This is a genomic window from Gynuella sp. (genome assembly GCF_050297175.1).
Lineage (GTDB): Bacteria > Pseudomonadota > Gammaproteobacteria > Pseudomonadales > Natronospirillaceae > Gynuella.
Window position 1 is genome coordinate 57672 of sequence record NZ_JBNKSF010000007.1, and the last position, 57671, is coordinate 115342.

Here is a 57671-nt window from a genome sequence, read left to right on the forward strand (position 1 = left end):
TTCAGTATGTTTGTTGAGAGCCGGGATACAGAGTTCCAGACATGGAAGACGCAGGGCCGGCGCAGCCTGGCGTTGCCATTTCCACAGTTGTGTCAGAGTTTCAGCGCCCTTGGGATCGTCAGTTGCAATGAACTGGAATATCTCTTTTTGTTGGGTGTTTTCTTTTAGTATGAGTCCATAGCAAAATGCCCTGGCGCCAACAGATGTGTCCAGTAGTGTCCTGACATAAGCGGGGATCTGTTTATAAAGTTTATGGGCATATTCCACATGTGCGGGACTGGTCTGTCCGACTGTCTGTTGTATTTGCAGGCCTGTTGCTGCTGCAGCCATTCCTCCAATCAGGGTTGTCTCTGGTGCCTGTTTTTTTCGGGGGGCATTTTCCAGATTTCTGTTTTCGATATTGCGTTGTCTGACCATGAAGTTGGGGGCTACTCGTTTTATCCTTTCCGGTAGCGGCGGATGAGTGGCTAGCAGGTGACTGAAATGTGTGATGTTAACGGCTTCGCCAAAGCAGAAATGACTCATATCTTCTGCATGTCGGTGCCGTAACTGTGATCCTTCGTTCTGTTTCTGGATCTTATACAGTGCTCCAGCGACGGCTTCCGGATTGCGTGTGAATTGGACCGATGAAGCGTCTGCCAGGAATTCGCGTTGTCGGGATACTGCCGCCCGGATCAGGCGACCAAAAAAAACACCGATAGCACCGATGGCCATTAACGCAAATCCTGCCAATAATATAGGTATGGCACCTCTGTCATTACGCGAGCGGCGATAACTATGTCTACCCCAGCCGCCTATGTCTGCGATAAAGCGACCAAACTGACCGATCATGACAATACCCGCCAGCATCGACATTAGGCGGATATTGAGCCGCATGTCGCCATTGAGTATATGACTGAACTCGTGTCCGACCACTCCCTGTATTTGTTCTCGGTTCAGGTGTGTCAGCATGCCACGAGTGACGACCATCACCGCTTGATTGGTCTGGTAGCCAGCAACAAATGCATTAATTCCGGTTTCCCGGTCCATAATATACAGTTTGGGTGCTGGTACTCCCGAGGCTATAGACATTTCCGCAACAACGTTGCGAAACTGTGTCGCCTGAAGGTCATTGATAAATTCTTCAAGCGGTCTGGCGTCAGCCATTCTGGCGACCGCTTCGCCACCTTTGGCAAGGTTAAGCCACTGTAATAACGATCCGGACAGCAGAATCAATAATGTGACTCCGGCAGTAAACCAGGCGTTAGGGTTGTTCAGCCAGTGCTGGAGCCCGGCTGGAATAGAAAAGTGTTTGTAAGCGGTATAGTTCTGCCAAGACAACCATATCGCGAAAGCAACAGCATTCACGGCTATGACGATCAGCAGTGTGGCCAGGGAGAAGAACAGGATTAGCTTCCAGGTATTGCGCCGGGCACGATCCTGATGCTCAAAAAAATCCATCTTTTGTCACTCTGTCCGTCAGGAAAAGGATATTTTGGGCGCTTCTTTGGTTTTGGGGTCTTCTATTTCAAACAACTGGGCATCTTTAAAGTTGAATATGGATGCCAGAATATTGTTTGGAAATGACTCTTTGTAGGTCTGGAATGTCATGACTGAATCATTGAAGGCCTGGCGGGCAAATGCGACCTTGTTTTCAGTACTTTGCAGGGTTTCCATCAATTCCATCATGGTTTGATTGGCTTTGAGGTCTGGATAGTTTTCCTGCAGGGCAAAGAAGTTGGCCAGAGCACCATTCAACGCACCTTCGGCGACGCCGAGTTGCTTGATTGCCGATGCATCAGCAGGATCAGAAGATGCTTTTTTCTGAGCCCGCAAAGCCACGTTTCTGGCTTCCACGACTGCTTCCAGGGTTTCCCGTTCATGTTTGAGATATCCCTTGGCTGTTTCGACCATGTTGGGGATCAGGTCATGGCGATACTGCAGTTGCACGTCTATTTGCGAAAAAGCATTTTTAAAGCGGTTTTTCAGGTTGATCAGCCGATTATAGATGCTGACACCATATAGTATGACAATCGCTGGAATACCCCAGGTGATAGCAGTTCCAATCCATTCTGTTGACATTTTTTCTCTCCTGAAAAGTGTTTGTGTCTAGGGCCTGTATACACTCATTTCGTCGAACCTGTTATTGGCTAAAAAGACTGCAATTAAGTGATGCGGCATTCCGACGGTTAACGTGAAGTTTAGTCATTCTAAGCGCACGTTGACCAACGCAAAGTGCGGCCTTTTTAGTCATAACCCTTCGGGCTGAGGCCCATGTCACTCAACTCGGCGTTGCTCGTCGCTCATTTAGGCCCGCTACTAAAACGTCAGGAACGTGTTAGCGTGTAACCCCGAAAGGGTAAAGCTCATAACATCGCTCTTCGCGCCTGGATTTGAGTGAAACTGGCTCTCAGCAGGCCGATGAAATGAGCGCGGACAGGCCCTAGCTAACCGGTCGTTGGCGCACAATCTCATACAAACAGACGCCGGTCGCAACGGAAACGTTTAAACTGCTGACTTGGCCAAGCATTGGGATGTTGATCAGTTCATCGCAGGTTTCTCTGGTAAGCCGACGCATACCACTGCCTTCTGCGCCCATCACCAATGCTAGCGGACCTTTGAATTGTGCCTGGTGAAGACTGTGGTCAGCCTCGCCGGCAGTGCCTACGATCCATACTCCTTTGTCCTGTAGTGATCTCATAGTCCTTGCCAGATTGGTTACCTGGATAAAGGGAATGGTTTCGGCGGCACCAGATGCTATTTTAACTGCGGTAGCTGTGAGTGTTGCTGACTTGTCTTTGGGAACTATGAGCGCGCTGACACCAGTAGCATCAGCAGTTCGCAGACAGGCACCAATATTGTGTGGATCTGTTACACCGTCCAGAATCAGAAATATCGGATCAGGTGTCTGCTCAAGTAATGGCCACAGATCGTGTTCGCTGAGAGTTTCCAACGGTGTGGTCTGTGCCAGTATGCCCTGATGTGAAACCTCATCCAGTTGGTGTTTTCTGATAAGGCGTTCAAATGCCTGGCGTTCAAGAAACTTGACTTTAATCTGTCCGTTTTTGCACAGGTCGATAATTCTCTGAACCCGCTTGTCTTTGCGGTCACGGTTAACCAAGACTTCCTGCAAACGTTTGCTTTTGTTTTCTACCAGTGAGGCAACGGCGTGAATGCCATAAGCGATGTTGTTTTCTTCTGTCATTACCTGTTTGTCTTCTTACGTTTGCTGTGTGAGTGTGCTTTACCGAAATCTGCCTTAGGGGTACGTTTGGGGGCTTTTCCGCTCTTGCTCTTACTTTTATGCTTGGAAGTTTTGTTGGCAGGCCTTTTTCCCGATTCTTTGGCTGTTTTGGAAGCTGATTTTCTGCTGGCAGCTGTTCTGCGGGCAGTTTTTATCTGGTTTTCCAGTTCAAAATCGATTTTACGTTCATCCAGGTTGACTCTGGCGACCCGGACGCTGACCTTATCTCCAAGACTGTAAACAGTACGGGTACGCTCGCCGACCAGACGATGTCCGGCAGGGTCAAATACATAATAGTCTGAGTTCAGCGAAGTTACGTGGATCAGGCCTTCGACAAAAATATCGTCCAGTTGTACAAACAGCCCAAAGGCGACGACACTGGCCACTGTGCCAGTGAATACGTCACCAATGTGATCTTCGATGTATTCGCATTTTAACCAGGCAATGACATCCCAGGTGGCTTCATCGGCACGTCGCTCGGTCATAGAGCAATGTTCCCCATACATCAACATTTTTGCCAGATCGTATGGGTAACTGATTGTCGCATCTATTTTGGGGGTATCTTTCACTCGTTTCACTAGGGCGGTTCGACGACCACTGTGAATGACGCCGCGAATTGCCCGGTGAACCAGCAGGTCAGGATAGCGTCTGATGGGGCTGGTGAAGTGGGTGTATGCGTCATAGCCCAGGCCAAAATGCCCTTCATTCTGCGGTTGATAGACTGCCTGACTGAGTGAACGCAGTAACACCGTTTGAATCAGATCAAAATCATCTCTGTCTTTTATCTGTAGTAGCAGTTTCTGGTAATCGGCAGGAGAAGGTTTTAATCCACCACCGATTTCCAGGCCCAACTCCCCGAGATAAGAGCGCAGATTTTCCAGTTTTTCAAAACTCGGTCCGGCGTGGACGCGATACAGTGCCGGGATCTCCAGTTTATCTAGAAAATCTGCCGTACAGGTGTTAGCGGCCAGCATGCATTCTTCGATCAGTTTGTGTGCGTCATTGCGCTCTACTGGCACAATGCGATCAATTTTCTGATTGTCGTTGAAGACGATTCGGGTCTCCTGGGTTTCAAAATCGATTGCGCCTCGCTTGTTTCTAAGTTTGCGCAATACCTTGTAGAGTTCATGCAGGGTTTCGAGGCATGGCAGTACATGAGAAAATTGCTGCCGAAGCGCATCTGCTTTTTCCAGATCTGGATTCATCAGCATGGTTGCCACCTGGTTGTAGGTCAGGCGTGCATGCGAATGTATCAGTGCCTCGTAAAATTTATACTCTTTCATAGTGCCACGTGGGCCAAATGTCATTTCGCAGCAAATAGCCAGACGATCTACATGTGGATTCAGGGAGCACAATCCGTTGGACAGTACTTCCGGTAGCATGGGAACTACTCGCTCGGGAAAGTAAACCGATGTTCCACGATTGAAAGCCTCATGATCCAGAGCTGAGTCGGGTTTAACGTAATGGGATACATCTGCAATGGCGACAAACAGTTTCCAGCCCCCTTCACGGGTTCGGCGGGCATATACGGCGTCATCAAAGTCGCGAGCATCTTCGCCGTCAATGGTGACCAGCGGATACTTGCTTAAATCCACCCGGCCTTGTTTGTCTTTGGGCGAAACGTCGCTTTTAAACAACCGGGCCTGCTGTTCAACTTCTTCTGGCCAGCTATGGGGAATGGCAAATGTCTGTAGGGCAATGTCGATTTCCATGCCGGGGTCCAGATGTTTTCCCATCACTTCCACGACTTTACCGATAGGTTGATGCCTGAATCGGGGTTGTTCAACAATTTCAATCAGGACAATGTCGCCATCTGTGGCACCAGCAGATGTTCCGGGTTTGATCAAAATATCATGATGAATTTTGCGATTTTCCGGGCAACCGAAGCCAATTCCTGATTGTTCATGATAACGGCAGACAAGTTGAAGAGTGTTGCGCTCCAGCACATCCACAATTTTGCCTTCCATTCGACCCCGAAAGTCCCGCTCGGTTTCCCGGACCAGCACCACATCGCCATCAAACACACAGCTCATTTGATTGCTGTTCAAATAGATATCCTTGCGGCCATCTTCAGCAATCAGAAATCCATAGCCGTCCTGGTGGCCTTGAACCCTGCCTTTAGCCAGGTTCATTTTGTTGATCAGACCAAAAGCGCCATTACGAGAGCAGCGTATCTGCCCGTCCCTTACCATAGCGATCAAGCGACGGCGCAGAGCCTCAATTTGATTGTCGGTGGTCAGGCTGAGTGCCTGGCATATTTCGGGGTGGGAAGCAGGGCCATTTCGTTCCTGCAGATGAGTCAGGATGTACTCTCTACTGGGGATGGGGTCTGCATAATTTTCTGCTTCGCGACGGGCGTGGGGGTCTTTAATGGCGCGATCTTTTTTCTGGCGGCTGATAGTAGCTGTCCTTTTATATGAATAATTTATTGGCATGGTAGCTAAAAGGTGATTGAGATAGAAGAGAATACTCGCCGCAGCTGGTAAACGTAGTTTGTTTTGTCACTCTGGTTGGAGTGGGGTGAGTTGGTCTGAGCAGCTTTTGGGATCGTACTGGATGGAACAGCAAAACAGGATGGTGCGGCTCTTATTGGAAGAGCCGCAATCAGGATCAGATGGTGAAGCTGTGCCTCAGAACGATGGTTTCCATTCGGTCAGGGCCAGTGGAAATGATGTCGATCGGGCAGCCAATAGCCTGCTCTAAATAACGAACGTAAGCCTGTGCGTTAGCAGGAAGCTCATCCATGGTTTTGGCACCAAAAGTTGATTCCTGCCAACCTGGCAACTCTTCATAGACTGGTTTGATGTGATCAAATTTCTCTGCGGTGCCTGGCCAGCTGACCCGTTTGCCTTCCTGATCTTCATAACCGATGCAGACCTTGATGGTATCCAGCCCATCCAGCACATCCAGTTTGGTCAAACAAATACCGGTGATTGAGTTTATCCGGATGCTGTGTTTAACAAGTGCAGCGTCAAACCAACCGCAGCGGCGGGCACGACCTGTTGTGGTGCCGAACTCGTTACCTTGTTTGGAAAGATGTTCGCCAACACTATCAAACAGTTCAGTGGGAAAGGGGCCCGAACCGACACGAGTGGTATAGGCTTTGGTGATACCGATGATGTAGTCGATATACATAGGACCCAGTCCGGAGCCTGTGGCAACTCCACCTGCTGTGGTGTTAGAGGAGGTCACATATGGGTAGGTACCATGGTCAATATCGAGCATGGAACCTTGAGCGCCTTCAAACATAATGTTTGAGCCTGATTCACGTAGTTCGTGAATCAGGCTGACTGTATCGGTTACCAGGTCTTTAAGTTGCTCTCCCCAGCTGTACAACTGTTCCAGAGTTTTGTCATAACTGACGGCTTCCTGGCCATAGTACTGAGTCAGGGCAAAGTTGTGATACTCAATCAGTTCTTTCAGTTTTTCAGGGAATTCTGGTAGATATATATCACCCATCCGCAATCCACGACGGGAGACTTTATCTTCGTATGCAGGGCCAATACCCCGACCAGTGGTACCTATTTTGGCTTTGCCGCGTTTGGCTTCACGAGCCTGATCCAATGCACAGTGAATTGGCAGAATCAATGGGCAGGATTCGGAAATTTTCAGTCTTTCCCGAACCGGTACGCCCCGTTCTTCCAGCTTGCTCATTTCGTTCAACAGAGCATCGGGTGCCAGTACAACGCCATTACCTATGATGCACTGAACATTATCTCTGAGAATGCCCGATGGAATGAGATGTAGGGCCGTTTTTACACCGTCAATAACCAGTGTATGTCCGGCATTGTGACCGCCCTGAAATCGAACGACCGCATTGGCCTGATCTGTCAGAAGATCTACGACTTTGCCTTTTCCTTCGTCACCCCATTGGGTGCCCAAAACAACTACGTTTTTAGCCATGGTGTGTGTCTTACCTGAAGTTGAGGCGATCAGCGGGTACTGATACGCCGGGAGTTAAATATTGGTTACTGCCCATGTGTTACTCGAAAAGCTGAGCTTTTGGCTGCAGCCGGTGGTTTCCGGTGTGTCATCTACAGTCAGGGCCTGAACCACTTTATGGCCTGATTGCCGCAATTCCCTGATTCGTTTTTTTAACTGGGGGTCAGGGTCCGCCGGGGCAAAAATGCATCCCTCGGATGATACTGCTGGTGCAATTTTGACCAGTGTTTTCAAATCAGCACTGAATCCGGTTGCAGGTCTGGCTCGTCCAAAAACTTGGCCAGTGTTGTCATAGCGCCCGCCTTTGGCGATAGGTTGTGCCAATCCATCCACAAAGACAGAAAAAATTAATCCCGTGTGGTAGTTGTAGTCGCGTAGTTCGGCCAGATCAAAGTGCAGGTTCACGATAGGAAATTCCTGTTGAATTTCCTGTGCCAGGGTTTGAAGAGGTTTTATATATTCCTCAATACTGGGGCTGATGCTGCTTAATGTGGTAATGGCTGTATCGAGCACGGACTCGTCACCGGACAGGCCGGATAGTGTTCTGATGTTTTCGAGCAGAGGGTATTGGCTCAGGTGCTGCGCCAGAAATGCGTCAAGTTCAGGTAATGAGCGTTGGCGTAGTATTTTGTATAGTTCGGCTTCGGTTTCATGATTCAGGCCAATATCATTGACGACTGTGCGGTAAATGGCTACGTGGCCCAGATCCAGCGTTATGTCGCTAATGCCGATATGTTTCAGTGCGGTCAGCATCAGGCAGACAATCTCTATATCTGAGCAGATGTCTTTAACCCCGTATAGCTCTGCGCCAATCTGAATAGGGCTACGGCTGGCCTGTAAGTGTGCTGGTCGGGTGTGCACTATTGGGCTGGAGTAGCAGTAACGGGCCGGACCGTTGGTTTGGATGGAGTGGGCATCCATTCGTGCAACCTGCTGAGAGCGATCCGCTGACAGGCCCATCATTCTGCCCGTCATCTGATCAGTCAGTTTAAACGTTAGTAAATCGAGATCGTGACCGATGCCAGTCAGCAGGGATTCGAGGTATTCTGCTTGGGGAGGGATTACCAGTCGGTAGCCCCAGAGCGCGAATTGGTCGAGAATATTTCGTCTTAAATGTTCGATCTGATTGGCCTCAGGAGGAAGTATTTCTTCGATTCCATCCGGGAGAATCCAGCGATCAATCTTACTCATTATTCATTTCCATCAGGCATAAAAAAACCGGGCGGTTTTACAACAGGCCCGGTTAACCAATTCTACTCGCTTTGTCGGTCTGAGTGCCAGACTAAATTAACGATAAAGCGATAAAACTTATTTGGCAGTGCCTTTCAGATTATTCAAATATCTAAAGAAATCACTGTCAGGTTCCAGCAGCATGAGGTCTCCACCATTGGTGAAGGTATCTTCATAAGCCTTCAGACTCCTGGTAAATGAATAGAATTCAGGGTCTCTGGAGTAGGCATCGGCATAAATCTTAGCTGCTTCTGCATCACCTTCACCACGGATTTCCTCGGCCTCTTTATAGGCGTTTGCCTGGAGCACGATTTTCTGGCGATCAGCATCTGCTTTGATGATTTCAGCCTGTTCTTTACCACGGGCACGTTTTTCCTGAGCTTCCTTTTCCCGTGCGGTACGAATCTGCCTGAAGACGTTCTCGGACACATCCTGCGGCAGGTCTATACCTTTAACCCGCACATCCAGAACTTCAATACCCAGCTGTTCTTTAGCAACAGTGTCCACACGTTCTTTGATAATGGCGGTCAATTGATCACGTTCACCTGAAACTACTTCGTTCTGTGTGCGTTTACCGAACTCTGACCGCAATCCATCATTGACACGATTGGCAAGAACATTCATAGCAACTTCTTTCTGGCCGCCGGAAGTGGCCTGATAGTATTTGCGGGTATTGTCAATACGCCACTGAACATAGCTGTCTACTTCCAGGAACTGATCCTCGGCGGTAATAAACCGCTCTTTACGGGTATCCATGTTCATGACCCGGCCTTCGAATTTGGTGACAGTGTTCATGACCGGTACTTTGAAATGTATGCCAGGGGGGATATCAGCCTTGGCAATTTCTCCGAACCTGAGCATAACCGCTTTTTCTTTTTCGCTGACAATATATACGCTGTTGAACAATACCAGCCCTGCAATCAGGACGATCAGTACAGCAAAAAAACTCTTATTACCCATGCTGGTCTCCTTAGTTGCCACTGGTTGAACGGATGATGCCGCGACGCTTGAACTCGTCAATAATGTCGTCGATATCTTTCTGCGAGATTGATGAATCCGAAATACTGCCACCCTGCTGCTTGAGCTGATCAAGTGGCAGGTACATCAGATTGTTGCCATTTTTTACGTCAATCAGCACTTTGTTGGATTTGGCATATATTTCAGAAATGGTTTCCAGGTATAGGCGCTGGCGGGTGACTTCGGGCGCTTTCTTATATTCAGCGTACAGACGGTTGAAACGTTCTGCGTCCCCCTGGGCTTTGGCGATCAGTTCTTCTTTATAGGCGTTGGCCTCTTCGATCTGACGTTGGGCCAGGCCACGGGCTTCCGGAATAATTTGGTTGCGATACGACTCTGCTTCGTTTTGGAAACGCTGTTCGTCGGCTTCAGCCTTAATGACATCATCATAAGCAGCTTGAACTGCCTGAGGTGGCCGAGCATCCGCAAAGTTGATCTGGGACACCAGAATGCCAGTACCATAGTCATTCATTAGCGACTGCAGGCGGTCTTTCATTTCCACTGCCAACTGGGCGCGGTTTGATGTTGTTACCTGGCGCATGAGTGAGCTTCCCACAACATGACGTAATGCCGATTCGGACGCATGTTCCAGTACTCGTGATGGGTTTTCAACGTTCAAAGCGTAGGCGCGGGCATCTGCTGCCTGCCACTGCACGTTAAAGCTGACTTCCACAATGTTCTGATCTTTTGTCAGCATGGTGGATTTGTCGCTGAATTCGCGAATCGTTGTCACTTCAACTTTTTCCACACTGTCGAGCAATGGTATTTTGAAGCGAAGGCCTGGATTCGCAATGGAGCTGAATTTGCCCATTCTTAGTACGACGCCACGTTCTTTTTCGTCGACCGTATAAAAAGAATTGAAGATCAGGTATGCCACTGTGATGATCAGAATCAGTACAGTAATAACTCCGCCTGATGATCCTGAGTTACCAGAGTTTCCTCCTTTGCCTCCACCAAACAATCCACCGAGTAGGCTATTGAGCTTCTTAAACACTTCATCCAGGTCTGGTGGGCCATCATTATTGCCTCGTTTTGGGTTGCCCCAGGGGTCTTTGTCGTTATTGCCACTTGGTGGCTCGTTCCAGGCCATTGGTTGTCTCCGTTGGTCTATATGATTAGTGTTCATAAAATTCTTTTTCCGGTGCCGGGACAAAGCGAGTGGTCTCAACACCGGCTTGGGTCAGAACCTGCAGCATGTCTTTCTGTTGTAATCTTACATGCAGAAGGATGTCGCCATTATCGGCATAACTTTCGTTTAATACGGCCTTTTTGGCAAAAAACAATGCGCGTAATTGTCCTTCGGCAGGAGAGATTCTGATCTGTTGATCGAATATTTCCTCTCCCAGAATTTCTGCGATGGCGCGGCCGATCAATTCAGTGCCATGACCAGTTCTTGCCGACACCCATACTCGTCTTGGTGTGCCGTCACTGTTGCGTTCTATGCTTGGTTCTGCGTGTTCCATGAGGTCTATTTTGTTATAAATCTCCAGAATCGGAACCTGTTCTGCACCTATTTCAGTGAGCACTGTTTCGACTTGTTCGATATTGTGATCACGCTCATTACTTGCAGCATCAATAACATGTAGCAGCAGATCTGCTTCAATGGTTTCCTGTAGTGTCGCCTTAAATGCATCAACCAAACGATGGGGTAGGTGGCGAATAAAGCCGACAGTGTCAGCCAGGATAACCGGACCCAGGTCGCTGACGTGGAGTTTTCTAAGAGTAGGGTCCAATGTTGCGAACATCTGATCAGCAGCATACACCTCTGCTTCAGTCAGATAATTGAATAGTGTGGATTTACCTGCATTGGTATATCCAACCAGAGATACCGTAGGCGTGTCTGAGCGAGTACGCGAGCGACGGCTTTGGTCCCGTTGTTTTTCAACCTTTTTAAGGCGGTTCTGAATCGAATTGATACGGGCCTGCAAGAGTCGACGGTCAGATTCGAGCTGGGTTTCCCCTGGACCTCTAAGGCCGATCCCGCCTTTTTGTCGTTCCAGGTGGGTCCAACCTCTTACCAGTCGGGTGGACTGGTAATTCAGTTGCGCCAATTCGACCTGTAGTTTACCTTCGTGAGTTCTGGCACGTTGTGCAAAGATATCCAGAATCAGACCTGTTCGATCCAATACCCGACATTCCAGTTCCCTCTCCAGATTACGTTCCTGGCTGGGCCTTAAAGCATGATTGAATAAAACAACATCGGCGTGAGTATCAATAACCGCCTGTTTAATCTCGGCAACTTTGCCGGAGCCAACAAATAGTTTGGGGTCCGGCACCGAACGCACTCCTGTAATCAGAACAAGAGGGTTGGCACCGGCAGAAATAACAAGTTCTTCAAATTCGCGGGGATCTTCTCTGTCATCGCCTTCAGGAAAGTCGATATGAACAAGTACTGCCAGATCCCCTGCCTGGGCTCGATCGAATAGCAAGTTTCTTCAATCTCCGCCTTATTCTTCGCCATCTTCGGTGTCGTCTACCGCTATTTTCACATTACGGCTTGGTACTACAGTGGAAATAGCATGCTTATACACCATTTGACTGACTGTATTTTTCAGCAAAATCACAAATTGATCGAAAGACTCGATCTGGCCTTGCAATTTGATTCCATTCACCAGGAATATAGAGACTGGTATCCTTTCCTTGCGCAAGGCGTTTAGGTAAGGGTCTTGTAACGAGTGCCCTTTTGACATTGTATGCTCCTTAAATAGGTATCTTTATAAGTATCGTTATCGGTTGGCAGTCGGCATAAACGCCAGCGAGCCATAATTTTGGGTCTTTATACAGTTAAGACTAAATTCTCAACAGCGTCATTCACTTCAACAGAAAAAGGCTTTATTGAGCAAGAAATCCTTCACCTGTGCTGGCAATGCTGTATGGTCTGAATCGAACCATTCGAGCCCTTGCCACCCCCTTAACCAGGTAAGCTGCCTTTTCGCGAGCTGTCTGGTCGCGATGATACCTTTTTCTATCATTACTTCATAGCTAAGGGTGCCGTCCAGATATTGCCACATTTGTCGGTACCCAACACAGCGCATCGAAGGTAAATCCAAGTTTAAATTCTTGCGCTGGCGCAGTTTTACAACTTCTTGTTCAAATCCATTTTTGATCATTTTACTAAACCTTTGCTCGATCCTGGAGTGCAGTGCTTTGCGTTCCTGTGGTGCTACGGCCAGTTGAATAGTCGGGTAAGGGAATGGCTCAGGTTGGTGTTTTTGTTGCTCCCAGAACCAGGTAATTGATTTTCCGGTGCTGAGGATAACTTCAAGTGCCCTGATGACCCGTTGAGGGTTGTCGAGATGGATTCGTTTGGCTGCTTCGTTATCGAGAGCCTTCAGTCGCTGTGTCAGCGCTGCCAACCCTTCCGTTTGTAGTTGGTGTTCAAGTTCTCTTCGTAAGTCAGCAGATGCTTGAGGTAGGTTATCTGCCAGGCCTTCGAGTAGAGCTTTGAAATACAACATGGTTCCACCTACAAGAAGGGGGACTTTGCCACGAAACTGGATATCATCAATGATTGATAGTGCATCCTGGCGAAAGTTCGCGACAGAATAACTTTCGTGGGGTTCTATAATGTCGATCAGATGGTGTGGGGCCAGTGCCAGTTCAGCGGCGGTAGGTTTGGCGGTTCCGATGTTCATATCGCGATAGATTAACGCAGAATCGACGCTGATGATTTCGCAGTTGAACTGTTGAACCAGTTCGATGGCAAGGTCTGTTTTACCGCTTGCGGTTGGCCCCATTAAAAAAATAACCGGCAGCACTATTGTCCCCTTAGAAACAGTTTATCGAGTTCGTTCATGGAGAGCTGGACCCAGGTGGGGCGGCCGTGATTGCACTGTCCGCTGCGTTCTGTAATTTCCATATCTCTGAGTAACGCATTCATTTCTGCAATCGTCAGTTGCCGGTTGGCGCGTACTGATCCATGGCAGGCCATTGTTGCAAGAATCTCGTTGCGTGCGGCAATGATGGCGTCACTGTTGCCATGATCTGCCAATTCGCTGAGAAAGTCTCTGATCAGGGCTTCCGGATCGGCATTTTGTAGGATAACGGGTATTTGTCTGACGGCAATGGTTTCGTCGCCAGTACGGCTGACTTCAAAACCAAAATCACTGAGCAGGTCAGAAAATTCTTCGGCGGCGGTAGCTTCTTTCTGACTAACATGCAGTTGAATGGGGACCAGCACTGGTTGTGCTGTCAGTCTGTTATTGTCGAAGGCCTGTTTCATTCTTTCATAAGTAATGCGTTCATGAGCTGCATGCATGTCCACCAGGATCAATCCCTGAGTGTTTTGTGCCAGGATATAAATGCCATGTAGCTGGGCAATGGCGAATCCCATTGGTGGGATTTCTTCGGTTTGGGTTTCATCTGCCCGGGAAGTTCCGGGGTGTAGCGCCTTGTATGCTGCTATTTGGTCATTAACCCTGTTGCCTTGCTGCGGTTGCGAAAATTGTTTCTGTGTCACAGGGTCAGAGTGACTGAGAGTGTTGGCAGGTGCACTGAATTCGCGAGTCGCCGGGGCCAGGTTCATGGGTTGCTGTTCAGTAATGGCACCGGTTTCCAAGTCTACTTTGATCGGGTTTTTGGTGGTGTTAATGGTTTCCGGGCTGACATCTGCAAGGGCTCGATGCAGGCGACTGAATAGAAAGTCGTGGACCAGACGACTCTCCCGGAATCTCACCTCATGTTTAGTCGGGTGGACATTTACGTCGACATTTTCGGGTGCCAGTTCCAGGTAAAGTGCATAGGCTGGATGGCGGCCGTGAAACAATACATCGCGATACGCCTGTTTGACGGCATGAGCGACGACCCGGTCCCGCACTGAACGGCCGTTTACGAAGAAGTATTGTAAGTCAGCCTGGCTACGGTTAAATGTTGGCAGACCAACCCAACCCCATAATCGTAAGCCAGACGCTTCTGCTTCGATCGTTACAGATTGCTCGACAAATTCAGGAGTACATAGCATGGCCATGCGTCGTTCCTGTTCAACGGCACTGGAGCACGCTTTTAGTGCATAAATCTGGCGGCCGTTGTGCCGCAAATTAATGGTGACATCATAGCGCGATAGCGCGATGCGTTTGATGATTTCCTGTATGTGCGTAAATTCAGTTTTTTCGGTCTTCAGAAACTTTCGTCGGGCCGGTGTATTAAAGAAAAGATCCCTTACTTCCACAGTGGTTCCAGTGGGATGTGAGCATGGACTTACTTCGGTTTCCATGTCACGACCAAATGTAGTGACCTGCCACGCATGTTCCTGGGCTTCAGTTTGACTACTGAGTGTCAGTCTGGAAACAGAGGCAATGGAAGCAAGCGCTTCACCTCTGAAACCTAAGGTGGCAACTGCTTCCAGGTCATCCAGAACCAGGATTTTGCTGGTGGCGTGGCGGGAGAGTGCGAGGGTCAGATCTTCCTGATTGATTCCATGGCCATTGTCTCTGACCCGAATCAGTTTGATACCGCCTTCCTCGATATCAATATCAAGCCGGCGGGCACCGGCATCGAGACTGTTTTCGAGTATTTCTTTAACTACAGAGGCTGGTCGTTCGACTACCTCTCCTGCGGCGATCTGGTTCGCCAGTCGCGGGCTGAGCTGATGAATCTTGGACATGATGCTTTGTTTTAACAAGTGGGGGTCAGACTTCTGGTAACTTGAGAATCTGGCCAATCCTGATGTTGTTGTTTTTCAGATTATTCAGGGCCTGTATCTGATCTATTGATATACCGTTTTTACGGGCAATGTCTGAAAGCGTATCACCTTTCACGACTGTATATTTTTTATAACGCCCTGCTTGGTTTTTTACCCATGCGACATAAGTTCCCGGCTCCGGGTTGTTGCGAAAATACGTGGTGATACCATGGAAAATGGCTTTGGCAATTTTTTGGCGATAGCGCCTGGAGCTGAGGTTTTTTTCTTCTCCAGGATTGGATATGAATCCGGTTTCCACCAGAATGGAGGGCACGTCAGGGGATTTCAACACCGCAAATCCTGCCTGTTCAACACTGGTTTTATGTAGTGTGGTCATTTTGCCGAGGTTTCTCAGTACGCCATGACCCAGTGCGATACTGCTGCTCAAAGTGGCGCTCATGGAGAGATCAACCAGAACTGATTTCAGGACTTCTTCTTTACCTTCCAGGCTGACGCCACCCACTCCACCAATGACATCTGTGGCATTTTCTTTATCTGCCAGATACTTGGCTGTGGCGCTGGTTGCTCCCCGTTCGGACAGCGCATAAACGGAGGCGCCGCGGGCAGACGGATTTGTGAAGGCATCTGCGTGAATGGACACAAAAAGGTCTGCATGGTTTTTCCGGGCTTTGTCGCGTCGCCCTGTCAGTGAAATATAATAGTCCCCCGTCCGTATCATGAGCGGCTGATACCCCGGTTCAGCCTTCAACAGGCTATTGAGTTCTTTGGCAATGGCCAGTACCACATCTTTTTCTTTGGTTTTCTTGCGCCCAGTGGCACCTGGATCTTCACCACCGTGACCGGCATCAATGGCGATGATCAGGTTGCGTTTGCTGTCTTTAAGTTCAGCCGTTGAGCGGGTTTCCTTAACCTTCCCAGGAGCCTCTATGCTTTGGTTTGAGTCAGGTCGGCCCAAATCAATCACGAGTCTGTGTCCATACTGATCATTGGGTTTCAGGACAAAAGATTTTGGTGTGAGTCGTGATGTCAGATCCAGTACGATTCGGAGTCCGTCATTGCCATGTTTACCTGTTCTGATGGAAGCAATACCCGACTCAGTCAGGTCAAGGTCGTTTGTAGATGCTTTGAAATTTGAACTTTTCAAGTCTACGACAACCCGGTTGGGGTTCGTTAGGGTGAACAGCTTATGATCAACGCTGTCCGAGAGGTCAAATACGATACGCGTGTTATCCGGTGCCTTCCAAAGCCGAATACCCTCAACGTCAGTTGCAAAAGAAAGAACGCTGAAACAAAGGCTGGCCACTAACAATAATATTTTTCTCATTGTCGTTTTGATATGTCTGCTATTTTGTTGGTCAGTCGGTGGTTGTTGGAATGGAGTGTCAACGTCCTGCCGTTTCCGGAGTCCGTGATCATTATATGCAGGTCTGCCATCGGAAGAATCCCCATTCCATTTTCAGGCCACTCTATTAAACAGAGTGTGTTGCCATCAGTGAAGTCTCTGATACCGATAAACTCCAGTTCTTCAGGATCCCCGAGGCGATATAAATCCATGTGAGCTACCTGCTTCTCTTTAACTTCGTAAAGCTCCACAAGCGTATAAGTTGGGCTTTTTACGCTATCGGTCCAGCCCAGCCCCTGAATAATGCTGCGGGCCAAGGTAGTTTTGCCTGTGCCAAGGGTACCCTGCAGATAGACTATGCCACTAAAATCGGCAAAAACCTCAGAAGCCAGTAAGTGGCCGATATGAATGGTTTCTGCTTCTGATGGGGCGTTTAATATTACTTCTTTCATGTGGTTTGTATGATTCAGGAACATCCCGGTTGCTGTCTGCCAGCGGGTTATGGTATCACAAGCTAACTGTCATCACGTGTATCAAAACTGAATGTTGCAGATTTCAGCGCTCAATCTGGATCAAGTAAAGGATCAAATCAAGCAGTTTGCATTGGAACTGGGTTTTCAGGCATGCAGTTTTAGTGTGCCAGACGTGTTCTCATATGTTGATTCCCATAAGCAACACATCGACTCAGGCTATCATGGCACTATGCACTGGTTGGAGAATAATCAACATGTTCGCTATGACCCCAGGCAACTGGTTGAAGGTGTCAAAACGATTGTCTCGGTCCGGATGAATTATCGCCCCGACTCCGTTAACAGAATGCAGGAGTTGTTGTTGCAGCCCGACAAGGCCTATGTTGCCCGGTATGCTTTAGGTCGCGATTATCACAAAGTCATGCGTAATAAGCTGCAAGCGCTGGGGCAGAAGATCAACACCGAGTTGGAGGAAACTCGGTTCCGGGCATTTGTAGACAGTGCTCCTGTGTTGGAGCGAGAGCTGGCTGAGCAGTCTGGTCTGGGGTGGGTTGGCAAAAATACCTTGTTATTGAATGAGCAGGCTGGTAGTTGGTTTTTTCTGGGAGAATTGTTTCTAACTCTCGAGTTACCAGCTGATCCGCCAGTTTCCCGAAAACATTGTGGCAGTTGTCAGCAATGTCTGACGGAATGTCCAACTGACGCGTTTGTTGCAGCGGGGGTTCTGGATGCCCGCAAATGTATTTCATATTTGACCATAGAGCATGATGGCGCTATTCCTGAGTCATTACGGCCGTTGATGGGAAACCGTATATATGGTTGCGATGACTGCCAGATAGTTTGTCCGTTTACTAAGTTTTCCCAGCTAACTGAAGAGCCGGATTACCAGCCACGGCATACGCTGGATGAATGCTCGCTGGCCGACTTGTGGCAGTGGAATGAGCAGCAGTTTCTGGATCGAATGCAAGGGTCTCCCATTCGACGGATTGGTTATGAAAAATGGACACGTAACCTCGCGATTGCGATCGGTAACTCGGGTGAGTGGGGTTGGGTGGATCGTTTGTCGCAAAAGCTGGGAGAAGTCAGTCCGATGGTGGATGAGCATATTCACTGGGCGGTCAGCCGACTGCGGGAACAGCAGCCGGATTAAAGCGGAGCCCCCTGGCTCTCGCCATGCTTTGTGATGACAGGACCTGTCAATCCAGATTCAAAAGGTGTGTTTTAAAGTATTTTAATTCGTCAATGGATTCGCGGATGTCGTCCAGAGCCAGATGGGCTCCTTTCTTTGTATGCCCTGAAACGATGTTGGGTTTCCATCGGCGAGCCAGCTCTTTCAGGGTTGATACATCGATAATCCTATAATGACAAAAGCGTTCGAGTTCCGGCATCTCTTTGTATAAGAAACGGCGATCTTGCCAGACGCTGTTACCACACAGAGGAGATTTGCCTGGCTCTACCCATTCTGAGAGAAATTCAAGGGTCTGGCGTTCGGCTTCAGCCATGGAAATATCGCTGTTCAGCACCCTTTCGGTCAGGCCATTTTCACCATGAGTCTTGGTGCACCACTCATCCATGAGATCCATGATTGCTTTTGGCTGATGAATTGCCAGATTTGGGCCTTCGGCCAAAATATTCAGCTCTTTATCAGTCACGATGGTGGCTATTTCAATGATGTGGCAGGTATCAGGGTTCAGACCGGTCATTTCCAAGTCAATCCATACAAGGTTTTCGCTGCGTTCCATTGTTTCCCCTAAGGTGATTGTTTATGTTAACGGTATTCGAATGCAATCAGTATAAACTATCGTGAAATAAAGGTGAGTCATTGTGGATGCAGATACAGGGGTGGTTCGGCTAGAGTCATTGGCAGCATTCAAGACCCAGGCTTGTGTATTGCTTCAGGCGGCGGTCAGGGAGATTAAGATCGTCAGTTTTGATCTGGAATCCCCGTTATATGGCGATGCCGAAGTATTTTCCCGGCTAAAGGCATTTTCAACGGGTCATCGGAACTCAAAAATTGATATCATTCTGGCAACAGATAAGGAGCTAGTCGGTTCCGGGCACCCTGTATTGGATTTGTCCAGACGAATGACCAGTACAATTCAAATACAGGTTTTGGATCCTGCATACGTTGAATCCAAGAAACCATTTGCGAGTTTTTTGTTGATTGATCGTAGTGGGGTGCTTTATCGTCCAGACAGCAGTGTGTATGTCGGATTTTCTCATGCCAATGATGTTGCCACTGTAGTCAGGTTGCGTGAGCAGTATGATGAACTGGACCGGCTGTCGAAACCTTCCAGAGAAGCTAAACGACTGTATTTATAATACTTTGCCTGAATTAAACAGCGCTCCAGGCCAAGTCTGGTCTGATGTTTTGGTTATTCTTAATATCAATTAAAGAGTCATTGATGATTTTAGAAACACAGTTAGAGGATTGGTTGGGGTCCATAGTGGACACCGGGATGCCGATCCTGTTGCCACAGGATGAACTCGAACAATTTGGGTCGAATGAAAAAGCGTTCACTGAGCATGTCAAGAGCGACCCTTTGCTGGCTATGCAGATTCTACTCTGGAGCAAGCGTTCTAAGGCTGTGCCCCAAGGGGCTATAGTCACCGTTTCTGACGCTATTGTTGCTTTGGGTGTTAACCAAATCCTGCAAAGAGCAGCCAAATTGGAACGGCTTGATCCGCAGCAGCATCATAATAAACGTCTATTGGAGTTTATTGTGGACAGTATGGTGGCGGCCAGTTTACTGGAAAGCTGGCATGATTTGCGTCAGGTTGAATGGACCGAAACAGATTATTGGGCATGTGTGTTTGCCAATGCGGTCTGGTGGTTGATGGCAGTTAAGGACCCGGTTTTACTGGAAGGAATTGAGTATCGCGTTTCCAGTGGTGAACCTGTTAATCAGGTGTTTGAAGGAGTCTTGGGTTTTTCGTATCAGGATCTTGTCGTTTTTACAATAGACACGTATATGCTGCCAACACTGGAACGTATCGTGGCATGGTTGGAGAACGAAGAGACGCCTCCGGCCAGTTTGAATTTCAAATATCAAGCGCTCAAATTTTTCCTTCCAATCAGTCATCAGCTTGCAGGCAGTTGCCGTGAGGAGTATGGCTCTGATCGTTATCATAGTTTGGTTAAAAAGGCTGCTAATGCAACTTTGATCGATAATTTTGAGGCAAGTTTGCCCGTTTGGATTGGACGTGCCATAGAAAGTTATCATGATTCATTGATTAGTTATGTCATAAAACATGGGTATGCAGCAATCCTGGCACAACACCCTGAGTATCAATCTGCAGCAGAGGATTCCATTCACGGAATAACCAAATGGCAGAGTCGTTTATTGTTCCGATTATTAGAGCAACTTATGAATCTGTTGCAGGGGAAATGTTGTTTTATTGCGTTTCCTAATGGAGATAAAATGCGACTTGAAGTGGCTCGTGGTGGTGGCTTGGAAAAATATCTGGATTATCAATTTGCAATTCCAAAGACAGGGTGGTTGCTGAAAATGTTGACGGCTTCCAGCAGTATTCGAATTGCAAAGGATAAATCGGCTCTTGCCATGGGACAGCTGCCTGAAGATGTTCGGCAGCTGATTTCAGACGATTTGTTTTATATGAAGTCTTTTTGTGTAAATAATGATCGTTATGGGTTGGTGTACTTTATGCCGGATGAAAATCGTGAAGTGCAACAGGACGCTTATATGCAGTTCCGACGACTTGTAGCTTTGACTGAAAAAAACTTCATGCAGGATTTTGAGACTGATCTGTCTTGAGTTTCCGATTTATTGAGAAGAGTGAATGAAAGATAGATTGTTTATATGGTTTCAGTACCTTGCTCCACAACATTTTATTTCCCGGGTTATTGGCTTTTTTGCTGACCGGCATTGGCCCTGGCTAACATCCAGGGTTATTCGATGGTTTGCCAACCGGTATCAGGTAGACCTCAAAGATGCGGTGACTGAAGATTTGCATAGTTATCGAACCTTTAATGAATTTTTTACCCGCGCACTGAAGCCGGAATCCAGGCCATTGGCTGAGCAAAATAATTTGTGGGTTTCTCCTGTAGATGGCCGTATCAGTCAGAGTGGTGACATCGAAGATGGACGAATCGTGCAGGCCAAAGGGCAGACTTATTCTGTTATGGAATTATTAGGTGGAGACCAGCAGCTGGCGGAGCAGTTTGCATCCGGAAAATATATGACAATATATCTTTCGCCTAAAGATTATCATCGTATCCATATGCCGATGGATGGAAAATTGGAGAATATGGTGTTTGTCCCTGGAAAACTGTTCAGTGTTAATCAGGTAACGGCTGATCACGTGCCGCGGTTGTTTGCCCGTAATGAGAGAGTGGTTGCTGTGTTTGATACACCTGATGGAAAGATGGCTATGGTGCTGGTTGGGGCGATGGTCGTCGCCAGCATTGAAACCACGTGGGCCGGCATAGTAGCGCCAATAACGCGCAAAATTTTGCGTCGCGACTATCCTGAAAAACAGGTAACACTTGCCCGGGGGGAAGAAATGGGACGCTTTCGTCTGGGTTCTACGGTTGTTCTGTTGTCTGACAATACATCGATTCAATGGTCAAAGGAATTCAGACCTAATGGTGATATTCGCCTTGGAGAGAGCCTGTTACAGTAACTTAGTGGCCATTAATGGTTGAGTTAACAGTAGGTCCCGGTGTTGCTGCGCAGGCCGGGTATTAATGTTTCGCGAGTGCTTGTCAGTCCAGGTTAAGGCCTGTATGCTCGCCCCCTCTATAAACACCGGAATATATGTCTTTGGTAACTATGTCTGAATCTTCAAATGCAACAGTGATTAAAAAGAAATTAACTCCGGAACAGCGGAGTAAAAAAAGGGAAGCCGCCAAAGTTGCCGTGGAGCTTTTGTCTGAGGCATATCCGGAGGTCTTTGATCTAAAAAAACCCCGTCCTTTGAAAATCGGTATCCATGAGTCACTGGCTGAAGATGGTAAAGTTTCAAAGACTAAGATTCGGCGGGCGTTGTCAGCTTATGTTCGACACTATGCCTACTTGAGCTGCCTTAAAGAAGGTGCAATGCGAATCGATCTTGATGGGTCAGAAGTCGCTCCTGTCAGCGCTGAAGAAGCCCAACATGCCAATGAAAAAGTGGCTGAGGTCGAAAAGATACGCCAGGAAAAGCAACAGAAATATGAGCAGCGTAAACAGGCTCAGGTAAGACGCAAAGAAAAAGAAAAGCGGATTTCCCAAAAGCTTGATGCACTGGTGGCGAAATCGACCAGTGTTAAGAATTAAAGATTAAAACGCTCTTATGCCTGATTGATTTAGTCAGGCATTCTCCCAGGAAAAACTCAGTACTTCTTTGATGTTACTGCTGTTACAGGCAATCATGACCAACCGATCAAGACCCAGAGCGATGCCGGCACAATCGGGCAAGCCAGCTTCGAGAGCGTCCAGCAAGAGTCTATCAACCGGTAAGGCCTGTTTGCCCAACTTCAGGCGCAGCTGATTGTCTGCTTCAAACCGCTCTTCCTGTTCGCTGGTGTTCGTTAGTTCCCAGTAGCCATTGGCGAGTTCCATTCCTTTAAAGAAAATTTCAAACCTGTGCGAAACCATCTCCCCATCTTCATCTGTTGTCTTTTTTGCCAGAGCTGCCTGTGAAGCAGGGAATCTGTGTAGCACGGTAAATTCATCTGGATTGAATCCAGGTTCAATAACCATGGATATCAGCAGATCCAGACAATCTTCGCGACTGAAATCATCTGCTATTGCCCCTGTATGTTCATAGCAAAGCTTTTTCAGGGTAGATATATCTGAGGTGATTGGGTCTACCTGCAGCTGAGAAATAAAGGCATCCCGGTAACTGATAACCTGAGTGGGGTGCGCGCCAGTGATGCAGCTGATTAAGGCAATCGCTTCCTGCCATAGTTGCTGGTCTGTATATCCTGGTTGATACCACTCCAGCATCGTAAACTCCGGGTTGTGACGCCTACCGGCTTCATCCTGACGAAAGACTTTGCAGATCTGAAAAACAGGACCGCTGCCTGCTGCCACCAGGCGTTTCATCGGAAACTCCGGTGAGGTCTGCAAAAAATGATCATTGACTCTGAATGAATCCAGGTGAGGATCTGTTGCAGCGAATTGGGAAATTATAGGGGTTTCAACTTCCAGTACCTGGCGTTGCTGAAAAAAATTGCGGACTTTATTAATGATTTGAGCGCGGGTAATAAGGTTCTGAAGCGGAGCTGTCGGTTTCCAGGTGGTCATAATTTATTAGATAGATAAAAAAATATCGGCAGGGTTTATTGCAGCAGCCCTGCCGACTGCATGAACAAGTCAGTCCTGCTTGGCGCGGCTGACATATTCGCCACTACGAGTATCCACGCGGATGATTTCTCCGGTTTCAATGAACAGTGGTACCCGGACGATCGCGCCTGTGCTCAACGTGGCTGGTTTTGATCCGCCTTGTGCAGTATCACCTTTCAGGCCAGGATCGGTCTCTGTTACTTCAAGTTCCACAAATTTCGGTGGTACTACCGACAGAATTTGTCCGTTGAACAAAGTAACCTCAAACACGTCCTGTTCTTTCAGCCAGTCTTTGGCTTCCTTAATGGCATCATTGCCGGCGGCAAGTTGTTCATAAGAACCATCCGTTTTCATGAAATGCCAGAATTCACCATCTGTATATACATACTCCATATCGATATCGAGTACGTCTGCTCCTTCCAGTGACTCACCGGATTTAAAGGTGCGTTCCCAGGTACGCCCAGTTTTCAGGTTTTTAAGCTTGACGCGGTTGAACGCCTGTCCTTTGCCCGGTTTGACGAATTCGTTTTCGACAATACTGCAGGGTTCTCCGTCCAGTAATACTTTGAGACCACCGCGAAATTCGTTGGTAGAATAATTAGCCATCTGTTAATCCAATATGGTTATTAATTTTTTCGTTAGCCAGAATTTAAGGGGCGCTATGATACCTGTTTATGATCAAGCTGTGGAAATATTAAATTGGCGAGATCAATTGAAGGAGATGTTTCGTACTCCCGAAGCTTTATTATCGTATCTGAATCTGGCTGCAGATAAGGACCATCCAGACCTGCTGAGTCCGGTTGTACAAGGGTTTTCCCTGAAAGTAACGCGACATTATGCCAGTCTCATGCGGAAAGGTGACTGGAATGATCCGTTGTTGTTGCAGGTTTTACCGCAGATTAAGGAATTAGATGTTCATCCTGGGTTTGTTGCGGAGCCTTTGCAGGAGCTTGAAGCTATGGTCGTGCCTGGGCTTATTCATAAATATGCTGGGCGGATATTGTTAGTATTGGGAGGTGCCTGTGCTGTCAATTGCCGTTACTGTTTTCGCCGTAATTTTGATTACGCTGATCAGGGATTGTCAGATGCGTCAATTCCCGCAGTGATTGAATATATTCGCAATGATCCCAGTATTACGGAAGTGATTCTTAGTGGTGGAGATCCATTGTTGTGGCCTACCCGCCGGTTGAAATCGCTGACTACGGAGCTTTGTGCCATTTCGCACCTGGAAACCCTGAGGGTTCACAGTCGAGTGCCTGTGGTACTTCCAGGTCGTTTGGACCAAGAGTTTTGTGAATGGTGGAATGCTCTACCGCTTAAAAAAGTCATGGTGCTGCATGCGAATCATGGTAATGAGTTCTCTGACCAAATGTACTGGCACCTTAAACAGCTTGCCCAGACAACACTTTTAAACCAGGCAGTATTGTTGGCAGGGGTGAATGATAGTGTTGTCACTCTGACAGAGCTGTGTCGGCGAGGTTTTGAGATGGGGGTTTTGCCCTATTATCTGCATCTGTTGGACAAGGTCAGAGGTGCAGAACATTTTCTGGTGACGGATCAAAAAGCGCGACTGTTGATAGAGCAGTTATCTCATAATCTTCCCGGTTATCTTGTACCTAAACTGGTAAGGGAAATTCCAGGAGAGCTTTCGAAAACTGCGGTCAACTAAGCAGTCATATAGCGGTTTTGTACAAGTCTGCTGATATGTGACTATACTAGACGTAAAGATCGATGAAAAATCTGACATGTATCCCTGGATTGGTTCAGTAACTATATGTAGATTAGTAAGTTCTCCAACCGCTTGATAAGTCTTGAATTAGTATGCTAATAGAAGGTTTGCATGGATAGCCGCCAGGATAAACAATATTTACAGGTACCGCGGCAAACGCTGACCACCTTGTCTTTTTGTGAACCGACGGCAAGACAGTTGAATGCGTGGGTAAGCAGTTTGCCGATGGCGAATATCGGTGAAACGGCGCGTCAGCTTTACCATGCGGTCATTGAGTTTAACCAATTGCGGTTATCTGACCAAAGTCGGTTTGAGTTGCTGGAGCTGGTTCGTGGGCCTATATATTACATCTGCAATGCCTTAAACAACCGTTATCTATTGCAAACAGTGGTTCTGGACGAAAATCAGCGAAAGATCGCTAATCTGGCCCAGGCCCTGCAAACCCATCTGGCGATTGGCTATAAGATTATTCTTGCTGAGTTTATGAATAATGGGACTGGCAAGGCGAAAGAGATTGTTTCCAAATCTTTGCATCGGGTTCTGGCCGACATCGCTCCCAATATATTGCGTTCCTATCAGCTTTATTTGCGTACACCACCGGGCATTTGGCGCGAGCTGCATCAGTTGTATCAGTTTTCCGTAGCTTATAACCTTACACACTACCAGCTTGCCGATGATATGTCGGTCAGTGATAAGAAGCTGTCAATTAAGGAGCTGTATTGCCGGACCTTACTATTGGGCACCTGTCAGCCTAATCAACTCCACCAACGTGATTTGTCTGAAGTATATGGTGCTCTGGAGTTATGGGCGTCTGATGTTCAGATTGAGGATGTGGCGGATGAGCGTTCCACATTAATCATTAACCCTGAGTCCGATTCCGGGCCGATATATCGGCATTTGCTAAAACCCCAGGCCCTATCTGATTATATGGGGCTCAATACTACGGCGTTGGTCAGAGCTTTGCACGCATCCCAGAATTCTGGTGCCAGTAATGGTAAAGCTACCGGCAGTAGTGGTTTTAGAGTTCCGGAAGGTATCAGTGCAGTATTGATAAACCACTTGATTCAGTCATGGGGAGGCATGAAGCAGCGAACTTTCAGCCGCTCTCCAGCGGCCGGAGAAGTGGAGATAGCGGTGGGGCTGATTGCATCCCATTATCATCTGTCTGGTCAGGTTGGGTTTTATCAACAGCTTTACCATTCCCAGGGAGGGTATGAAAACAATCCGTTTATGGGCTCCAGTGCAGTTCATTTTGATATGAACGAAAACAAAACTCTGCGGGAACATCAGGATGTCTGGGAAGAGTCATTTGATGCCGGGCGAGCAACACGTAATGATGTTAGTTCCACCAGCAAGCCCCTGGATTTTGCCGGTGACAGTGCGATAGATGTTCCTCGGGATACAGAGGAGGCTCCACCGAAATATATTGTTTCTCTGGTGAATACCTCCCCGAGAGGATATTGTATAAGATGGCAGCAGAGCCTGGCGGCGAATGTGCAGACTGGTGAAATTATTGTTATACGGGAAAGCAACGCTAATCGCTGGAATCTTGGAATTATCCGCTGGATCAGACAAGCCGCCAAAGAGGGCGCCTTGATGGGAGTGGAGTTGATTGCGCCGAATGCCAGACCCAGTGCAATTCGTCTTCATAATAAAACCGGTCAACATGGCGACTATATGCGTGCGATGATCATTCCCGAGATCAGGCAGATTGGTCAGCCAATATCCATTATCGTACCAAGGATGCCATTTCAAGTCGGTCATAAAGTTGGATTGAATATTGATGGACGGGAAGATAAATACCAGTTGATCAAACGTTTACAGGGAACGTCAGCATTCAATCAATATCAAATTAAGTCGTCCGAAAGCAAACCCTTAAACCAGGATAAGCCAACAACTGATGATGATGGTTTCGAATCCCTGTGGCGTCAGCTATAAAGCAATTAATGGCCGAATAACGGCATTATGTACCACTTTTGGGAATCGCTTTTGGAAAATTTTTCTCACGAGTCATATACTATGTGGCCGTTTATCTGAAATTTCTGGGGCTTTGTCAGAATGAGCACGTCGTTAGATGATCCAATTCAATTACTGATTCTTCATGATACTCAGAATGAAGCGGAGCCTCTGATTAACCTGTTCAGAAACTCAGGCCAGATTGTTCGGTCGGTTTTTGTTGCGTCTAATGAAGAGCTGGTATCCTTGGTGCGTGATTCGTCGTGGGATCTGGTATTGGCCAAATGGGATACCGAAACTGTCGATGTGCCTGCTTGCCTGGACGCAATCCGCCACTCCGGAAAAGACATTCCCTGTGTTGTTCTTTTGAGTAGCTATGCTGCTGATCTGGTCAATGGTGCAATTCGCGCCGGAGCCGCTGATATTGCTGTTGAGTTCCAGGAAGATCATATTTTAATGGCTTCGATGCGCGAAGTTGCCGCTCTTAAAGTACGGCGGAGGTTACGGGAAACAGATATTAACCTGCGCGATTCAGAACAGCGTGTTCAGTTACTGCTTGAAAATTCCAAAGACGCCATTGCGTATGTTCACGAAGGTATGCACATTTACGCTAATGGTACTTATGTGGAGATGTTTGGTTACAGTGAATCTGATGATCTTCTCGGGATTCTGTTTATGGACCTTATTGAAGAAGAGAAACAGCAGGAGCTGAAAAAATGTCTGAAAGTATATTCAGATGGTGCAAAAGAGTCTTTGGACTGTAATGTTGTCCATGAAAACGGCGAACAGTTTCCTGTTCATATTGAATTTTCCGGGGCGTCCTACGATGGAGAACGCTGCATTCAGGTTATTATCCGAACCACACAGGTCGATGCTGAGATTAGAAAGCAGCTGGAAGATATGAGTACCCGGGATCTGTTGACCAATCTGTACAACTATCAATATTTTATGAATCATCTGGGAGCGGCATACCAGCAGGCCGTTCACTCTGGCCGGAATTCAACTATCCTTTATGTGCACCTGAACAATCTGGTCAGTTTGCGTTCTCAGGTTGGTCTGGCTGGAGCGGATATTGTACTGACAGATATAGCAACAGTGCTTTCCAAGTTTGAAATTCCTAATGGTTTACTGGCTCGCATCGCTGATGATGCTTTTGCGTTTAGTATTCTGGGTCAGGATTTGGAGCTGGCAAATAAGCTGGCTGCCAAGATACGTAAAGCGGTACAGGAACATTTATCTGAGGTGGATGGCAGAACAGTTCAGACTAAATGTAGTATCGGTATCAGTTTGGTTGATGAACAGTGTGCCAGTGGTGGTGAAGCACTGACTCATGCTCATCAGGCTGCTGAGCAGGCACAGAAGAAAGAAAGCGGTATCAGCTATTTCGATAAGACGGATATCCGTAATGTTGCTGACGACAACCTCGGGGCACAGGTCACCCATGCGTTGGCCAATGATGGATTCAGGTTGCTTTTCCAGCCCATTATCAGTTTACGCGGCGATGCCAGAGAGCATTATGAAGTGTTGCTGCGACTGGTTGATAAAAATGGAGAGGAAGTTTCGCCCTTGGAATTCCTGCAAACTGCTCATGCTATCAACCAGGCTGGACGGATTGACCGCTGGGTTGTGCAAAATGCACTCAAAGATCTATCTGTTCATCGTCAATCTGGTAGCGATACGCAGGTTCTTATTAATATTACTTCTGCTTCTATCAGTGATCCCACCTTTTTACCTTGGGTCAACTCCCAGTTAAAAGAAAACCGGGTGCCCGGTAATGCTGTTGTATTTCAAATTAGTCAGGCGGATGCAGTGGCTTATTTGAAACCTGCCAAGGCCTTTAGCAAAGGGCTGTCTTTATTGCATTGTCATTTGTCTATCAGCCACTTTGGACAAATGCAGGAAGACATGAATATTATTAAGCATCTTGATATCAGCTACATTAAGTTTCATCCAGATTTGTCAATAAACCTGGAAGATCAGGCTGTTCAGCAGCGTCTCGAGACTATCGTGAAGCAGGTTCAGCAGCATAATATTGATACCGTTGTACCTCATATTGAAAGTGCCGCTATGCTGGCATTGTTGTGGCAGGCGGGGGTGAATTATATTCAAGGATATCTGCTTCAGGGGCCGGTTGCAGATATGAGCTATGATTTTAGTGATGAAGGCGAAGAACAGGCAGTTTAATTCTGTGACAAGGTCGGTGTCAGAGTGTTGTCTTCAATCATCGACTGAATTAAACCTTCTCGAATGGCTCCCTGGGAAATTTTTAAATAATTGAGGTGGCCATGTTTAAAAGCTTGCTGCATCAAAATAAACCCTGCGCAGAAAACTGCTGTCCGTCTCTGATTGAGTCCAAGATAACTGGCTAACTGTTGGGTATTATTGCAACGCAGAATACCTTCTCTCATCTCGTCCAGAGCTTCGTGTGTAATTTCTCCATCGGAAATGTTTTGATGCTGCATGGCCCAGCTGATGGCTTTTACACTGCCCGAAGTACCAAACTCGCTATTCCATTGGAATTTTGTCAGAGGCTCAATACTCTGTTGCAGGCGTTTACTGGTGTAGGATTCTGCCAAGGCAAACTGCTCGCGATTGATTGTTCCCGATAGAAAGAATTTCTGGGTTAAAGAGATACATCCAAGTTCTATACTGACTGTCTGTAATGGTTGATTACCATTGCCAACTATCAGTTCCGTGCTGCCACCACCGATGTCAATAACAAAACGGGAGTCAGAGGGGAGGGAGTAGCTGACACCACGGTAAATATATTCCGCTTCCTGATCTCCACTCAAGACCTCAATGGGAATTCCCAGTGCAGATTGTGCCTGTTGCAGGAACTGTGTGTCATGACGCAACCTTCTGAATGTGGAGGTGCCAACTGCACGAATATTATGCTGAGGAATGTCGCGAATGGCCCGACGAAAATTTTCAAGGCACTTCAAAGCCCTCTTTTTGACGTCAGGCCTGAGACTTTTTGTACGCGTATCAAAGCCTGCCGCCAGGCGGACAATTTCTTTTTTGCAATCTGTCCAGACGAGTCTGTTTTCACGTTTGGTCATAATGACCAGATGAAAGCTGACTGAGCCAAGATCTATAGCGGCATAAAGCGAGTTCGATGATTTCATGCTTTCAGTTTATCTGTGCAGGGCGTGGCTTGGCTATAGCGGAATGAAGAGCATGTTCAAAGAAATTATCAGTCTCTAGAAATTAATCTGTTGAATCGAGTTGTATTGAGTATGTTTCCATGTGGGTCATAGCTTATTTCGGTAATTTCAACACATTCCCTTTGCCATATCAGACCTGTACTGCAGCGGGTCCCATAGCCCTCCATCTGAATGAATTCTGCTGATAGCAGGTGTTCAATTGTACGCTCTATCCCTGTTTCGGGTAGATCTGTCGGCGAGGCAAGTTCTCTACTGTTCAGTAAGCTGGCTAGAGAATTGGTATCCTCAGCCATTTCCATCCAGTGAGATAGTTTGGTTCTGGCACTGACAACTTTGGGCCAGTCATTGGAGTCAAGTCCGGCATTGCTTAGACCATGGATACCTTGTGATATGGCTAGAGGTGGGCATTCCGAGCTGACGTATTTCATTTCCCTGCCATCAAACAACAGTAAATTAAAACCGGAATACCGAGTGCGATCTTGATAAACCTGCCGGCAATATTGATCCGCGGACAGGCCAGTGGTTAGAAATCCAGCTACAAGACTCCCCCGGCTAAGTACTCCTGGCACCCGGTAACGAGGGTGGCGAATATTGGTTAAAGCAGCGAAATGACCTGTGTTTGTATTTACCCCGAGCCAAGTACCTGATGCTTTTAAGTCCTGGCCAGCAATAATTCCCGGTTGATTGTTCCATTGATCCATGTACCGGGTAGGGCGATTAAAATACTCATCCCGATTGGCAACCATCACCAGAGGCTTGTCAGAATCTGGTTGCCAGTCAAAAGCGATCAGACACATATGGGGTTCAGAGCGCCTGAGAGTGTAATGCCAGTCGGTTGCCTTCTGAGTCAAGTACGACCGAACGGTACCCAAAAGGCTCTATCGCATGCGTGCTGCGAAGAATAGTACCTCCACACCCTGGAACCAGTGCTTCAGCTGCTTTCAGTCGTCCTTCAACGTTCCAGTAAACAATGACGCCTTCACGGCTGGGCTGTTCGTGTTCAGAGGTAAAAAGACAGGCACTGACCTGGCCTGGTCGATGTTCAAAAACGGCGATAGGGGAGTCACTGCTACGCTGTCGGAATTGAGCATTGAGTATTTTGCTGTAGAAGTGCATGGCTCTCTCGAGATCTTTGACCGGGATATCGGCCCAAATGATGGAGCTCATGGTGGTAGCCTCCTTAAATCCGATAAGTGGTTTTGGTCATGACCCTGGCGATCAGGCTCATGCATTGTTTGGCTTGTGCTGGGTAGTCCACGCCACCGGATTGAAGTGCGACTGTTGCATGTTTCTCTTCGTCTTCCAGCATTTGTAATAAGATGGCCCGACTCTTCTGGTCAGACTCCGGAATTTGTTTGAGATGACTTTGCAGGTGCTTACACACTTGTTCTTCCGTTGCGGCAACAAAACCAAGACTGTATTTATCTCCAATCAGTCCCGCAATGGCACCGATGGTAAAAGACAGTCCATAAAAAGCAGGGTTTAACAGACTGGTTTTGGCATTCAGTTGCTTGAGTCTTTCTTCACACCAGACCAGGTGGTCGATTTCTTCATCGGCAGCTTGCTCCATGGTGGCGCGAACATCTTTCAGTCGTGCAGTAGCAGCCTGGCCTTGGTAAAGCGCCTGGGCACATACTTCCCCAGTATGGTTGATACGCATCAGACCGGCAATGTGTTTGCTCTGTTCTGCACTAACTTCCTCGTTGCTACAGCGATCAGCGGGATTGGGTTGATGACTTTGATTGGAAAAAGGCACCAGTGTTTTGAGGGCCTTGTCAAAATTGGCAATTACTTTATCGATAGGGGTATGACGCCGCATCATAGTGTTTGCTCCAGACTGTGATTGGATAAAGCATTAAACAGTACTTGCTGAAACTGCTTCTGAGTAACGGGTTTAGTCAGCAGAAACTCAATTCCAGATTCTTTCAGGACAGGATCGTCCTCACGGATATCCATTCCGGTCATCATGATGATGGTCATGTCTTTGCGTATCTGATGATCGCTTTGAATGCGTTGTGCCAGCTGTGTGCCGGTCATCTTGGGCATTTGATGATCAAGAATGACAAAATTATAGCCGTTGTGCAGATGGTACTCCGTGTGCAGTTGGGCCAGCGCTTCCTGGGCGGTGGCCACTGCATCCACCCGAATTCCCCAGGAGGTCGCCTGATGTTCTATAACTTTTCGACAGGTCATATTGTCATCCACGATCAGCATCCTCAAACCATGCAGGCTTTGTTGGATAGGCATGCTGTTGTCAGCGATATGTACTGAAGGCATCCGAATTGTAAACCAGAAGGTAGTACCGAGATTTTTTTCACTACTGACCCCGAGCTGGCCGCCCATTGCTTTGATGATGCGGGAACAAATTGGCAGACTGATATTAATTGTCTTGTTTTCCGGGTCGCTGTCGAATTCGAACAACCTTTCACAGCGTTCGCGTGGAATACCTATACCTGTATCCGTGATCCGAAAACGAATTTCGTCCTGTTGGCTGCGACTGACCTGCACCAAAACCTCACCTTTATCCGTATGTTTTACGGCATTATCAATAATGGTGCGCATTACTTGTTCAAGTAGACTGGGGTCTCCTTCCAGATGATTGGGAACAGATGGATGGATGTCAGTAATCAACTCCACACCTTTTATGCTCGCCATTCTTGCCTGAATGACTGTTATTTCGTGCAGGAAGTCCTGAAGATCGATTGTTTGGCGATCCAGTATCAATTGATTGCTCAGTATGCGGCTAAGAGCCTTAATTTCATTGGCGGTTGCCAGAAGATCCTGGCCTGAGTTCTGAATGGTACTTAGAAAATCCAGCTGGTTGGCAGATAGTGAGGTTTCGCTCAGTAATTCAGACATACCCATGACTCCATTTATGGGGGTTCTCAGGTCATGATTGATTTTTTGCAGTAACTGCCAGTAAGCGGTGCCGGAAAAAGGGTTTGGGGAGGTATGTAATTCACGATGGTGTTTTGAGGTTGGCAGTTGAGTCAGGCCGTACACCAGGGCCATCAGGTTTAACAGACTGAATATCTTGGTTGACCAGAAAGTGGTGGAAATGGATCCGGTTAACCCCATGACTGAAGCGATGATGATTGCAACCAACATCAGGTTCGCAGTGGCGGCAACTAAAAAGGCTTTGTTTTCTCCACCGGCAATGCGCATCAGCATGATGTTGGCAATGACCAGACAACAGCCAAGCAACATTAGTGTGACGTACAGAAAACTGAAACTGAGAGGGTAGAGGGAGTAGATAGCTATGACCCCGGCGCCCACAGCCATTGATGACCAGATTTTGCTTGCACGGACGGACCAGTCCGGTAATCCCAGTCGGTAAACAAGTAGAACATACAAAGCAGTGGCAATAGCCGCAAAACTGTTTTTGATCAGAGGATCGATCAGCGGATAGTTTATCCAGATTGCAAAGTAGCCCGACCAGCCCAGGTGAAATATGGTCAGGCAGACTCCGTAGGCCGTGACCAGCAGTTGTATTCCACGATCTTTAGTGCTTGGCAATAGCAGTATGACCAGACTGAATACAAACAGTATGACCAAAAGAACATTGGTCATCAGATCGACACGTCTGGAAAGTTGCTGGTATTCATGCTCTCCCATCACGCTCAAATCGAGGTTCATGGGATCAAGGTTAGAGACTCTGAAGAACAACTCGCCTTCTCCCGGCGGAAAAACAATTGGCAGTGCGTAAATCGTGCCAACAATTGGTCGATCAGAATATTTAACCGAAGCGCCGGTTGATTGTATCGGTAGTGGTCCGCTGTTACGGTCAAATTGATCCACGCGCGCAGCGGCATGTGTATCTGTTACCAGAATTCTGTGTTGATTAATACCGGTATCATTTTCGTAGCTTAACCGCAGCCAGATAGCTGCCATTCGGGTATTTGAGGATATCAGGTCGCTGTGAGTCGGGGTAAATTCGTAATACTGATCGCCAATGACCTGTCGAAACGACAGAAATCCATTTTTGTCCTGGATATAATCCATAATCGCAGTGACATCCTGGGCCTTGGTTTCGTGATTGATTTTTAGTTGGGCACTCAATAAGTAATGGCTGTTAAACAGAACCAGGACAAAAAATATTAGTTGTTTCGCTGAAGACATGAATCTTCCACAGGTTAATGATTCATCCCGGATTATAACCTAAGGCAATACAAGGAAATCTACGCCGGGATGAATGAATTTTCAGAGTCTGTGAAACTGTGTTCTACGATTGGCGTTGAATAGCCCGATAGCCAATGTCTGTGCGGTAGAATATATCCTTCCATTGGATGGGGCGAACGCTTTCATAGGCCACCTTCTGTGCTTCGGTTACGGACTCTCCCAGGCCGACTGCGCAGAGCACCCGACCACCGTTGGTGACCAGTTGACTCTGTTCGTTCAGACTGGTGCCAGCGTGAAAGACTTTGCTAACCGGCGTAGCAGAGGGGATGCCGGTAATGCCAAGACCTTTTTCGTAACTGTCCGGATAACCACCGGCAGCCAGTACCACGCCCAACGCTGCGCGTTCATCCCAGTCTGCTTTAGTTTTATCCAGTTTTCGTTCGAGACAGGCTTCGCACAGCTCCACCAGATCACTTTTCAATCGCATCATAATCGGTTGGGTTTCCGGGTCACCAAAGCGGACATTGAACTCCAGTACATTTGGTGTACCGTCTTTAGCGACCATGATGCCGGCATATAGGAAGCCAGTGAATTCGTTGCCTTCCGCTTTCATGCCTTTGACCGTAGGGACAATCACTTCCTGCATAATGCGCTCATGAATTTCCGGAGTGACCACCGGTGCCGGACTATAAGCTCCCATTCCGCCGGTATTTGGACCTTTGTCTTCATTGTCACGGGCTTTATGGTCCTGAGAGGATGCCATTGGCAGAATGTTTTCTCCATCGACCATGACGATAAAGCTCGCTTCCTCTCCGGTCAGAAACTGCTCGATGACAACTCTGGCGCCAGCGTCGCCAAATTTGTTTCCTGCCAGCATATCTTCGACCGCTGCAATTGCTTCGGCTTCAGTTTGTGCCAGAATGACTCCCTTTCCAGCGGCTAAGCCGTCTGCTTTAACGACAATTGGAGCTCCTTTGGTGCGAATAAAGTCGATGGCTGCCGGAATTTCGGTAAAGACCGAATAAAAGGCTGTTGGAATATGATGGCGGGCCAGAAAGTCTTTGGTAAATGCTTTTGATCCTTCAAGTTGAGCTGCCGCCTGGGTTGGGCCGAAACATTTCAGTCCCGCCGTACGAAAATGATCAACGATACCTGCGACCAGCGGGACTTCCGGGCCAACGATTGTCAGGTCAATATTGTTCTCCTTGGCTGCCTTAGCCAGACCATCGAAATCCAATACATCTATTGGCAGGTTTACCATGTTGGGTTCCGCTGCCGTACCTGCATTCCCTGGAGCCACAAAAACGGTATTCACTTTAGGCGACTGGCCTGCTTTCCAGGCCAGCGCGTGTTCCCGGCCACCAGAGCCGATGATGAGTATGTTCATACTGTCCCTCAGACTTTTAATGACGGAAATGGCGCATGCCAGTCAATACCATGGCAATGCCATGTTCGTTTGCTGCAGCGATGACTTCGTCGTCCCGCATTGAGCCGCCCGGTTGAATCACTGCCGTTACACCTGCCTCTGCCGCCTGATCAAGACCGTCGCGGAAAGGGAAGAATGCATCGGATGCCAATACCGACCCCTGAATCTGCAGGTTTTCATCCTGAGCTTTAATGCAGGCGATTTTAGCGCTATATACTCTGCTCATTTGTCCTGCGCCGACTCCGACAGTCATGCCGTTTTTGGCATAGACAATAGCGTTGGACTTAACGAATTTGCAGACTTTCCAGGCAAACAGTAAATCTGCCAGTTCGGTGCTTTCGGGATGGCGCTGAGTGACAACTTTCAGGTCTTGTTCGGTGACAATGCCCATGTCCCGATCCTGCAGCAACAATCCTCCGTTGACTTTTTTGTAGTCAAAGCCGTGGTCCGGTGTGTTCCAAAAGCCACATTCAAGCACTCTGACATTTTTCTTTGGTGCAAAAGCCGCCAATGCCTCGGCACTGATTTTGGGCGCTATTACGACCTCAACAAACTGACGGTCAGCAATCGTAGCAGCCGTTTCGCCATCCAGTTCTCTATTAAATGCAATGATGCCACCAAAAGCAGAAGTCGGGTCAGTTTTAAAGGCTTTGTTATAAGCTTCCAATAGATTTTCTGCGATGGCAACGCCACATGGGTTGGCATGTTTGACGATGACACAAGCCGGTACCTCAAATGATTTGACGGTTTCCAGTGCTGCGTCTGTATCGGCGATATTGTTGAATGAGAGCTCTTTGCCCTGTAATTGTCTGGCGCTGGAAACACTGGCCTCAGTCGCGTTGGGATCAATATAGAAGGCTGCCTGCTGGTGGGGGTTTTCCCCATAGCGCATAGTCTGGGTTTTTATAAACTGGGCATTGAAGGTCCGTGGGAAAGTGTCTCTGGAGTCGGTAGTCAGGGTATTGGCGCTAAGATTAATTGTGCCCAGGTAATTGGCAATCATGCCATCATAGGCAGCGGTATGTTCAAATGCCTTTAGTGCCAGATCGAACCGGGTTTTCAGGGTGGTGCCGCCTTGTTGTTTGAGCTCTGCAATAACGGTTTCATAATCACTGTTATTAACCACAATTGATACCCAGCGATGGTTTTTGGCTGCAGAACGAACCATGGTCGGACCGCCGATGTCTATATTCTCAATTGCGGTTGGCAGATCACAGTCTGGGTTGGCAACGGTTTCTTTAAATGGATAGAGATTGACAACGACCAAGTCAATTTGGCCAATGTCGTGAGTGACCATAACGTCCTGATCCTGGTCTCTGCGCCCGAGTATGCCACCATGGATTTTTGGGTGCAGGGTTTTGACCCGGCCATCCATCATTTCTGGAAAACCCGTATAGTCGGACACTTCGATCACTTTAATATGGTTTTCCTGTAACAACCGGAAGGTACCGCCAGTGGAGAGTATCTCGACACCGAGTTCCGCCAGGTCGCGGGCAAAATCAACGATTCCGGTTTTATCTGATACGCTGATCAGAGCTCTTTTGATGGGTTGCAGATCCTGGGACATGGATTGGGACAGCTCCTTACCAATTGGTCAAATTTAAGGGTTACATAAAATACAAAAAGGCGACACGAGGGTCGCCTTTAGTCATTTTGTGGCTTTTTATAACAGGCCATACTGTTTTAGTTTTTTCCTCAGAGTGCCCCGATTTAATCCGAGTACTTCTGAAGCGTGGGTCTGATTGTTTCTAGTAAATGCCATAACCGCTTCAAGCAAGGGGGCCTCAACTTCAGACAGCACCATTTGATAAACGTCTTTGACGTCTTCTCCGCCCAACTGCGAGAAATAATTTTCCATAGCCTTTTCTACGCTGTCTCTGAGGGTCGGATGCTGAGTGTTTTTTAAAGAGGCAGGCTCATGGCTCTGACTGCTATTTTCCAGGGTATCGATGCTCATGCTGCTATTTCCTTTGCCATTTCCAAATAATGAAAAAATGAATCTAAAAAGTGGAGCTGGTGCTCAATTTGATCGATTCTATTGAATTTGCGAATGAATTCTTTGCCCTGGGGCAGTTTATTCAGATACCAGCCTACATGCTTTCGGGCGATCCTTGAGCCCATATGATTGCCGTAAAATGAATACAGGGCATTCAAGTGGTCTTTCATTGTGGCGCAACGGGTTTTGTAATCCGGCGATTTAAAGTCTTGCACTCCTTTCAAAGCATGCCGGATTTCCTGAAATATCCATGGATTGCCTTGTGCAGCCCGGCCGATCATCAACCCATCACATTGGGTTAGCTCCAATACTTCCTGTGCTTTGGCGCCTGAATCAATATCACCATTGGCAATGACAGGAATACTGACGGCCTGCTTGACTCTGGCGATCGTACTGTATTCCGCACTGCCCTTAAATTTGTCTTCTCGGGTTCTGCCATGTACCGTCAGCATCGATATACCGTTTTTTTCTGCTATAGATGCAATGTTTTCTGCATTTTTATGGTCGTTGGACCATCCGGTACGAATTTTTAGAGTCACTGGTACAGACACAGATTCGGTAACAGCCTGAAGGATGTCGTTTACCAGCTTCTCATCTCGCATCAATGCAGACCCAGCCTCTTTCTTACATACCTTTTTGGCCGGACAGCCCATATTGATGTCTATAACCTGTGCACCCATTTGTTGGTTTTGACGGGCAGCCTCTGCAAGCGAATTAGGGTCACCACCAGCAATCTGAATAATTCTGGGCATGACTTCCCGGTCGTGCTGAAGTCGCTGGGCACTTTTTCTGGTTTTCCATAACCGGGTATCTGAAGTGACCATCTCACCAACGGCTATATCGGCTCCGAGCTTAAGGCACAGCTTTCTGAATGGCAGGTCTGTGACTCCGGCCATTGGGGCCAGTAGCAATGGTTGGTTGAATGTAAACTGCCCAAGCTGGAACACAATGTACCTATAATAAAAAATGAAAAAGCATGAAAAGCCCGTTTCTGTCAGCTGTGAGTATCCAGTGAAAACGGGGGCGCTATAATACTGGGATGTTGCAACAGGGGAAAGAGTTCCGGTTAATTTTTAGCCTGTGATTCCCTAAAACCAATTGTGTAATTGGTTGCAGCCTCTCCTGGATTTGAGATGGCCAGAGCAATATGGATGGGTGTATCGCTGGGCATCATCTGAGCACCGGCTGCTTCTCCGCTTAGGTATTGTTCGGGAGTAAATGCTGCGTCGGCAACCAGTTTGCCATTAAGGTCTGTAAAAGAAAGGATAATATCCGGGTATCTTTGTTGAAAGGGGGCCTGATTGACGAGGATGGCATCAACAATAAGACCGTTGGGATTTTTAGGGTGCTTACGAACAATGATATTGCCGGTTTTGATTTTCTGTATATCTGTTTGGTGCGGAAGCTGACAGCCAATGATGTCACATGCCTTGGCATAGTATGGTCGCCATTGGTCTGTTTTGGCCCAGGTATCAAACTTCATCCAGGCAAATTGACCGACTCCCGCCATAACCAAAACGACAGATAGTACTGCATATAAGATTTTACGGGCATGACCGGAAGATTCTGTAAAGTCCAGATCGAGGGGGTCAGTATCAATGTGTTCGACCAGTTTGGCTTGATTATTTGCAGGTTTGGCAGAGATATGATCGTTTTTGCCAAAATCAGCAGTCAAAAAATCCTCTTCTTCATCAATTGCACTGAATTTAGGTTCTTTGGGTTCTGGTGTTTTTGGTTGAGGGAGAGGTTTTTTCTTTTTGGCTGGTGCTTTGCTTTTGCCTGGCTTGTCCATGATAGACAGGTTATCGGCAGAAATGTCGCTCAAGTCTTTCTGTTCTGGACCTTGCTCCATTTCCTCAAGCATTTTCATGGCCCAGGCTTCGTCATCGCTTGTTGTTTCGGTTTCGTTGGGGTCAGGTTTTGGATGATTAAAACCGCTATCACTGCCTATGTTGCGAAACTCATCACTCAGCTCGCCCAATCCATCATCACCTTTTGTACTACTCAGTTCATCCAGCTGATCACTTTCAGGATCATCTTCGAAAATGATGTCATCGTCATCTTCATCAAGGGGGGCATGAGCGTCATCCATGAATAAAAAGTCAGAGTCGTCATCTTCTTCAAATTGAGAAGTTTCAGGGGCTGAGGCTGTTTTGAAAGACGGGCGCACAACTTTATTTTCGGGGATTTCAGTTTTATCGCTACTGCCGGATGGTCTTCTTAGATCAGCAGCGTTGACAGGTTTTTTGGCAGATTCGGAAATTAAATGATTTTTCGCGCTGAATACGCGAAGACAGGCACCGCAACGAACTGAACCATTGGCTGCTTCAAGGTGCTGATCCGTCACCTTAAACGTTGTTCCACAGTGTGGACATTGTGTTATGTATGATTCAGCCATGTTTGAGTAAACCCACTCCGTCATTCAATTATGCCTCGATATTCATATTTACATGAATAAGTAACGTTGAGAACTTAATGCTAATTCTAATTGTAAGACGATATAAAAACCACGTTTTGGCAATATTGGTATTTATAGTAACTGTTTTATTCAGTAATACGTCGTACACCATTGAGTCTGACCCATCCTTCCTTGGTTGCGTAGGGAGAAAACTCAATCCAGGGTGCATAACTGAGCATTATGCTATCCACGTGGCGTTCAAACAGTCCTGACATGGCAAGTAGTCCTCCTGGCTTAACACAGCTGGCAATTGTAGGCGCCAGGGTAACCAGAGGACCGGCGAGTATGTTGGCAACGACGACATCCGCCTGTTGAGGGGGACAGTCATCGGGCAGATAAATTTCAACTCGGCTATCTTCAATATGATTGCGCTTTGCATTATCTCGGGTGGCGATCAGTGCCTGCGAATCATTGTCTACCCCAATCATATGGCGCGCACCAAGCAGTAGTCCGGCAATTCCAAGAATGCCGGAACCGCACCCATAATCAATGATATCGAGATCGGTTAAATTCAGGCTCTCTAGCCATTCAAGGCATAGTGCTGTGGTTTGGTGGGTTCCTGTTCCGAACGCCAGCCCCGGATCCAGCATCAAATTGGTCGCCGTCGGATCAGGAACTTCTCTCCAGCTCGGGCACACCCATAGGCGTTTGCCGAACTGAATAGGGTGGAAGTGGTCCATCCACGCGCGCTCCCACTCCTTGTCTTCCAGGATTTCGCTCTTGTACGGTGGAAAGGTTTGGCCGTCTGCCAAAACCAAATGGTCGCGTACATGATCGACAATGGCCTGCTCGACAACATTATCCTCATATAACCCCATAACGATCGTATGTTGCCATAATGGCGTAGAGCCTTTTTCGGGTTCGTATACGGGGGTGTCGGCTGCATCCAATAACGTGACGGATGCACACCCGGATTCCAGTAACAGGTCTTCGATTTCGGCTGCCTGCTCAGGAGATGTAAAAAATTTGATTTGTAGCCAGGGCATTCTTACTGCGGTTCCCAGTCAGAGTGGCCGATCACAGTGGGATCGGCCACATATTGGTTATTGCTCGGAGGCAAGTTTGTGTTCGAGATAATGAATGTTGACACCACCCTTTTTAAATTCAGGGTCACGTACCAGACGCATTTGCAGTGGAGCATTGGTTCTGATGCCTTCAATAACCAGTTCATCCAAAGCTACTCGCATCCTTTCAAGGGCTGTTTCACGAGTGTCGGCGAAGGTTATCAACTTTCCAATCATGGAATCATAGAAGGGGGGAATGCGATAACCCGCATATAGATGGGAATCCCATCTGACCCCAAGACCTCCAGGTGGATGAAAGTGTTTGATCTCGCCTGGGCATGGCATAAAGGTCACTGGGTCTTCGGCATTGATTCGACATTCGAAAGCATGTCCATGGAATCTGATATCTTCCTGTTGAAGTTCCAGCGGGATATTGGCTGCAATTTTCAACTGTTCTTTAATGATATCAACACCAGTGATCATTTCAGATACCGGATGTTCAACCTGAACCCGGGTATTCATTTCAATGAAGTAGAAATGACCATCTTCGTATAGGAACTCAAACGTACCTGCACCGCGATAGTTTATTTCTTTACAGGCGTTGACGCAGGCCAGTTGAACTTGCTTGCGAGCCTGTTCGTCAATATTCGGCGCGGGTGCCTCTTCAAGTACTTTTTGATGACGACGCTGTAGAGAGCAGTCACGATCACCAAGATGTATTGCATGGCCTTTGCCATCTGCCAGTACCTGGATTTCAACGTGGCGAGGATTTTCCAGGAATTTTTCCATATATACGGTGCCGTCACCAAATGCTGCTTGAGCTTCTGATTTGGTAACGCTGATCGAGCCAAGTAACTGGTTTTCTCTGTGAACCACTCGCATGCCCCGACCGCCACCGCCGGCTGCAGCCTTGATAATCACAGGATAGCCTATCCGATCAGCAATCTGCAGATTGGTTTCGTCATTGTCACCCAAAGGTCCACCCGAACCAGGAACAGTGGGTACACCGGCTGCTTTCATGGCCTCGATTGCGGAAACTTTATCTCCCATCAGACGGATGGTTTCCGGTCTTGGTCCGATAAAGATAAAGCCGCTTTTCTCAACTTGTTCACAGAAGTTGGCGTTTTCTGCCAGGAAACCATAGCCAGGATGAATTGCGTTGGCATTGGTAACCTCGGCAGCAGCGATAATCGCGGGAATATTGAGGTAGCTGTCTGTTGAGGCAGCAGGGCCTATACAAACGGACTCATCTGCCAGTTTGACGTGCTTAAGGTCACGGTCCGCTGTTGAGTGTACGGCAACCGTTCGAATGCCGAGTTCTTTACAGGCGCGAAGAATTCGCAGGGCGATTTCTCCACGATTGGCTATCAGTACTTTTTCCAGCATGTGGGTGCCCTCAGACAATAGTGACAAGGGCTTGTTCGAATTCTACCGGTTCTCCGTTCTCAACCAGTATCGCTTCTATCGTTCCGCTCTTATCTGCTTCTATCTGGTTCATCATTTTCATGGCTTCAACAATACAAATAGTGTCGCCTTTTTTGACGGTTTGACCTACTTCGATAAAGTTTGGAGAGCTGGGGGAGGGGGCACGGTAGAATGTTCCGACCATGGGGGATTTTACTATGTGACCTGATAAATCTTCTGATTTTGCCTCGCTAGCCGGTGCGCTTGCCGTTGGCGCAGCAACAGGAGCCGGGGCCGCAGGTGTTGAGGCAGGCATTACATATTGTTGTGGTGCAGCCTGAGCCAGCTTGGAGCTTCTGCTGATACGAATGGATTCCTCTCCTTCAGAGATCTCGATTTCGTCGATGCCTGACTCTTCTAGCAGTTCGATAAGTTTTTTTACTTTTCTAATATCCATAGCAAATAAGTCCCCATACAAATTATGGTTTGTAGTTGAATTTTTGACCAATGGTGCAACAGCTAATCCGCCTCTGCTCACCGTTACCGGGAAAATCAACGGAGATTAAAACAATCGCCCTGACTTTCCGGTGTATGTTCGTTTTTGGTGGGTCGCTTCCTGCCCCACTACATTACAAAGCTGGTTATGACTACCTGCTCAGTCACTTCTGTTTCAGTGCCTGATCAATATATTGAATGGCAAACAGATAACCTTGTGACCCAAGGCCACAGATGACACCCGTGGCAAGGTCAGAAAAATATGAGTGTTGTCTAAACGGCTCACGTTGGTGGACGTTAGACAGATGAACCTCGACAAAAGGCACATTTGTGGCAGAAATTGCATCACGAATAGCCACACTGGTGTGGGTAAATGCGGCCGGATTGATGATGATGTAGTCCACAGGCGTAGAGAAATGCTGGTGTAAGCGCTCGATAATTTCAGCTTCGGCGTTGGATTGAAAAAATTCGATTTCATGGCCCAGTGTAGTCGCCAGTTCTTTGCAATTATTGGCGATGGATTCAAGTGTTTCAGTGCCATAGATATGCGGCTCCCTAACACCCAGCAGATTTAGGTTGGGGCCGTTTATTATCAGAATTTTTGCCATTTTAAGATGGTTTCTCAAGTGTAGATTTGCTGCAGCACGCTAGTTTGGTGTTTTAACAGTGCAATGTCTATAGCCAGGGAGATATCAAGACGCAATTGCAGTCGTTTTAGCGAAGTTCGCAACATTTTTGGAAAAATTACCTGATTGTGCGAATGAGATTTGCTGCAGGAATATTGAGTGTAGAATCGATTACTTGTTAACGGAAACAGGCTGTATGATAGAAGCTCCAAAGAAGGATGGGTTGTATACAGTCGAACCCTTTGTGGTTGATCTTCGTCCAAACAGGCGCTATCTAATGTATTAGTCGATCTGGTCCGTAACTTGTTTGTGCTGACACACGGTGTTGGTAAGTCGGTAACTCAGGAAAGGGCTTCATTCAGTTTTGTTAATAAGGCAGGGATTATGAATTTTAAAGCGAGTTTGTCAGCCATGTGGGCCAGATTGCCCTTGAATGGCATAGTTAAAGCCGTGCTTTTGGTTATCGCATTGTATCTTCTGATTGCCCTGGTTCTGGGTATGTATTGGTCTAATGCGCCGGGTCTGTTCGATGTCAGGGATAACGCCAAAGAGTATGCTCAGGCTCATAATCAGAATGTTGTCGTAGGGTACACGACTGTTGCAACTTTGCATCGTTTGGCTTCAAGCCTGTTAGATAAACCAGGTGGGTATCTGAGTAACGATGTGACTCCCCCAGGGGTCTGGTTGGATAACATGCCTAATTGGGAATTTGGAGTATTAATACAGGTGAGGGATTTATCGCGTGCGCTGCGCAAGGATATTGCCCGTTCTCAATCCCAATCCAAAGAGGATCCGGATCTGGCTCAGGCTGAACCTGCATTTAATTTTCAAAGTGACAGTTGGATATTGCCTGCTACCGAAGGAGAGTACCGTTCAGGTATTAAGTACCTTGAGGCTTACATGGACCGGCTCGCTGATCCTTCAAACCCTCAGGCTCAGTTTTACGCCCGCGCAGATAATTTGCGAAACTGGCTGACGGATGTAGAAACCCGGTTAGGATCTTTGAGCCAGCGTCTCAGTGCCAGTGTTGGTCAGGTACGGATGAACACCGATCTCGCAGGAGATTCTGCTGCCCAACAGTCTACTGGAGCCGCTTCCCAGGAATTGATTAAGACCGGGTGGTTTGAGATAGATGATGTATTTTATGAGGCTCGTGGCACCGCCTGGGCGTTAACAGAAATTCTCAGAGCAGTGGAGGTGGATTTTGCTTCGGTGTTGGAGAAAAAGAATGCATTGGTTAGTTTGCAGCAGATCATACGGGAGCTGGAAGCTACACAGGAGACCATATGGGCGCCAATGATTTTGAATGGATCCGGTTTTGGGCTGGTGGCTAATCATTCATTGGTAATGGCCAACTATATTTCCCGTGCCAACGCTGCCATCATTGACCTTCGTCGGTTGCTGGAAAACGGCTAGTTAATTCACGATTGGGCTTTTCGGGGGCTTTCAGGCCCCCGGATGGTAGAAATAACTGTGCTTAGCCTTTGTAGGCTGCGGCTGAGGCCATGATCATTTCACGAGCTTTGTCTATGTTGTCCCAACGATCCACTTTTACCCATTTGCCTTTCTCAAGGTCTTTGTAGTTTTCGAAAAAGTGCTGAATCTGATTTCTTAGTAATTCAGGTACATCATCAATGTCGTTCATGTGGTCGTAAATGGTGGTCAGTTTCGAGTGGGGAACGGCAACCAGTTTGGCATCGCCACCAGCTTCGTCACTCATCAATAACACTCCCAGCGGACGACAACGAATAACGCTGCCAGGTATGACGGGGTAAGGAGTGATGACCAGTACATCCAGTGGGTCTCCATCATCTGCCAGAGTCTGGGGAATAAATCCATAGTTGGCTGGATAGAACATGGGAGTTGCCATAAAACGATCAACAAATACAGCATCAAAATCTTTTTCAATTTCATATTTGATGGGATCGTGATTAGCAGGGATCTCGATTACCGCATAAAAATCGTTAGGAAGTTCCTTACCTGCCGGGATGCTGCTATAGCTCATTATAAATCCTCTGTTTGATGAATTCGTGGTGGCCGATTATAGAGAGGACATCGGCAATGGCAACGGAAGACTCTTACTTTTAGCCTTCCAGTGCGGTTTCAACCTTCTGCCGGACCTCTGTCCCCTGTAGCGTCTCAACTAGCCCAAGGGCAAATTTCATAGCAGTACCCGGCCCACGTGATGTGACGATATTGTGACTGAAGACGACTGGTTCATTCACAACCGTTACGTTTTTCAGATCGAGATGATTGATGGCACCTGGGTAGCTGGTAATGCTCTGATGTTCAGCGATGCCGGCGGCTACAAGTACTTTTGGTGCCGCACAGATGGCGCCTATCAGCTTGCCCTGAGTGTGTTGCTGGCGCAATAAATCGATTATGCGGCTATCTGCCATCAGGTTATCGGCGCCTGGTTGTCCGCCGGGTAAGACAATCAGGTCGAAAGCTTGATGTAAGACATCGTCGAGAGAGTGGGTTGGAATAACTACGGTTCCGCGAGAAGCTTTGACAGGGCCTTCTTCCAGTCCGGCGGTCACGACGGTGACTCCAGCGCGTACCAATAGATCGGAAATGGTAATGGCTTCCAGTTCTTCAAAACCGTTGGCAAGAGGCATCAATATAGTTTTGGACATTTTTATTCTCCTTTAGTCACAACTGGTCAGTGATGTTGTTATTAGTGGTCACTAGAAGAAATACAAGTTTCGTTTCAAGGTAGGTGAATTTCACCACAGAGTCGATAAAATACTCGCTTCACTGAAGAAGGTAAGCACGAATGTCATACAAAATATATGTTGATGGTCAGAGCGGTACTACCGGTTTGCAGATACACGAACGTTTATCACAGTATTCTGATCTCGAGTTGCTGACCATTGATCCGGACAAGCGACGTGATCCTCAGGAGCGTAAGCGGTTGTTGAACGAAGCTGATCTGGTATTTCTTTGCTTACCTGACGATGCAGCCAGAGAATCGGTTGTGCTGATTGATAACCCAAATACTCGCGTGATTGATGCCAGTACGGCTCATCGGGTGACTGATGGTTGGGTCTATGGGTTGCCTGAATATGATCAAGCTCAGCGCGATCACATCCGGACTTCAAAACGAGTGGCTGTTACCGGGTGCCATGCTGCAGCCAGCATTCTGAGCTTGAAACCCTTAAGGGAAGCAGGAGTGATAACCGGGGATTACCCTGTGACTCTGCACTCTATTACCGGCTATTCCGGTGGTGGAAAAAACATGATCGAGCAATACGAGCACAGCGACGATGGCTTTTTGAAGAGTCCCAGACACTATGCCCTGGGCTTGCAACACAAGCATTTGCCGGAGATATGTCGATATGCTGATTTGCAAACCAATCCGGTGTTCTTACCTATAGTGTCCAGCTTTTACCAGGGATTGGCCGTTACCCTGCCTTTACATAAAGCGCTGTGCAACGGCCAGTATTCTGTTGCAGATATTCGTGAAGTTTACCGTCAGTATTACGATCAGCAAATGTTTGTCAGAGTGTTGGGACACGATGACAGTGTAGGCGTCGAGCCTGGATTTTTTGATGTGCAGGCGTGCAATGGTACTAACCGTGCTGATATCGCGGTATTGGGTAATGATGATCAGATCATTGTAATCACACGCCTCGATAATCTGGGTAAAGGGGCTTCAGGTGCAGCGATCCAATGCATGAATATTATGTTAGGGTTTGAAGAAGATAGAAGTCTGAAACGTTGATCCGCCGGATTCGGCAGCCCTGGCACATGTCAGAGCTGCCTGTGTGTATTACTTATTGAAGACTGTGTTAGCCTGTTCCTGAACCCTGATAAATGTGGTTCGCTTGCTGAGCTCTTTGAGCTTGCTGGCACCGACATATGTACAGGTTGAGCGTAGGCCTCCCAGAATGTCCTGCAATGTCAGTTCGATAGGGCCGCGGTAGGGTACGCTGACGGTTTTACCTTCGGATGCGCGGTATTCTGCGACTCCTCCATGATACTTTGTCATCGCAGTATCAGAACTCATGCCGTAAAACAGTTTGTATTGCTGGCCATTTTCTTCTACCAACTCTCCACCGCTTTCGTCGTGGCCGGCAAACATTCCACCAATCATGACGAAATCGGCGCCTGCTCCAAAAGCCTTGGCAATATCACCCGGACACGAACAACCGCCGTCAGAAATAATGTGGCCTCCCAGTCCATGCGCGGCATCGGCGCACTCAATAACTGCAGACAATTGCGGATAACCAACACCGGTTTTAATACGGGTAGTGCAGACCGAGCCCGGTCCAATTCCCACTTTGATAATGTCTGCGCCGGCCAACAGTAGCTCTTCAGTAATGTCGCCGGTTACCACATTGCCGGCAATAATGATTTTATCAGCGAACAATGATCTGACTTTTTTGACGAAGTTTATAAAGTGCTCTGAATAACCGTTGGCAACGTCAATACAGATAAACCTGATAGCGGGATTGTCGCTGATCGAGGCCTGAATCAATTGCAGATCATCATCAGAAGTACCCGTGCTGATAGCAATATGATCGAAAAACTTAGGTGATTGTCGGGCAAAAAAGTCTTTCAGCTGTTCGCGGGTATAGTGTTTGTGAAGTGCAGTGATCATCTGGTGATTATGCAGGGCTTCAGATATTTCAAATGTACCGGTGGTATCCATATTAGCTGCAATGACTGGAACACCGGTCCAGGTTTGTTCGCTGTTACGAAAGGTATATGTCCGTTCAAGGGATACCTGTGAGCGACTTTTTAACGTAGAACGTTTGGGACGAATCAAGACATCTTTAAAGCCAAGTTTGAGTTCCTGTTCGACATGCATAATGACAGACCTTTGACTAACGCAGTGGATATTGTGACCGGTGACCATTTTCATCAAAGGTACCGGTCGGTTTGGTTGGTTTAACTACAGATACTTTTGAATAAATTAAAATAGCCGGGGAATGTTTTTGATGTACAGCTTGGGTCATTGATCGTAATGTTTGCATTACCAAATGCCGTCAGCGAAAAGCACATGGCAATACGATGATCATTATAGGTATCAATGGTTGCAGGTTTAAGCTCGGATGGTGGTTTGATTGAAATATAGTCTTCCCCTTCCTCAACATCTGCGCCCACTTTTCTGAGTTCAGTCGCCATTGCCGATAGCCGGTCAGTCTCTTTTACCCGCCAATTATAAATGTTGCGGATAGTTGTCTTTCCTTTGGCAAACAATGCAGTTGTCGCAATTGTCATGGCTGCATCTGGAATATGATTGAGGTCGACATCAATGCCATTGAGTTCCCCGCGGCTTACTTCAATCCATTCTTCACTCCAGGTCACTTTGGCACCCATCTGTTCCAGTACTTCTGCAAAGCGGGCATCACCCTGAACGCTCGCCGTTCCAGTACCGTGAACTTTCACTGATCCGCCGGCTATGGCAGCAGCGGCAAGAAAATAACTGGCGGATGATGCATCACCTTCCACCATGATATTTCCTGGCGAGTGGTAGTTTTGTCCACCTTCAATGCTGAACGACTGATAGTTGTGGTTGTGGACTACAACACCGAATTGTTCCATGACTTTCAGGGTGATATCGATATAAGGTTTACTGACCAGTTCGCCAATGACTTCTATATGGGTGTTGTTCTGTGCCATAGGGGCAGCCATCAACATAGCAGTCAAAAACTGGCTGGAAATATTACCTTTTATTTTGATATTACCGCCGTTAAGGGTGTTGGCCTGAATCCGAATCGGTGGAAACCCCGGATTTTTTAAGTATTCAATCCTTGCCCCTGCCTCATTGAGAGCATCGACAAGGTCACCAATGGGGCGTTCTTCCATGCGTGGTTCGCCAGTCAGTTCGAAGTCTCCCTGACCAAGACATAGTGCCGCACACAATGGTCTCATTGCCGTACCTGCATTGCCCAGGAACAGGCTTAACGGTTTTGCGCTGTTAAGGGCGTGGCCCAGACCAGTGACATGACAGGTTGTTTTGTTATCGCTCAGCTCATAGCTGACACCCAGCTGACGTAACGCAGAAAGCATGTGGCGAATATCATCGCTATCCAGCAGATTGCGTATGGTGGTGGTGCCTTTGGCTAAGGCTGCCAGTAGCAGGATACGATTAGAGAGGCTTTTCGAGCCAGGAATTATGACTTCACCATTAACATGGTGAACAGGTTGTAAAACTAAGGACTCCATTATGATTTGATCTGGTTGGAAATGGGTGAGAGGATTTTAAACCAATGACTGTTGTCCTGTCTGGTTTTATTGGAAAAATGACGTATTTTGAATCGGCCTGACGGTGTATCAGGCCGATTCGATAGAGTTAGTCGGGATTATCAGAATCTTCCGCATGCATTTTTACAACCAGAATATCTGCCGAAATGCGATCTAGCATCCGTTCTGCGGTATGTCCTACCAGTAGGCGGTCCAGTCCCTGACGGCTGACGGCTCCCATGACCACAATACTGGAATCGTGTTGGTACAGATGGTCCGGAATTACGGTTGTAGGGCTGCCGCATTCCAGGTGTACATGGTCGTGATCGATGGGGTATTGGCTGACCAGTTCGTCCAGAGCGGATAAGTGTTCCTTGCGGATTTCTTCGCTGACATCTGAAGTGTCCAGAACGGGTTGGTCCAGATAAATGAGCATCGGAGTTGGATCATAGACATGCAGAATATGCAGTTTGGTATCAAGTTTTTCGCTGATAAATAAACCTGCGCTGAGGATTTCAGCATCCAATGTCTTGGGTTTGTCGTGATTATTGATGGGATCCACTGCGGCAGTTACAGTCAATTGACCTTTCCAGGCCTGGTTTTTGGTCAGTAACAATGGTGCCGGGCTGTATCGAATAAGATCCCAGTCAGTATGAGAGAAAAATGTTCTCTGCATAACGTTTTGGTGGTGGGTATTCTTGATGACCAAATCGACCGAATTGGTTTCCAGGTATTTGATGATAGCTTGGCTTGGATGTTTGTCCCATACCGCTACACATTCAATAGTCAGTCCTTCCTGGCGAATAGTGTCTGCTTTTTCTTCCAGATTGGCGCGAATTCTTTGTAAGAAAGCGGCTTTGGCTTTTTCGCTATTTTCCGGATTGACGTTGGAATGGTTTGCTAGAGTACTGTTGTAACCACTGGCAAACAACGTCAGTTTGCCATTTGCGGTGGTAGTAATGATTTGAGCTTTTTTCAGTGCGGACTGGTTGTCTTCGGCCGGATCAATCAGTACAACCACATTGTTGATTCTGAACATAGTGCTACCCCGCTGTTGCTGTTGTGTTTTTGAGAACAACAAGTATTTGAGTTCTATATTAGTACCGGGAGTTGTAAATATAAAATTGAACAGTCTGAACCCTCTGTATTCCAACAGCGGGTTAGCTTTTTAACCGTCCGATACGTCTATTTATTGACAACAGTTTTAGCTTAGCCGAGTCATCAGAGTATGAGCCTGATTTAGATCAGCCAGCGAACGTTATAGCTTGGTTGGTTCTTCAAACAGTAATACCACTTTTTGAACACCGCCGACTTCTGATGCAATTTGACCGGCTCTTTGTGCGATATCCGTTGATACTCTGCCCATTAAATAAACGATGCCGTTTTCGACGATAATATTGATATTTTTTGAAGGAAAGTTGTCGGTTGTGAACATTCTGGATTTTACTTTAATTGCTTGCCAGGAGTCGTTGGCTTTAACGGCAGCAGAGAGTTTGGGGCCAACGGTCAACTCGTTATGAACAGAGGTTACTTTGCGAACTTTCTGGGCAATTTGAGTGGCAATGGGAATAAGCCGCTGTTCTGGCACCTGACCAACAATCAGCACTTTGCCGCTGTGAGATATCACCCGGATACGGGCGTCTTTGAATATTGGGTCTGAGGCGACAATGTCCTCTTCTACCTGAGCCTCAATGTTGTTGTCGTCCATGACTTCACCAACGGTTCTGGCGCTCAAATCATTGCTGTAATCCGGTGCTGCACCTCGTGATATGCAACCTTGAATTAATACTATTCCCAAAAAAACAATAAAAATCTTTGTAAGTTTCATTCTGTTTCTGTCTTTGTTAATGCATTTTATGGCTGATGCAGCAGTGAAGTGACGAAAATGCCTCTATTGGCTGCTGGCTTACAATTTATCCGGCGATGATCCCTGTTTTTCATATGATGGCTTCATTGCCTTGTTTTGCTGGGGGTAACCCGGCAAAAGAGTTGTTGTCACCTGAATGTTGGAATCTCTGAGAGACTCCGACACTCGTTAACCTGGCAATCAATTCTGTCAGGTTAATAATATTCCGCTCCGAAGAGCAGATTTTCGACCAGATCCACCAGACAATGTGTGACCAGTGTCTGTATTTCAAGGACTCGTGGTGGACTATTGCTTGGGATGCGAATCTCCAGTTCAGGTTCACAAAGCATCTGGCCGATCATGCCGCCATCTTTTCCAGTAACAGCGACAACCATCATCCCCTTGTCCCGAGCGGCGTTGATTGCCTCATAGATGCTCCGGCATGCTCCGTCAGGACTATACGCAACCAGAATGTCACCGGCCTGAGCCAGAGTTCTTATCTGTCTCTCAAATGCCATCCCGACAGCGAAATCCACATCGATCCCTGACATCATCATGTGGCTAGCGCTGAGGTTTACGATGGGGAGACCAGGGCGCTCCCGCTGTAATTTTCCTGTGAGCGAATAGCTTAATAGTTCGGCAGACAATGCTGAAGTGCCATTTCCGCAGGTAAGAATTTTGGCGTCGTTAACCAAGCTAGAAACAATGTATTCCGCGGCCACCGCAATACCTGGAGACACAACGTCCATCACTCGGTGTGTATTGGTCAGATGATCCTCAAATAGTTCATCGATACGCTGTCTTAAATTCATGCAGATTCTCCGAATGCATTCTGGAGCCAGTCGATTTCATAGCTTTCTCCCGTAGTGGAAATGACGTCAAACCGGCAGGCTGGCGGACGATTACCGTAACGCTCCTGCAAATAGGTCTTGGCGGCAAGAATAATTTTCTTCTGCTTGCTGGAGTTGACGGTGTCTGCTCCAGTGCCAAAACTTGTTTGCCGGCGATGTCGAACCTCCACAAATATCAGAATGTTTTCCGGACTGGTACAAATCAAATCTATTTCCCCACCTTTGCAACGGTAGTTGCGGTCGAGCACTTTCAAGCCTTGGGTGCGAAGAAAGCTGGCAGCCGCATTTTCTGCTTGTTGACCACTGTTATTGGCAGGTGTTTGTTTATGAAAGCCGAACAAAAGTTAGCGCTCCTCCAGCGTTGACAGAATAGGTTGTGCCAGCCCGTCTTTTATTTGAGCCCACTCCAGCTCCCTTTTTACTTTGCTCTCGCTATCGATGGATAGGATACCTGTCATTCCGTGCAGTCTGGCTCCAGGCACTTGGACCAGTTGTCGTAGTCTTGGGTAGAGTGCATAAGCATCCACGCCAAGTGCGTAGAGCCGGTCATAGCCCAGCACGTCTTTGTTGCCAAAGATGTCATGGATCTGTTGTTTGAGCTCCGGTTGGGAGAGTTGCCAGGGCATATCGACAAATCGTATGGATTCGATATCTTTGTTTTTTGCTGGATCGTCTGTGCCACCATATAGTGTGGAGATTCCATATACTGGCACGTCCGCTGCGTATTGGAAGTCAAATAATGGTTTTAGCTGTCTGGCTTCGGCTGGTAGGGCGGCCAGAAATATCAGATCGAAATCCTGGCGTCTTCTTGGCTCATACTCGACAGATTCGCCAATGGTACGCTCAAGAGCAGCCGTACGATTGACACTGGCATCGACGTTGAATAAATGCCGAACGACTCTCAGGTAATCGGTCTTATTCTGGGCATCAAAATGAGCCTGACTGGCTATGCTACCGCCTAGTTGTCTCCACGTATTGGAGAAGGTGCTGCTGATTCTATCTCCCCAATTGCCATTAGGGACCAGAACGACTGCTGATCGATGTCCGTCCAGAAATGCTTTTCTGGCAACTTGTGCTGCTTCATCCTCTGGCGCCAGGCCAAATTGATATACATTTCGGTTGGTCTCACTGTGGTCTGCCACGTTGTTTAAGGCCAGTACTGGAGTTGGAAGGGCGGGCTGATCCAGTAATTCAGATACCAGTTTCTTTTCTAAAGGACCAATGAATAGCTGTGTGCCCTGAGCCACTAATGTTGTATACGTACCCAGGATATCATCAAGGTTGGCAGTATCCACCAAAACAACCTCCGGTACCTCGCGACCATTTTCAACAGCTTGATAATAAGAGGCCATAAAGCCGTCCCGAATCGAGTCACCGGTTTTGCTCAAAGGGCCGGTCAGTGGCAATAATAAAGCTATTTTCCGTGGTTTTTCCTGAGCTATTTGTGTCAGCAGTGCAAGGCTTTCGGGCAGTTTCTGAGATGCCGGGTGTCGGGGGTGGCCGGTAATCCAGGTATTAATAGCGGTTACCTGGGAATCGATATCTGCTTCAGCATCATTGTTGACCAATGCCAGCTCCATCCACCCTTGCAGATCAGGACTGGTTTCGCGTCCTGCCAGCGCCTGTATGTCCTGTTCGGGAACCAGCTGCAGATCCGACCAAATCATCTCATGATTTTGAGAGTATTCCGGTTCTGATAATACGGGGGCCAGGTATATGCGTTCTCGCGCGCCAGCCAGATACTGTCCAGATAACTCCCAGGCTGAGGCACGAAGAAGGCTAATCTGCACAAGTTGTTCCTGTGGCAGGCTGTCAAAAAGATACGTGTATTCACCGGCCAGCCAGACCAGTGCTTGTTGTGGGTCAGACGAAGCCAGGAATACCTTGCCTGCCAGTAATGCATAACGTGTTTGATTTTTAATATTTAAGGCAGAAAAATCGGTTTCCTTGAGGATTAGTGCGGCTTTTTCGAACTCAAAATTGTTGTAGAGATTTTCTGCAGCTGACAAGCGGTCTTCGTCTGATGCATGGGCACCCAGTGTTGTTGATGATGATTCTCCATTGGTGTGCGGTTTGGACTGGTTACCCGCACAGGCGGAGAGGAAGCCAACAAAAACCAGTATCCAAAGCTTATTTTGCATGTCATGACCCATTTGTTTGTACGATGAAAATGTAAAGTGGGTTATTCTATCTTCTTCTGCAGGTCTAACGCATCTATCCAGTGTCAGTGAGTCTATCGTGTCAACGCAAAGTCTTTTTGGAACCCTTTACATTGTTGCTACACCAATTGGAAATCTTTCCGATATCACCTACCGTGCTGTGCAAATTCTGACCGAAGCGGACTTAATCTTTGCTGAAGATACGCGCAATACTCGAAAGTTGCTTGATCATTATCAGATTGTCACTCCGGTTCAGACGTTGCATGAGCACAATGAAAAAGAGTCGGTACAAAAGGTTCTGGCTCTATTGAAGCAAGGGCAGAATATTGCGCTGGTATCGGATGCGGGAACGCCATTAATTTCTGATCCTGGTTTCGTGCTTGTTTCAGAGCTGCGAAAAAGCGGTGCGACTATTGTGCCTGTTCCAGGAGCGAGTGCGGTGATTGCTGCGCTGTCGGTTGCCGGTATTGCCACTGATCACTTTTCTTTTGAAGGTTTTTTGCCGTCAAAAGAAGTGGCTCGTCAGGAAGTTCTGAGTGGGCTTTCGGGTGAGGTCAGAACGATGGTGTTTTACGAAGCGCCTCACCGGCTGTCTGCAACGCTGGCTGATATGATGCAGGCGTTTGGTGCTGAACGTAGAACTGTGTTGTGTCGAGAGCTTACCAAAACTTATGAAACTATCCATTCGGCACCTTTGTCAGAATTATTGTTATGGGTAAATCAGGATGCCAATCAGCAGCGCGGAGAAATAGTGCTGGTTGTCCAGGGAGTGGATAAAAGCCGACGCCATGACGAACTCAGCAGTTATGACAAGCATCTGATTAAAGCCCTGTTGGAAGAGTTGCCGCTTAAGCGTGCAGCGGTGGTTTGTGCAAGGTTGACAGGGAAGGCAAAACGGAGTTTTTACGACTTTGGCATGCAATTGCAAAAAAATAACTAGCGTTTCTGCGTCATATCATTAACCTTCCCGCCTGCTGAGTCGGCCAGACAGTCGCTGCCAGATTTATCTGGGGGAGGAAAGTCCGGGCTCCACAGGGTAAGGTGCCAGGTAACGCCTGGGGGGCGAAAGCCTACGGAAAGTGCAACAGAAAATATACCGCCTGTCTCTGACAGGTAAGGGTGAAATGGTGCGGTAAGAGCGCACCGCGTAACTGGTAACAGTTGCGGCACGGCAAACCCCACCTGGAGCAAGGCCAAATAGGGTTCCATATGGTGTGACCCGCATTGGAACCGGGTAGGCTGCTTGAATGTACTGGTAACGGTGCGTCTAGATGAATGGCTGTCCACGACAGAACCCGGCTTATCGGCCGACTCAGCAATCCTCCTTTCTTTATTTGTCAGTTAGTACTAACAAACTATTCTCTAATGAAAAAATATTCTTTTGCTTTTTAAAGTAGGTGAACACTTACTTATAACTTCATGATTTATAAGTTTTTTTTGTTTATTTTATCGAAATCATAACCCCTCCACTTTATGGACTAGCTTCCTAACCCCTTGTCAGTAAAGGTTTTTTTGAGAATGAGCACCCGTTTTTGAACTTGCAAAGGTCCAGATGCAGTCCTATAGTGTCGGGATGTGGGATATTGTGGTTAAAAGTGGGTGAAAGTGGAATGATTCGCTCTTTTGAACCACAGGTGACATGTCAGTGACCACTAACCCGGGTTAAAAATGTCTGAAATCAGCAAGCGCATCAGTTTACGAGGTGTTCATCACCTCTCTTTAGACGCAAAGGGCCGTATGGCGGTCCCTGCGCGTTATCGCGCGCTGCTGTCCGATTGGTGCGACTCTCAACTGGTCGTCACCATAGATACTCAAGACAAGTGTTTGCTGATGTATCCGTTGCCTGAATGGGAAAAAATCGAAGAAAAGCTAATGGCGCTTGCGAACTACCAGGGGCCAAATCGAAGAATTCAGCGATTGTTGTTGGGATATGCAACCGATTTGGAAATTGATACTAACGGTCGGATTTTATTGCCGGGAACTCTTCGTGATTATGCAGTACTGGATAAAAAAATGGTGATGTTGGGGCAGGGAAATAAGTTTGAACTGTGGGATGAGGCAACTTGGGAGGCAAGAAGACAGGAGTATCTATGTCAGGAAGACGAAGAGTTGCCAGAAGAACTACTGAATATCTCTCTATAGGAAACATGTGATGACAGAGGGATTCAAGCATAAAACCGTCCTGTTGGATGAGGCGGTCGAACAGTTAGTCATCGATCCATCGGGTGTCTATTTCGATGGAACCTTTGGGCGTGGCGGGCATAGTCGCCTTATATTGAGCTGTTTATCCAGCGCAGGCGCTCTTGTGGCTGTAGACAAAGATCCTGAAGCAATTCAGGAAGGTGACAGTCTGGTTGCTGAGGATTCGCGTTTTACAATGGTGCCAGGATCCTTTGCCGGTATTGAGTCGATCTCTCATTCCAAAGAAATACTGTTTGATGGCGTGTTGCTTGATCTGGGTGTTTCGTCCCCGCAGTTGGATGATGTTGATCGCGGATTCAGTTTCAGTCAGAACGGTCCTCTGGATATGCGAATGGACATCTCCTCAGGCATGACCGCCGCAGACTGGATCAATACTGCTGCTGAACAGGAAATCGCAGATGTTCTTTGGCAGTACGGGGAAGAGCGTTTTTCTCGTCGCATGGCAAAAGCCATCGTTGAACGCAGGATCGGTACACCCTTCACACATACATTGGATTTGGCCGATGTAATTGCCAAGGCCAATCCTCGCTGGGAAAAAAGAATTCATCCTGCCACCCGGGCATTTCAGGCTATCAGAATCTTTATTAACAACGAACTCTCTGATCTTGAGGTTTTGCTGGCTACCCTGGATTCCGTATTGAAACCAGGTGGTCGTTTGGTTGTGATTAGCTTTCACAGCCTGGAGGACCGCTTGGTTAAACGCTTTATTCAGCAACATGAAAAAGATCCCTGGCCTGAAGGGCTGCCTATTCAAGGAAAGCAGTTTACTCCTCGTTTTCGCAGAGTCGGAAAGGCTATGAAAGCCAGTGCTGAGGAAATTGCTATAAATCCTAGGGCCCGAAGTGCTGTGATGCGTGTGGCGGAGAAGGCCAGATAATTATGGTTAAGG

General features: G+C 47.5%; 54 protein-coding genes and 1 other RNA gene (2 of these 55 cut by a window edge). 15 read left to right on the plus strand and 40 right to left on the minus strand.

What is annotated here, in order from left to right:
- From ACQY6I_RS01300 to tsaE, 14 genes are all read right to left on the minus strand, one after another.
- Positions 1 to 1440 carry the 5' portion of a M48 family metallopeptidase gene (locus ACQY6I_RS01300; protein WP_428239664.1) on the minus strand. 507 nt of this gene lie to the left of the window's left edge, so the window shows 1440 of its 1947 coding nt (coding positions 1-1440); the start codon lies at positions 1438 to 1440; the stop codon falls past the left edge of the window.
- 18 nt (positions 1441 to 1458) lie between these two features.
- Entirely contained in the window at positions 1459 to 2061 is a 603-nt protein-coding gene (locus tag ACQY6I_RS01305; protein WP_428239665.1) for a LemA family protein, read from the minus strand.
- A gap of 361 nt (positions 2062 to 2422) precedes the next feature.
- On the minus strand, positions 2423 to 3184 hold the full coding sequence (rlmB, locus tag ACQY6I_RS01310; RefSeq protein ID WP_428239666.1) for a 23S rRNA (guanosine(2251)-2'-O)-methyltransferase RlmB: 762 nt from the start codon (positions 3182 to 3184) through the stop codon (positions 2423 to 2425).
- Positions 3184 to 5658 (minus strand): ribonuclease R, encoded by a 2475-nt coding sequence (gene rnr, locus ACQY6I_RS01315; RefSeq protein WP_428239667.1) that lies wholly within the window; start codon positions 5656 to 5658, stop codon positions 3184 to 3186. The genes rlmB and rnr overlap by 1 nt, the downstream gene beginning before the upstream one ends.
- A 175-nt stretch (positions 5659 to 5833) precedes the next feature.
- Complete coding sequence (locus tag ACQY6I_RS01320; protein WP_428239668.1) at positions 5834 to 7126, minus strand: adenylosuccinate synthase; 1293 nt, start codon at positions 7124 to 7126, stop codon at positions 5834 to 5836.
- Between the two features lie 54 nt (positions 7127 to 7180).
- Entirely contained in the window at positions 7181 to 8356 is a 1176-nt protein-coding gene (locus ACQY6I_RS01325; protein WP_428239669.1) for an ATP phosphoribosyltransferase regulatory subunit, read from the minus strand.
- 117 nt (positions 8357 to 8473) lie between these two features.
- A complete protein-coding gene (hflC, locus tag ACQY6I_RS01330) occupies positions 8474 to 9355 on the minus strand; it encodes a protease modulator HflC (RefSeq protein ID WP_428239670.1) in 882 nt (293 codons plus the stop codon).
- 10 nt (positions 9356 to 9365) lie between these two features.
- Positions 9366 to 10502 carry an FtsH protease activity modulator HflK gene (gene hflK / locus ACQY6I_RS01335; protein WP_428239671.1) on the minus strand — a complete coding sequence of 379 codons (1137 nt, stop codon included), beginning with the start codon at positions 10500 to 10502 and terminating at the stop codon, positions 9366 to 9368.
- Between the two features lie 25 nt (positions 10503 to 10527).
- Positions 10528 to 11841, minus strand: a complete 1314-nt coding sequence (gene hflX / locus ACQY6I_RS01340) for a ribosome rescue GTPase HflX (protein WP_428239672.1) — start codon at positions 11839 to 11841, stop codon at positions 10528 to 10530.
- 18 nt (positions 11842 to 11859) lie between these two features.
- Positions 11860 to 12102 (minus strand): RNA chaperone Hfq, encoded by a 243-nt coding sequence (hfq, locus tag ACQY6I_RS01345; RefSeq protein ID WP_044616913.1) that lies wholly within the window; start codon positions 12100 to 12102, stop codon positions 11860 to 11862.
- A 126-nt stretch (positions 12103 to 12228) separates the two neighbouring features.
- The gene (gene miaA, locus ACQY6I_RS01350; protein WP_428239673.1) at positions 12229 to 13170 is read right to left on the minus strand and encodes a tRNA (adenosine(37)-N6)-dimethylallyltransferase MiaA; all 942 of its coding nucleotides are present in this window, start codon (positions 13168 to 13170) and stop codon (positions 12229 to 12231) included.
- Complete coding sequence (gene mutL / locus ACQY6I_RS01355) at positions 13170 to 15014, minus strand: DNA mismatch repair endonuclease MutL (protein WP_428239674.1); 1845 nt, start codon at positions 15012 to 15014, stop codon at positions 13170 to 13172. Before mutL ends, miaA begins: the two co-directional genes overlap by 1 nt.
- Positions 15015 to 15039: 25 nt before the next feature.
- Entirely contained in the window at positions 15040 to 16377 is a 1338-nt protein-coding gene (locus ACQY6I_RS01360) for an N-acetylmuramoyl-L-alanine amidase (protein ID WP_428239675.1), read from the minus strand.
- On the minus strand, positions 16374 to 16871 hold the full coding sequence (tsaE, locus tag ACQY6I_RS01365) for a tRNA (adenosine(37)-N6)-threonylcarbamoyltransferase complex ATPase subunit type 1 TsaE (RefSeq protein ID WP_428239676.1): 498 nt from the start codon (positions 16869 to 16871) through the stop codon (positions 16374 to 16376). The genes ACQY6I_RS01360 and tsaE overlap by 4 nt, the downstream gene beginning before the upstream one ends.
- A gap of 67 nt (positions 16872 to 16938) precedes the next feature.
- On the opposite strand from tsaE, the gene queG reads away from it, so the two are divergent.
- Entirely contained in the window at positions 16939 to 18015 is a 1077-nt protein-coding gene (gene queG / locus ACQY6I_RS01370) for a tRNA epoxyqueuosine(34) reductase QueG (protein ID WP_428239677.1), read from the plus strand.
- 46 nt (positions 18016 to 18061) lie between these two features.
- Here the strand turns inward: queG and orn are convergent, their stop codons facing one another.
- Positions 18062 to 18607 carry an oligoribonuclease gene (gene orn / locus ACQY6I_RS01375; protein ID WP_428239678.1) on the minus strand — a complete coding sequence of 182 codons (546 nt, stop codon included), beginning with the start codon at positions 18605 to 18607 and terminating at the stop codon, positions 18062 to 18064.
- A gap of 82 nt (positions 18608 to 18689) precedes the next feature.
- On the opposite strand from orn, the gene ACQY6I_RS01380 reads away from it, so the two are divergent.
- The 4 genes from ACQY6I_RS01380 to ACQY6I_RS01395 all read left to right on the plus strand — a co-directional run bounded on the left by ACQY6I_RS01380 (position 18690) and on the right by ACQY6I_RS01395 (position 22144).
- Positions 18690 to 19187 carry a hypothetical protein gene (locus ACQY6I_RS01380; RefSeq protein ID WP_428239679.1) on the plus strand — a complete coding sequence of 166 codons (498 nt, stop codon included), beginning with the start codon at positions 18690 to 18692 and terminating at the stop codon, positions 19185 to 19187.
- 83 nt (positions 19188 to 19270) lie between these two features.
- Complete coding sequence (locus tag ACQY6I_RS01385; RefSeq protein ID WP_428239680.1) at positions 19271 to 20641, plus strand: hypothetical protein; 1371 nt, start codon at positions 19271 to 19273, stop codon at positions 20639 to 20641.
- A gap of 25 nt (positions 20642 to 20666) precedes the next feature.
- Positions 20667 to 21509 (plus strand): archaetidylserine decarboxylase, encoded by an 843-nt coding sequence (asd, locus tag ACQY6I_RS01390; protein WP_428239681.1) that lies wholly within the window; start codon positions 20667 to 20669, stop codon positions 21507 to 21509.
- Between the two features lie 149 nt (positions 21510 to 21658).
- Positions 21659 to 22144 (plus strand): ProQ/FINO family protein, encoded by a 486-nt coding sequence (locus ACQY6I_RS01395; protein WP_428239682.1) that lies wholly within the window; start codon positions 21659 to 21661, stop codon positions 22142 to 22144.
- Positions 22145 to 22177: 33 nt separating this feature from the next.
- Here ACQY6I_RS01395 and epmA read toward each other — a convergent pair whose 3' ends face one another.
- A complete protein-coding gene (gene epmA, locus ACQY6I_RS01400) occupies positions 22178 to 23116 on the minus strand; it encodes an EF-P lysine aminoacylase EpmA (RefSeq protein ID WP_428239683.1) in 939 nt (312 codons plus the stop codon).
- A gap of 69 nt (positions 23117 to 23185) precedes the next feature.
- Positions 23186 to 23761, minus strand: coding sequence for an elongation factor P (efp, locus tag ACQY6I_RS01405; RefSeq protein ID WP_428239684.1), 576 nt, complete (start codon positions 23759 to 23761; stop codon positions 23186 to 23188).
- A gap of 79 nt (positions 23762 to 23840) precedes the next feature.
- Here efp and epmB point away from each other — a divergent pair, with 79 nt between their 5' ends.
- From epmB to ACQY6I_RS01420, 3 genes are all read left to right on the plus strand, one after another.
- Positions 23841 to 24824, plus strand: coding sequence for an EF-P beta-lysylation protein EpmB (gene epmB / locus ACQY6I_RS01410; RefSeq protein WP_428239685.1), 984 nt, complete (start codon positions 23841 to 23843; stop codon positions 24822 to 24824).
- Between the two features lie 171 nt (positions 24825 to 24995).
- Positions 24996 to 26822 carry a hypothetical protein gene (locus tag ACQY6I_RS01415; protein ID WP_428239686.1) on the plus strand — a complete coding sequence of 609 codons (1827 nt, stop codon included), beginning with the start codon at positions 24996 to 24998 and terminating at the stop codon, positions 26820 to 26822.
- Positions 26823 to 26942: 120 nt separating this feature from the next.
- On the plus strand, positions 26943 to 29024 hold the full coding sequence (locus ACQY6I_RS01420) for an EAL domain-containing response regulator (protein WP_428239687.1): 2082 nt from the start codon (positions 26943 to 26945) through the stop codon (positions 29022 to 29024).
- Here the strand turns inward: ACQY6I_RS01420 and ACQY6I_RS01425 are convergent.
- The 14 genes from ACQY6I_RS01425 to aroQ all read right to left on the minus strand — a co-directional run bounded on the left by ACQY6I_RS01425 (position 29021) and on the right by aroQ (position 43514).
- The gene (locus ACQY6I_RS01425; RefSeq protein WP_428239688.1) at positions 29021 to 29965 is read right to left on the minus strand and encodes a hypothetical protein; all 945 of its coding nucleotides are present in this window, start codon (positions 29963 to 29965) and stop codon (positions 29021 to 29023) included. The genes ACQY6I_RS01420 and ACQY6I_RS01425 overlap by 4 nt on opposite strands.
- Positions 29966 to 30033: 68 nt before the next feature.
- Positions 30034 to 30801: an NRDE family protein gene (locus tag ACQY6I_RS01430; protein ID WP_428239689.1), complete on the minus strand. Its 768-nt coding sequence runs from the start codon at positions 30799 to 30801 to the stop codon at positions 30034 to 30036.
- Positions 30802 to 30808: 7 nt separating this feature from the next.
- A complete protein-coding gene (locus tag ACQY6I_RS01435) occupies positions 30809 to 31171 on the minus strand; it encodes a VOC family protein (RefSeq protein WP_428239690.1) in 363 nt (120 codons plus the stop codon).
- A gap of 13 nt (positions 31172 to 31184) precedes the next feature.
- The gene (coq7, locus tag ACQY6I_RS01440) at positions 31185 to 31826 is read right to left on the minus strand and encodes a 2-polyprenyl-3-methyl-6-methoxy-1,4-benzoquinone monooxygenase (protein WP_428239691.1); all 642 of its coding nucleotides are present in this window, start codon (positions 31824 to 31826) and stop codon (positions 31185 to 31187) included.
- The gene (locus ACQY6I_RS01445) at positions 31823 to 34123 is read right to left on the minus strand and encodes an ATP-binding protein (protein WP_428239692.1); all 2301 of its coding nucleotides are present in this window, start codon (positions 34121 to 34123) and stop codon (positions 31823 to 31825) included. The genes coq7 and ACQY6I_RS01445 overlap by 4 nt, the downstream gene beginning before the upstream one ends.
- A gap of 103 nt (positions 34124 to 34226) precedes the next feature.
- Positions 34227 to 35510: a phosphoribosylamine--glycine ligase gene (gene purD / locus ACQY6I_RS01450; RefSeq protein WP_428239693.1), complete on the minus strand. Its 1284-nt coding sequence runs from the start codon at positions 35508 to 35510 to the stop codon at positions 34227 to 34229.
- A 16-nt stretch (positions 35511 to 35526) separates the two neighbouring features.
- Positions 35527 to 37116: a bifunctional phosphoribosylaminoimidazolecarboxamide formyltransferase/IMP cyclohydrolase gene (purH, locus tag ACQY6I_RS01455; RefSeq protein ID WP_428239694.1), complete on the minus strand. Its 1590-nt coding sequence runs from the start codon at positions 37114 to 37116 to the stop codon at positions 35527 to 35529.
- A 96-nt stretch (positions 37117 to 37212) separates the two neighbouring features.
- Positions 37213 to 37506 carry a DNA-binding transcriptional regulator Fis gene (fis, locus tag ACQY6I_RS01460; RefSeq protein ID WP_428239695.1) on the minus strand — a complete coding sequence of 98 codons (294 nt, stop codon included), beginning with the start codon at positions 37504 to 37506 and terminating at the stop codon, positions 37213 to 37215.
- Positions 37503 to 38492, minus strand: a complete 990-nt coding sequence (gene dusB, locus ACQY6I_RS01465; protein ID WP_428239696.1) for a tRNA dihydrouridine synthase DusB — start codon at positions 38490 to 38492, stop codon at positions 37503 to 37505. Before dusB ends, fis begins: the two co-directional genes overlap by 4 nt.
- Positions 38493 to 38611: 119 nt before the next feature.
- Positions 38612 to 39943 carry a DUF3426 domain-containing protein gene (locus tag ACQY6I_RS01470; protein WP_428239697.1) on the minus strand — a complete coding sequence of 444 codons (1332 nt, stop codon included), beginning with the start codon at positions 39941 to 39943 and terminating at the stop codon, positions 38612 to 38614.
- A 146-nt stretch (positions 39944 to 40089) separates the two neighbouring features.
- Positions 40090 to 40989 carry a 50S ribosomal protein L11 methyltransferase gene (gene prmA / locus ACQY6I_RS01475; protein WP_428239698.1) on the minus strand — a complete coding sequence of 300 codons (900 nt, stop codon included), beginning with the start codon at positions 40987 to 40989 and terminating at the stop codon, positions 40090 to 40092.
- A gap of 57 nt (positions 40990 to 41046) precedes the next feature.
- Positions 41047 to 42393: an acetyl-CoA carboxylase biotin carboxylase subunit gene (accC, locus tag ACQY6I_RS01480; protein WP_428239699.1), complete on the minus strand. Its 1347-nt coding sequence runs from the start codon at positions 42391 to 42393 to the stop codon at positions 41047 to 41049.
- Between the two features lie 10 nt (positions 42394 to 42403).
- Positions 42404 to 42868 carry an acetyl-CoA carboxylase biotin carboxyl carrier protein gene (gene accB, locus ACQY6I_RS01485; protein ID WP_428239700.1) on the minus strand — a complete coding sequence of 155 codons (465 nt, stop codon included), beginning with the start codon at positions 42866 to 42868 and terminating at the stop codon, positions 42404 to 42406.
- Positions 42869 to 43070: 202 nt separating this feature from the next.
- Complete coding sequence (gene aroQ / locus ACQY6I_RS01490) at positions 43071 to 43514, minus strand: type II 3-dehydroquinate dehydratase (RefSeq protein WP_428239701.1); 444 nt, start codon at positions 43512 to 43514, stop codon at positions 43071 to 43073.
- Between the two features lie 402 nt (positions 43515 to 43916).
- Between aroQ and ACQY6I_RS01495 the strand changes: the two genes are divergently transcribed.
- Positions 43917 to 44948 (plus strand): DUF2333 family protein, encoded by a 1032-nt coding sequence (locus ACQY6I_RS01495; protein ID WP_428239702.1) that lies wholly within the window; start codon positions 43917 to 43919, stop codon positions 44946 to 44948.
- A gap of 61 nt (positions 44949 to 45009) precedes the next feature.
- Here ACQY6I_RS01495 and ppa read toward each other — a convergent pair whose 3' ends face one another.
- On the minus strand, positions 45010 to 45537 hold the full coding sequence (ppa, locus tag ACQY6I_RS01500; protein ID WP_428239703.1) for an inorganic diphosphatase: 528 nt from the start codon (positions 45535 to 45537) through the stop codon (positions 45010 to 45012).
- Between the two features lie 79 nt (positions 45538 to 45616).
- Positions 45617 to 46168: a DJ-1 family glyoxalase III gene (locus ACQY6I_RS01505; protein WP_428239704.1), complete on the minus strand. Its 552-nt coding sequence runs from the start codon at positions 46166 to 46168 to the stop codon at positions 45617 to 45619.
- Positions 46169 to 46308: 140 nt separating this feature from the next.
- Here ACQY6I_RS01505 and argC point away from each other — a divergent pair, with 140 nt between their 5' ends.
- Positions 46309 to 47256 carry an N-acetyl-gamma-glutamyl-phosphate reductase gene (argC, locus tag ACQY6I_RS01510; protein ID WP_428239705.1) on the plus strand — a complete coding sequence of 316 codons (948 nt, stop codon included), beginning with the start codon at positions 46309 to 46311 and terminating at the stop codon, positions 47254 to 47256.
- A gap of 48 nt (positions 47257 to 47304) precedes the next feature.
- Here the strand turns inward: argC and ACQY6I_RS01515 are convergent, their stop codons facing one another.
- From ACQY6I_RS01515 to ACQY6I_RS01545, 7 genes are all read right to left on the minus strand, one after another.
- On the minus strand, positions 47305 to 48345 hold the full coding sequence (locus ACQY6I_RS01515; protein ID WP_428239706.1) for a GMP reductase: 1041 nt from the start codon (positions 48343 to 48345) through the stop codon (positions 47305 to 47307).
- An 80-nt stretch (positions 48346 to 48425) separates the two neighbouring features.
- Positions 48426 to 49706 carry a 3-phosphoshikimate 1-carboxyvinyltransferase gene (aroA, locus tag ACQY6I_RS01520; RefSeq protein ID WP_428239707.1) on the minus strand — a complete coding sequence of 427 codons (1281 nt, stop codon included), beginning with the start codon at positions 49704 to 49706 and terminating at the stop codon, positions 48426 to 48428.
- A 127-nt stretch (positions 49707 to 49833) separates the two neighbouring features.
- Entirely contained in the window at positions 49834 to 50763 is a 930-nt protein-coding gene (locus tag ACQY6I_RS01525; RefSeq protein ID WP_428239708.1) for a universal stress protein, read from the minus strand.
- A gap of 219 nt (positions 50764 to 50982) precedes the next feature.
- The gene (locus tag ACQY6I_RS01530) at positions 50983 to 51552 is read right to left on the minus strand and encodes a BON domain-containing protein (RefSeq protein WP_428239709.1); all 570 of its coding nucleotides are present in this window, start codon (positions 51550 to 51552) and stop codon (positions 50983 to 50985) included.
- Between the two features lie 233 nt (positions 51553 to 51785).
- Positions 51786 to 52382, minus strand: a complete 597-nt coding sequence (locus ACQY6I_RS01535; protein WP_428239710.1) for a D-sedoheptulose-7-phosphate isomerase — start codon at positions 52380 to 52382, stop codon at positions 51786 to 51788.
- On the minus strand, positions 52379 to 52762 hold the full coding sequence (locus tag ACQY6I_RS01540) for a YraN family protein (protein WP_428239711.1): 384 nt from the start codon (positions 52760 to 52762) through the stop codon (positions 52379 to 52381). The genes ACQY6I_RS01535 and ACQY6I_RS01540 overlap by 4 nt, the downstream gene beginning before the upstream one ends.
- Positions 52763 to 52765: 3 nt before the next feature.
- Positions 52766 to 54562, minus strand: coding sequence for a penicillin-binding protein activator (locus ACQY6I_RS01545; RefSeq protein WP_428239712.1), 1797 nt, complete (start codon positions 54560 to 54562; stop codon positions 52766 to 52768).
- Positions 54563 to 54659: 97 nt separating this feature from the next.
- Between ACQY6I_RS01545 and rsmI the strand changes: the two genes are divergently transcribed.
- The 5 genes from rsmI to ftsL all read left to right on the plus strand — a co-directional run.
- Entirely contained in the window at positions 54660 to 55520 is an 861-nt protein-coding gene (gene rsmI / locus ACQY6I_RS01550) for a 16S rRNA (cytidine(1402)-2'-O)-methyltransferase (protein ID WP_428239713.1), read from the plus strand.
- Positions 55521 to 55555: 35 nt separating this feature from the next.
- Positions 55556 to 55899, plus strand: an RNA gene (gene rnpB, locus ACQY6I_RS01555) — RNase P RNA component class A.
- A 349-nt stretch (positions 55900 to 56248) separates the two neighbouring features.
- The gene (gene mraZ, locus ACQY6I_RS01560) at positions 56249 to 56722 is read left to right on the plus strand and encodes a division/cell wall cluster transcriptional repressor MraZ (RefSeq protein ID WP_044616951.1); all 474 of its coding nucleotides are present in this window, start codon (positions 56249 to 56251) and stop codon (positions 56720 to 56722) included.
- A gap of 10 nt (positions 56723 to 56732) precedes the next feature.
- Complete coding sequence (rsmH, locus tag ACQY6I_RS01565; RefSeq protein ID WP_428239714.1) at positions 56733 to 57659, plus strand: 16S rRNA (cytosine(1402)-N(4))-methyltransferase RsmH; 927 nt, start codon at positions 56733 to 56735, stop codon at positions 57657 to 57659.
- A gap of 2 nt (positions 57660 to 57661) precedes the next feature.
- Positions 57662 to 57671: the 5' end (the start) of a cell division protein FtsL gene (gene ftsL, locus ACQY6I_RS01570; protein WP_428239715.1), read on the plus strand. The gene runs 257 nt beyond the window's last position; the window shows 10 of its 267 coding nt (coding positions 1-10); the start codon lies at positions 57662 to 57664; its stop codon lies off the right edge, out of view.

Coding starts and splice junctions, on each gene's coding strand:
- ACQY6I_RS01305 (WP_428239665.1), bottom strand. CDS start 2,061: ATGTCAACAGAATGGATTGGAACTGCTATCACCTGGGGTATTCCAGCG.
- rlmB (WP_428239666.1), bottom strand. CDS start 3,184: ATGACAGAAGAAAACAACATCGCTTATGGCATTCACGCCGTTGCCTCA.
- rnr (WP_428239667.1), bottom strand. CDS start 5,658: ATGCCAATAAATTATTCATATAAAAGGACAGCTACTATCAGCCGCCAG.
- ACQY6I_RS01320 (WP_428239668.1), bottom strand. CDS start 7,126: ATGGCTAAAAACGTAGTTGTTTTGGGCACCCAATGGGGTGACGAAGGA.
- ACQY6I_RS01325 (WP_428239669.1), bottom strand. CDS start 8,356: ATGAGTAAGATTGATCGCTGGATTCTCCCGGATGGAATCGAAGAAATA.
- hflC (WP_428239670.1), bottom strand. CDS start 9,355: ATGGGTAATAAGAGTTTTTTTGCTGTACTGATCGTCCTGATTGCAGGG.
- hflK (WP_428239671.1), bottom strand. CDS start 10,502: ATGGCCTGGAACGAGCCACCAAGTGGCAATAACGACAAAGACCCCTGG.
- hfq (WP_044616913.1), bottom strand. CDS start 12,102: ATGTCAAAAGGGCACTCGTTACAAGACCCTTACCTAAACGCCTTGCGC.
- mutL (WP_428239674.1), bottom strand. CDS start 15,014: ATGTCCAAGATTCATCAGCTCAGCCCGCGACTGGCGAACCAGATCGCC.
- ACQY6I_RS01360 (WP_428239675.1), bottom strand. CDS start 16,377: ATGAGAAAAATATTATTGTTAGTGGCCAGCCTTTGTTTCAGCGTTCTT.
- tsaE (WP_428239676.1), bottom strand. CDS start 16,871: ATGTTCCTGAATCATACAAACCACATGAAAGAAGTAATATTAAACGCC.
- queG (WP_428239677.1), top strand. CDS start 16,939: ATGTTGCAGATTTCAGCGCTCAATCTGGATCAAGTAAAGGATCAAATC.
- orn (WP_428239678.1), bottom strand. CDS start 18,607: ATGGAACGCAGCGAAAACCTTGTATGGATTGACTTGGAAATGACCGGT.
- ACQY6I_RS01385 (WP_428239680.1), top strand. CDS start 19,271: ATGATTTTAGAAACACAGTTAGAGGATTGGTTGGGGTCCATAGTGGAC.
- asd (WP_428239681.1), top strand. CDS start 20,667: ATGAAAGATAGATTGTTTATATGGTTTCAGTACCTTGCTCCACAACAT.
- ACQY6I_RS01395 (WP_428239682.1), top strand. CDS start 21,659: ATGTCTGAATCTTCAAATGCAACAGTGATTAAAAAGAAATTAACTCCG.
- epmA (WP_428239683.1), bottom strand. CDS start 23,116: ATGACCACCTGGAAACCGACAGCTCCGCTTCAGAACCTTATTACCCGC.
- efp (WP_428239684.1), bottom strand. CDS start 23,761: ATGGCTAATTATTCTACCAACGAATTTCGCGGTGGTCTCAAAGTATTA.
- ACQY6I_RS01415 (WP_428239686.1), top strand. CDS start 24,996: ATGGATAGCCGCCAGGATAAACAATATTTACAGGTACCGCGGCAAACG.
- ACQY6I_RS01420 (WP_428239687.1), top strand. CDS start 26,943: ATGAGCACGTCGTTAGATGATCCAATTCAATTACTGATTCTTCATGAT.
- ACQY6I_RS01425 (WP_428239688.1), bottom strand. CDS start 29,965: ATGAAATCATCGAACTCGCTTTATGCCGCTATAGATCTTGGCTCAGTC.
- ACQY6I_RS01430 (WP_428239689.1), bottom strand. CDS start 30,801: ATGTGTCTGATCGCTTTTGACTGGCAACCAGATTCTGACAAGCCTCTG.
- ACQY6I_RS01435 (WP_428239690.1), bottom strand. CDS start 31,171: ATGAGCTCCATCATTTGGGCCGATATCCCGGTCAAAGATCTCGAGAGA.
- coq7 (WP_428239691.1), bottom strand. CDS start 31,826: ATGATGCGGCGTCATACCCCTATCGATAAAGTAATTGCCAATTTTGAC.
- ACQY6I_RS01445 (WP_428239692.1), bottom strand. CDS start 34,123: ATGTCTTCAGCGAAACAACTAATATTTTTTGTCCTGGTTCTGTTTAAC.
- purD (WP_428239693.1), bottom strand. CDS start 35,510: ATGAACATACTCATCATCGGCTCTGGTGGCCGGGAACACGCGCTGGCC.
- purH (WP_428239694.1), bottom strand. CDS start 37,116: ATGTCCCAGGATCTGCAACCCATCAAAAGAGCTCTGATCAGCGTATCA.
- fis (WP_428239695.1), bottom strand. CDS start 37,506: ATGAGCATCGATACCCTGGAAAATAGCAGTCAGAGCCATGAGCCTGCC.
- ACQY6I_RS01470 (WP_428239697.1), bottom strand. CDS start 39,943: ATGGCTGAATCATACATAACACAATGTCCACACTGTGGAACAACGTTT.
- prmA (WP_428239698.1), bottom strand. CDS start 40,989: ATGCCCTGGCTACAAATCAAATTTTTTACATCTCCTGAGCAGGCAGCC.
- accC (WP_428239699.1), bottom strand. CDS start 42,393: ATGCTGGAAAAAGTACTGATAGCCAATCGTGGAGAAATCGCCCTGCGA.
- accB (WP_428239700.1), bottom strand. CDS start 42,868: ATGGATATTAGAAAAGTAAAAAAACTTATCGAACTGCTAGAAGAGTCA.
- aroQ (WP_428239701.1), bottom strand. CDS start 43,514: ATGGCAAAAATTCTGATAATAAACGGCCCCAACCTAAATCTGCTGGGT.
- ACQY6I_RS01495 (WP_428239702.1), top strand. CDS start 43,917: ATGAATTTTAAAGCGAGTTTGTCAGCCATGTGGGCCAGATTGCCCTTG.
- ppa (WP_428239703.1), bottom strand. CDS start 45,537: ATGAGCTATAGCAGCATCCCGGCAGGTAAGGAACTTCCTAACGATTTT.
- ACQY6I_RS01505 (WP_428239704.1), bottom strand. CDS start 46,168: ATGTCCAAAACTATATTGATGCCTCTTGCCAACGGTTTTGAAGAACTG.
- argC (WP_428239705.1), top strand. CDS start 46,309: ATGTCATACAAAATATATGTTGATGGTCAGAGCGGTACTACCGGTTTG.
- ACQY6I_RS01515 (WP_428239706.1), bottom strand. CDS start 48,345: ATGCATGTCGAACAGGAACTCAAACTTGGCTTTAAAGATGTCTTGATT.
- aroA (WP_428239707.1), bottom strand. CDS start 49,706: ATGGAGTCCTTAGTTTTACAACCTGTTCACCATGTTAATGGTGAAGTC.
- ACQY6I_RS01525 (WP_428239708.1), bottom strand. CDS start 50,763: ATGTTCAGAATCAACAATGTGGTTGTACTGATTGATCCGGCCGAAGAC.
- ACQY6I_RS01530 (WP_428239709.1), bottom strand. CDS start 51,552: ATGAAACTTACAAAGATTTTTATTGTTTTTTTGGGAATAGTATTAATT.
- ACQY6I_RS01535 (WP_428239710.1), bottom strand. CDS start 52,382: ATGAATTTAAGACAGCGTATCGATGAACTATTTGAGGATCATCTGACC.
- ACQY6I_RS01545 (WP_428239712.1), bottom strand. CDS start 54,562: ATGCAAAATAAGCTTTGGATACTGGTTTTTGTTGGCTTCCTCTCCGCC.
- mraZ (WP_044616951.1), top strand. CDS start 56,249: ATGTCTGAAATCAGCAAGCGCATCAGTTTACGAGGTGTTCATCACCTC.
- rsmH (WP_428239714.1), top strand. CDS start 56,733: ATGACAGAGGGATTCAAGCATAAAACCGTCCTGTTGGATGAGGCGGTC.